The sequence below is a fragment of the Pseudomonas sp. LB3P31 genome (genome assembly GCF_054897945.1).
The window spans coordinates 230686-288356 of record NZ_CM142710.1 but is presented as its reverse complement, the minus strand read 5'-3'; the positions used below and the strand labels follow the sequence as shown (position 1 = coordinate 288356).

General features: G+C 61.0%; 44 protein-coding genes and 1 pseudogene (2 of these 45 only partly in view). 33 read left to right on the top strand and 12 right to left on the bottom strand.

Annotated features, from left to right (window positions below; genetic code table 11):
• From ACYZTK_RS01230 to tpx, 3 genes are all read right to left on the bottom strand, one after another.
• A protein-coding gene (locus ACYZTK_RS01230) for an MdtB/MuxB family multidrug efflux RND transporter permease subunit (protein WP_462012763.1) crosses the window boundary here: on the bottom strand, positions 1 to 1820 show its 5' portion. The gene continues 1285 nt to the left of window position 1, outside the view; the window shows 1820 of its 3105 coding nt (coding positions 1-1820); its start codon is at positions 1818 to 1820; its stop codon lies off the left edge, out of view.
• Entirely contained in the window at positions 1817 to 3127 is a 1311-nt protein-coding gene (locus ACYZTK_RS01225) for an MdtA/MuxA family multidrug efflux RND transporter periplasmic adaptor subunit (protein WP_462012762.1), read from the bottom strand. The genes ACYZTK_RS01230 and ACYZTK_RS01225 overlap by 4 nt, the downstream gene beginning before the upstream one ends.
• A 184-nt stretch (positions 3128 to 3311) precedes the next feature.
• On the bottom strand, positions 3312 to 3812 hold the full coding sequence (gene tpx, locus ACYZTK_RS01220; RefSeq protein WP_134097025.1) for a thiol peroxidase: 501 nt from the start codon (positions 3810 to 3812) through the stop codon (positions 3312 to 3314).
• Between the two features lie 1113 nt (positions 3813 to 4925).
• Between tpx and ACYZTK_RS01215 the strand changes: the two genes are divergently transcribed.
• From ACYZTK_RS01215 to ACYZTK_RS01145, 15 genes are all read left to right on the top strand, one after another.
• Positions 4926 to 5351 (top strand): YciI family protein, encoded by a 426-nt coding sequence (locus ACYZTK_RS01215; RefSeq protein ID WP_462012761.1) that lies wholly within the window; start codon positions 4926 to 4928, stop codon positions 5349 to 5351.
• Positions 5352 to 5630: 279 nt separating this feature from the next.
• Positions 5631 to 6422, top strand: coding sequence for a hypothetical protein (locus ACYZTK_RS01210; protein ID WP_462012760.1), 792 nt, complete (start codon positions 5631 to 5633; stop codon positions 6420 to 6422).
• A 9-nt stretch (positions 6423 to 6431) separates the two neighbouring features.
• Positions 6432 to 6680: a hypothetical protein gene (locus ACYZTK_RS01205; RefSeq protein ID WP_462015006.1), complete on the top strand. Its 249-nt coding sequence runs from the start codon at positions 6432 to 6434 to the stop codon at positions 6678 to 6680.
• A gap of 27 nt (positions 6681 to 6707) precedes the next feature.
• Positions 6708 to 8108, top strand: a complete 1401-nt coding sequence (locus ACYZTK_RS01200) for a DUF1254 domain-containing protein (protein ID WP_462012759.1) — start codon at positions 6708 to 6710, stop codon at positions 8106 to 8108.
• A gap of 32 nt (positions 8109 to 8140) precedes the next feature.
• On the top strand, positions 8141 to 9049 hold the full coding sequence (locus ACYZTK_RS01195; RefSeq protein WP_462012758.1) for a transporter: 909 nt from the start codon (positions 8141 to 8143) through the stop codon (positions 9047 to 9049).
• 29 nt (positions 9050 to 9078) lie between these two features.
• Positions 9079 to 10116 (top strand): hypothetical protein, encoded by a 1038-nt coding sequence (locus tag ACYZTK_RS01190; RefSeq protein WP_462014991.1) that lies wholly within the window; start codon positions 9079 to 9081, stop codon positions 10114 to 10116.
• Between the two features lie 13 nt (positions 10117 to 10129).
• Positions 10130 to 11110 carry an AAA family ATPase gene (locus ACYZTK_RS01185; RefSeq protein ID WP_462012757.1) on the top strand — a complete coding sequence of 327 codons (981 nt, stop codon included), beginning with the start codon at positions 10130 to 10132 and terminating at the stop codon, positions 11108 to 11110.
• Positions 11107 to 12042, top strand: a complete 936-nt coding sequence (locus tag ACYZTK_RS01180; RefSeq protein WP_462012756.1) for a DUF58 domain-containing protein — start codon at positions 11107 to 11109, stop codon at positions 12040 to 12042. The genes ACYZTK_RS01185 and ACYZTK_RS01180 overlap by 4 nt, the downstream gene beginning before the upstream one ends.
• Complete coding sequence (locus ACYZTK_RS01175; RefSeq protein WP_462012755.1) at positions 12039 to 12524, top strand: DUF4381 domain-containing protein; 486 nt, start codon at positions 12039 to 12041, stop codon at positions 12522 to 12524. Before ACYZTK_RS01180 ends, ACYZTK_RS01175 begins: the two co-directional genes overlap by 4 nt.
• On the top strand, positions 12511 to 13503 hold the full coding sequence (locus tag ACYZTK_RS01170) for a vWA domain-containing protein (protein ID WP_462012754.1): 993 nt from the start codon (positions 12511 to 12513) through the stop codon (positions 13501 to 13503). The genes ACYZTK_RS01175 and ACYZTK_RS01170 overlap by 14 nt, the downstream gene beginning before the upstream one ends.
• Positions 13503 to 15083, top strand: coding sequence for a VWA domain-containing protein (locus ACYZTK_RS01165; protein ID WP_462012753.1), 1581 nt, complete (start codon positions 13503 to 13505; stop codon positions 15081 to 15083). Before ACYZTK_RS01170 ends, ACYZTK_RS01165 begins: the two co-directional genes overlap by 1 nt.
• Positions 15080 to 16507: a hypothetical protein gene (locus ACYZTK_RS01160; RefSeq protein WP_462012752.1), complete on the top strand. Its 1428-nt coding sequence runs from the start codon at positions 15080 to 15082 to the stop codon at positions 16505 to 16507. The genes ACYZTK_RS01165 and ACYZTK_RS01160 overlap by 4 nt, the downstream gene beginning before the upstream one ends.
• Positions 16504 to 17529 carry an HAD family hydrolase gene (locus ACYZTK_RS01155; RefSeq protein ID WP_462012751.1) on the top strand — a complete coding sequence of 342 codons (1026 nt, stop codon included), beginning with the start codon at positions 16504 to 16506 and terminating at the stop codon, positions 17527 to 17529. The genes ACYZTK_RS01160 and ACYZTK_RS01155 overlap by 4 nt, the downstream gene beginning before the upstream one ends.
• 76 nt (positions 17530 to 17605) lie before the next feature.
• Complete coding sequence (locus ACYZTK_RS01150; protein WP_462012750.1) at positions 17606 to 19192, top strand: arylsulfatase; 1587 nt, start codon at positions 17606 to 17608, stop codon at positions 19190 to 19192.
• A 192-nt stretch (positions 19193 to 19384) separates the two neighbouring features.
• Positions 19385 to 21901 carry a spermidine synthase gene (locus ACYZTK_RS01145; RefSeq protein WP_462012749.1) on the top strand — a complete coding sequence of 839 codons (2517 nt, stop codon included), beginning with the start codon at positions 19385 to 19387 and terminating at the stop codon, positions 21899 to 21901.
• A 455-nt stretch (positions 21902 to 22356) separates the two neighbouring features.
• On the opposite strand, the gene ACYZTK_RS01140 is transcribed toward ACYZTK_RS01145, so the two are convergent.
• The gene (locus tag ACYZTK_RS01140; RefSeq protein ID WP_462012748.1) at positions 22357 to 23028 is read right to left on the bottom strand and encodes a DUF3313 domain-containing protein; all 672 of its coding nucleotides are present in this window, start codon (positions 23026 to 23028) and stop codon (positions 22357 to 22359) included.
• Positions 23029 to 23241: 213 nt separating this feature from the next.
• Between ACYZTK_RS01140 and ACYZTK_RS01135 the strand changes: the two genes are divergently transcribed.
• From ACYZTK_RS01135 to ACYZTK_RS01125, 3 genes are all read left to right on the top strand, one after another.
• Positions 23242 to 25596 (top strand): tetratricopeptide repeat protein, encoded by a 2355-nt coding sequence (locus ACYZTK_RS01135; protein WP_462012747.1) that lies wholly within the window; start codon positions 23242 to 23244, stop codon positions 25594 to 25596.
• Positions 25597 to 25808: 212 nt separating this feature from the next.
• Positions 25809 to 27236 (top strand): cytochrome-c oxidase, cbb3-type subunit I, encoded by a 1428-nt coding sequence (gene ccoN / locus ACYZTK_RS01130; protein ID WP_462012746.1) that lies wholly within the window; start codon positions 25809 to 25811, stop codon positions 27234 to 27236.
• A 14-nt stretch (positions 27237 to 27250) separates the two neighbouring features.
• Entirely contained in the window at positions 27251 to 27472 is a 222-nt protein-coding gene (locus ACYZTK_RS01125) for a cbb3-type cytochrome c oxidase subunit 3 (RefSeq protein ID WP_462012745.1), read from the top strand.
• A 129-nt stretch (positions 27473 to 27601) separates the two neighbouring features.
• Here ACYZTK_RS01125 and ACYZTK_RS01120 read toward each other — a convergent pair whose 3' ends face one another.
• From ACYZTK_RS01120 to ACYZTK_RS01110, 3 genes and pseudogenes are all read right to left on the bottom strand, one after another.
• The gene (locus tag ACYZTK_RS01120) at positions 27602 to 28096 is read right to left on the bottom strand and encodes a hypothetical protein (protein WP_462012744.1); all 495 of its coding nucleotides are present in this window, start codon (positions 28094 to 28096) and stop codon (positions 27602 to 27604) included.
• A 107-nt stretch (positions 28097 to 28203) separates the two neighbouring features.
• Positions 28204 to 28494 (bottom strand): annotated as a pseudogene (locus tag ACYZTK_RS01115) (GNAT family N-acetyltransferase); the annotation flags it as partial.
• Between the two features lie 4 nt (positions 28495 to 28498).
• Positions 28499 to 28939 (bottom strand): carboxymuconolactone decarboxylase family protein, encoded by a 441-nt coding sequence (locus ACYZTK_RS01110; RefSeq protein WP_462012743.1) that lies wholly within the window; start codon positions 28937 to 28939, stop codon positions 28499 to 28501.
• Between the two features lie 205 nt (positions 28940 to 29144).
• Here ACYZTK_RS01110 and pdxR point away from each other — a divergent pair, with 205 nt between their 5' ends.
• From pdxR to ACYZTK_RS01090, 4 genes are all read left to right on the top strand, one after another.
• Positions 29145 to 30578: a MocR-like pyridoxine biosynthesis transcription factor PdxR gene (gene pdxR, locus ACYZTK_RS01105; RefSeq protein ID WP_462012742.1), complete on the top strand. Its 1434-nt coding sequence runs from the start codon at positions 29145 to 29147 to the stop codon at positions 30576 to 30578.
• A gap of 123 nt (positions 30579 to 30701) precedes the next feature.
• The gene (locus tag ACYZTK_RS01100) at positions 30702 to 30995 is read left to right on the top strand and encodes a putative quinol monooxygenase (RefSeq protein ID WP_462012741.1); all 294 of its coding nucleotides are present in this window, start codon (positions 30702 to 30704) and stop codon (positions 30993 to 30995) included.
• 96 nt (positions 30996 to 31091) lie between these two features.
• The gene (locus ACYZTK_RS01095) at positions 31092 to 31508 is read left to right on the top strand and encodes a cupin domain-containing protein (RefSeq protein ID WP_462012740.1); all 417 of its coding nucleotides are present in this window, start codon (positions 31092 to 31094) and stop codon (positions 31506 to 31508) included.
• 228 nt (positions 31509 to 31736) lie between these two features.
• Entirely contained in the window at positions 31737 to 32444 is a 708-nt protein-coding gene (locus ACYZTK_RS01090) for an ATPase (protein WP_462012739.1), read from the top strand.
• Between the two features lie 184 nt (positions 32445 to 32628).
• Here the strand turns inward: ACYZTK_RS01090 and ACYZTK_RS01085 are convergent, their stop codons facing one another.
• Both ACYZTK_RS01085 and ACYZTK_RS01080 read right to left on the bottom strand, forming a co-directional pair.
• Entirely contained in the window at positions 32629 to 37530 is a 4902-nt protein-coding gene (locus tag ACYZTK_RS01085; RefSeq protein WP_462012738.1) for an NAD-glutamate dehydrogenase, read from the bottom strand.
• A 429-nt stretch (positions 37531 to 37959) separates the two neighbouring features.
• Positions 37960 to 38973 (bottom strand): RHS repeat-associated core domain-containing protein, encoded by a 1014-nt coding sequence (locus ACYZTK_RS01080; RefSeq protein WP_462012737.1) that lies wholly within the window; start codon positions 38971 to 38973, stop codon positions 37960 to 37962.
• A gap of 159 nt (positions 38974 to 39132) precedes the next feature.
• Between ACYZTK_RS01080 and ACYZTK_RS01075 the strand changes: the two genes are divergently transcribed.
• The 10 genes from ACYZTK_RS01075 to ACYZTK_RS01030 all read left to right on the top strand — a co-directional run bounded on the left by ACYZTK_RS01075 (position 39133) and on the right by ACYZTK_RS01030 (position 52382).
• A complete protein-coding gene (locus tag ACYZTK_RS01075) occupies positions 39133 to 39486 on the top strand; it encodes a hypothetical protein (protein WP_462012736.1) in 354 nt (117 codons plus the stop codon).
• Positions 39487 to 39768: 282 nt separating this feature from the next.
• Positions 39769 to 40728, top strand: a complete 960-nt coding sequence (locus tag ACYZTK_RS01070; protein WP_122839725.1) for an AAA family ATPase — start codon at positions 39769 to 39771, stop codon at positions 40726 to 40728.
• A 5-nt stretch (positions 40729 to 40733) separates the two neighbouring features.
• Complete coding sequence (locus ACYZTK_RS01065; protein ID WP_462012735.1) at positions 40734 to 41678, top strand: DUF58 domain-containing protein; 945 nt, start codon at positions 40734 to 40736, stop codon at positions 41676 to 41678.
• The gene (locus ACYZTK_RS01060; protein WP_462012734.1) at positions 41675 to 42169 is read left to right on the top strand and encodes a DUF4381 domain-containing protein; all 495 of its coding nucleotides are present in this window, start codon (positions 41675 to 41677) and stop codon (positions 42167 to 42169) included. The genes ACYZTK_RS01065 and ACYZTK_RS01060 overlap by 4 nt, the downstream gene beginning before the upstream one ends.
• Positions 42162 to 43241, top strand: a complete 1080-nt coding sequence (locus ACYZTK_RS01055; RefSeq protein ID WP_462012733.1) for a vWA domain-containing protein — start codon at positions 42162 to 42164, stop codon at positions 43239 to 43241. The genes ACYZTK_RS01060 and ACYZTK_RS01055 overlap by 8 nt, the downstream gene beginning before the upstream one ends.
• A complete protein-coding gene (locus tag ACYZTK_RS01050) occupies positions 43238 to 44980 on the top strand; it encodes a vWA domain-containing protein (RefSeq protein ID WP_462012732.1) in 1743 nt (580 codons plus the stop codon). Before ACYZTK_RS01055 ends, ACYZTK_RS01050 begins: the two co-directional genes overlap by 4 nt.
• A complete protein-coding gene (locus ACYZTK_RS01045; protein WP_462012731.1) occupies positions 44977 to 46617 on the top strand; it encodes a BatD family protein in 1641 nt (546 codons plus the stop codon). The genes ACYZTK_RS01050 and ACYZTK_RS01045 overlap by 4 nt, the downstream gene beginning before the upstream one ends.
• A gap of 184 nt (positions 46618 to 46801) precedes the next feature.
• Positions 46802 to 48046 carry an exonuclease SbcCD subunit D C-terminal domain-containing protein gene (locus ACYZTK_RS01040; protein ID WP_462012730.1) on the top strand — a complete coding sequence of 415 codons (1245 nt, stop codon included), beginning with the start codon at positions 46802 to 46804 and terminating at the stop codon, positions 48044 to 48046.
• Complete coding sequence (locus tag ACYZTK_RS01035; RefSeq protein WP_462012729.1) at positions 48043 to 51684, top strand: AAA family ATPase; 3642 nt, start codon at positions 48043 to 48045, stop codon at positions 51682 to 51684. The genes ACYZTK_RS01040 and ACYZTK_RS01035 overlap by 4 nt, the downstream gene beginning before the upstream one ends.
• Complete coding sequence (locus tag ACYZTK_RS01030; RefSeq protein ID WP_462012727.1) at positions 51681 to 52382, top strand: glutathione S-transferase; 702 nt, start codon at positions 51681 to 51683, stop codon at positions 52380 to 52382. The genes ACYZTK_RS01035 and ACYZTK_RS01030 overlap by 4 nt, the downstream gene beginning before the upstream one ends.
• A 106-nt stretch (positions 52383 to 52488) precedes the next feature.
• Here the strand turns inward: ACYZTK_RS01030 and ACYZTK_RS01025 are convergent, their stop codons facing one another.
• From ACYZTK_RS01025 to ACYZTK_RS01015, 3 genes are all read right to left on the bottom strand, one after another.
• Positions 52489 to 52668 carry a hypothetical protein gene (locus ACYZTK_RS01025; protein WP_462012726.1) on the bottom strand — a complete coding sequence of 60 codons (180 nt, stop codon included), beginning with the start codon at positions 52666 to 52668 and terminating at the stop codon, positions 52489 to 52491.
• 157 nt (positions 52669 to 52825) lie between these two features.
• Positions 52826 to 54001 carry a lactonase family protein gene (locus tag ACYZTK_RS01020; protein WP_462012725.1) on the bottom strand — a complete coding sequence of 392 codons (1176 nt, stop codon included), beginning with the start codon at positions 53999 to 54001 and terminating at the stop codon, positions 52826 to 52828.
• Positions 53988 to 54284, bottom strand: coding sequence for a DUF5629 family protein (locus tag ACYZTK_RS01015; protein WP_462012724.1), 297 nt, complete (start codon positions 54282 to 54284; stop codon positions 53988 to 53990). Before ACYZTK_RS01015 ends, ACYZTK_RS01020 begins: the two co-directional genes overlap by 14 nt.
• 150 nt (positions 54285 to 54434) lie before the next feature.
• On the opposite strand from ACYZTK_RS01015, the gene ACYZTK_RS01010 reads away from it, so the two are divergent.
• On the top strand, positions 54435 to 57671 hold the 5' portion of the coding sequence (locus tag ACYZTK_RS01010; RefSeq protein WP_462012723.1) for a dermonecrotic toxin domain-containing protein. It continues 1452 nt past the right edge of the window; only the first 3237 of its 4689 coding nucleotides appear in the window; its start codon is at positions 54435 to 54437; its stop codon lies off the right edge, out of view.

Below are 57671 nucleotides of genomic sequence, written 5' to 3'. Positions count from 1 at the left end.
TTGTCGCCATCGACGCCGATGTAGGACGACAGGCTTTCCACCGCCGGGTCAGCGAGGATGATTTTGGCCAGGTCCTGCTGACGCTCACTCATTGCCGCAAAGGAGATCGATTGCGGCGCTTCGGAAATGCCCTGGATCACCCCAGTGTCCTGCACCGGGAAAAATCCCTTGGGCACCACCATGTACAGCACCACGGTCAGCGCCAGGGTGCCGACCGCTACCAGCAACGTCAGCGGCTGATGCTTGAGTACCCACTGCAATTTGCGCCCGTAGGCGGCGATCATCCAGTCGATGGCGGCGCCACTGGCGCGGTAGAAGCGGCCCTGTTCCTCTTCCTTGGGCTCACGCTTGAGCAACCGCGCGCACATCATCGGGGTCAGAGTCAGGGACACCACCAGGGAAATCAGGATGGCCACCGCCAGGGTGATAGCGAATTCGCGGAACAGGCGCCCTACTACATCGGCCATGAACAGCAATGGAATCAGTACGGCAATCAGCGACAGCGTGAGGGAAATCAGGGTGAAACCGATCTGCTTGGCGCCCTTGAGTGCCGCATTCAGCGGGGTCTCGCCTTCTTCGATATAGCGGGAAATGTTCTCCAGCATGACGATCGCGTCGTCCACCACAAAGCCGGTGGCGATGGTCAGGGCCATCAGGGTCAGGTTGTTCACCGAGAACCCGGCGAGATACATCACGCCGAAGGTGCCGATCAGCGACAGCGGCACTGCTACCGAGGGGATGATCGTGGCGCTGGCCCGACGCAGGAACAGGAAGGTCACCATGACCACCAGGGCGATGGCGATCAGCAGTTCATGCTGCACGTCCGTTACCGAGGCACGGATGGTCTGGGTGCGATCGGTCAGGACCGTGACGTCGAGGCCGGCCGGCAGGTTATCGGTGATGCTGGGCAGCAGCGCCTTGATCCGGTCGACCACTTCGATGACGTTGGCCCCGGGCTGGCGCTGAATGTTCAGCAGCACCGCCTGGTTTTCATTGGCCCACGCGGCCAGGCGCTCGTTCTCGGCACCGTCGACGATCTCTGCCACGTCTTTCAGTCGCAGCGGCGCGCCGTTGGCGTACGCGAGGATCAGGTTGGCGTAGTCCTTGGGCGAGGTCAGCTGGTCGTTGGCATCGAGCATCGACACCCGGGTCGGGCCGTCGAAATTGCCTTTGGGCTGGTTGACGTTGGACGCGCTGATCAGGCTGCGCACATCGGCCAGGTTCAGGCCATTGGCCGCGAGGGCCTCCGGATTGACCTTGATCCGCACGGCCTGGCGCTGGCCGCCGGCGATGCTGACCATGCCGACTCCGCTGATCTGGGCGATCTTCTGCGCCATGCGTGTATCGACCAGGTCATTGAGCTTGGGCAGCAGCATGGTCTTGGAGGTGATGGCCAGGGTCAGGACCGGGGTGTCCGCGGGGTTGACCTTGTTGTACACCGGTGGTGCTGGCAGGTCGTTGGGCAGCAGGTTGGTGGCGGCGTTGATCGCGGCCTGGACCTGTTGCTCGGCGACGTCCATGTTGATATCGAGGCTGAAACGCAGGGTCAGCACCGAGGCGCCGCCGGAGCTGGTCGAGGCCATCTGGGTCAGGCCGGGCATCTGCCCGAACTGGCGTTCAAGCGGCGCGGTGACGGCACTGGTCATGACGTCCGGGCTGGCGCCGGGGTACAGCGTCATCACGCGGATGGTCGGGTAATCGACCTGCGGCAGCGCCGACACCGGCAGCAAACGGTAGGCAATGATGCCGGCCAGGATAATGGCCAGCATGCTCAGCGTGGTGGCTACCGGGCGAAGGATAAACAGCCGCGAGATGTTCATGCGCCGCCCTTTTTCGCCTTGTCGGTGGCTGTCGCTTCAGGCGTGGTGGCGGCCGACTTGCCCTGCAGGTGTTCGGTTGGCGTGGTCGGCACGTCCTTGCTGTCATTGACCACTTCCACTTCACTGCCTTCCTTGAGGCGGTCGGTGCCTTCCAGCACCACGCGATCGCCGGCGGCCAGGCCTTCGGTGATCACGGTGTTATCACCGTCACTGGCACCGACTTTCAACTGGCGGATCTTGACCTTCTTGTCGCCATCAAGGGCGTAAACAAAAGTGCCGTTGGTGCCGAACTGAATCGCGGCCGAAGGCGCGAGCACCACGTCTTTAAGGGTGTCGGCCAGCAGATGGATGTTGACGAACTGGTTGGGAAACAGCGACTGATCGCGGTTATCGTAGCGGGCCTTGAATTTCAGAGTGCCGGTGGTCACGTCAATCTGGTTGTCGAGACTCTGCAACACGCCGGTCGCCTGCAGCTTGGTGTCACCGCGATCCCAGGCCTCGGCAGGTAGTTTGGCCCCCGAACGATAACGCTCCAGTACCACGCTCAGGTTGTTCTCCGGCAAGGTGAAGGCGACGCTGATCGGTTGGGTCTGGGTGATGATGGCCAATGCCGTAGTGTCATTGGCAGCGACCAGGTTGCCGACGTCCAGCTGACGCAGGCCTACACGACCGGCGATCGGTGCACGAATTTTAGTGAATTCGAGATTGAGCTTGGCGTCGTTGACCGCCGCCTGATTGGTCTTGACCGTGCCCTGATACTGACCCACCAGCGCTTCGGCGGTGTCCAGGGTCTGTTTGGCGATGCTGTCTTCGCGATAAAGGCCGCGGTAACGTTCGACATCCACCTGGGCATTTTTCAATTGCGCCTGATTCTGCAGCAGCGTGCCTTCAGCCTGAAGCAAGGCGTTTTGGTACGGACGCGGGTCAATCTCCGCCAGCAGGTCGCCGGCCTTGACCATCTGTCCTTCCTCGAAGGCGATCTTCACCAGTTCACCGCCGACCCGGCTGCGTACATTGATGGTGTTCAGCGCGGTCACCGTGCCGAGCGCCTTGTAATACAGCGGGAAATCGCCCTTTACCGCCGGCGCCACGCGCACCGGAATCGGCCCGGTCGCACCACCAAACCCCGGACGCATTCCCCCGGACTTGCCGGTATGCCCGGCGGCAGCCTTCTGCCCTGCGGGCTCTTTTTGGTCGCCTGCGGGCCAGAATTTCCAGCACACGCCAGCGACGACCAACAGAACAAGCAGGCCGAACAGCCAGCGACGGGGACTACGGGAGGAGGATTGCATTGAATGATCAACCATTGGGCGCGTGGGCTTCTTCTACGGGAGGCTGAACGATAAGCACTGGCGGGTATTAAGCAAAGCGGCTTTACCGGCAATTTACTTTCGGCTTACGTAACAGGATGTTTGTCCAAGATACTGATACAGATACACAAATGAAAACGGCCTGGACAGGGCCAGGCCGTTAACAATTGTAAGCGCGAACTTATTTCAATACAGCAAGGGCCGCTTCGTAGTTTGGCTCTTCAGCGATTTCCTTGACCAGTTCGCTGTGCAGGACGTTGTCGTTTTCGTCCAGAACCACTACCGCACGGGCGGTCAGACCTTTGAGCGGACCATCGGCAATGGCAACGCCGTAGTTCTCGATGAACTCGGCACCGCGCAGGGTCGACAGGTTCTGGACGTTTTCCAGGCCTTCGGCACCGCAGAAACGCGCCTGGGCGAACGGCAGGTCAGCCGAGATGCACAGCACCACGGTGTTGGCCACGTCGTTGGCTTGGGCGTTGAACTTGCGCACGGAGGTGGCGCAGGTCGGGGTGTCGACGCTTGGGAAGATGTTTAGCACTTTGCGCTTGCCGGCGAAGCTTGCCAGGGTCACGTCGGACAGATTGCCGGCAACCAGGGAAAAGGCTGGCGCCTTGGAACCGGCTTGTGGCAGTTGGCCGTTGACTTGAACCGGGGAGCCTTTAAGAGTGACTTGAGCCATGAACTGAGTCCTTCTGAACGTTGGTGTGGAGAATTTTTAAGAGGCCGAAGTTAACCACGAAACGGGCTGGCGACCTATGGGCGGACACAAATTGTGATCTATCAGGCGGGGACGTAATCGTTGTCGTGGAGGCTGCGTAGGAGTTGCGTAGGAGCTGTCGAGAGAAACGAGGCTGCGATCTTTTGATCCTGCTTGTCTTGTGTACATATCCGTTCCTGCGGTCACGGCTTCCATTGGTTCCGCTTTTACAGCGGGTCACTTTGAAAAAGCGCAAAGTAACCAAACGCTTTTTGCCCCACCACTCGGCACCTCGCCTAGGCTCGGTGTGCCCGAACACAGGCATTGCTCCGCGGGTCGCTGCGATGGGCCATCCTTGGCCCAGCGCAGCTAAACCGTCGCCGTGGCGGCCTCCGGGCCGACCAAGGCATCAAGCCGGCGCGCTGCGCTTTTTTGGTCGTGCGCGCCACCTCTGAATTTGAAATGAGAGCCTGTGGAGGCTGATACCTGTGGGAGCAAAGCTTGCTCGCGATGGCGATACACCAGTCACCATCACTGTTGAATGATAATCCGTCATCGCGAGCAAGCTTTGCTCCCACAGGGTGCTCTATTCGAATATGTGCCATTCGCCGCTGCTGCACAGCCGAACTCCCGGTCAGGTCGGCTTTCAGGCCGCCTCGGCCTGGTTTTTGATCGCGGACGCCCCATAAAACCACGCTGGCCGAACGCAGGTATTGCGCAGCGGGTAAACCGGCAAGGATACCGGTTTAGCCGCGCTGGCCCATGGATGGGCCAGCGCGGCGGCCCGCGGAGCAATGCCTGCGTTCGGGCACACCGAGCCTAAGCGAGGGGCCGAGTGGTGGGGCAAAAAGCGCTTGGTTACTTGGCGCTGTTCCAAGTGACCCGCTGTAAAAGCGGAACCAATGGAAGCCGTGACCGCAGGAATGGATATGTACACAAAGCAAGATCAAAAGATCGCAGCCTCGTTTCTCTCGACAGCTCCTACACAGCTCCTACGGGACAAGTGGCAAAAATTTTCTTCTCGCACCCTGTCGATTCCCGCCGCCGCAATTCGACTACTCAACGAGCCAAATCAACTGCAGCGGAGTACCGACCATGCGATTCATGATCATTGTCAAAGCCAGCGCCGATTCCGAAGCCGGGGTCATGCCCAGTGAAGAACTGCTGACCGCGATGGGCAACTACAACGAAGAACTGTCCAAGGCCGGCATCCTCGTAGACTGCGACGGCCTGCAACCCAGTAGTAAAGGCGCCCGCGTGCGCTTTTCGGGAGAGCAGCGCACCGTCATTGACGGCCCCTTCATCGAGACCAAAGAGCTGATCGCCGGCTACTGGATCTGGGAGGTCAAATCGAAGCAGGAAGCCATCGACTGGGTCAAGCGCTGCCCCAACCCCATGCCAGGCACCGATGCCGTAATCGAGATTCGCCCGATATTCGCCGCAGACGATTTCGGCACCGAATTCACCCCCGAACTGCGCGAACAGGAAGAAAGGGTGCGGGCCCAGGCGAAGAAGGTCTGAACACCTGTATTGCGCGCAATCCCACTTACGGACAGCGGGCTGCGCGCGCACTGCACTTCAGTTGAACGCGACAACCCGCTGATTCGCATTAACTTTTTAGTACAGAAAAATAATGAGATGCCGTACACAAAACGAATGAATTAATCCTTTCGACTGGCTAACATGCAATAAGCTGCTAGCTTAATCAGACGTGTCCTACAGAATTTTAGGAAAGGGATTACGCATTAACGGCCGTCAAGTGCCGAGTTGTCCAATGCGCCACGAAGGAACCGGGGAATCATGAGCAAGAAAAAGGGTGCACACGCCTTGTTGCTGGCGGCCGCTTTGGCGCCTGCCGTTTGTACCTATGCAGATAACGCCGACACCGCGAACAAAAGCAACAACCCGCTGAACCTGGCCCCTGGCGCCAACCTTCAGGATTACTACACGCCCCGCCTGTATGACAGCAACGTGCATACCAACGATGCGCTGCTGCGCGGCACCCAGCCCGTCGCCCCGAACGACTTCATCGGCGTTCCGCAATTGTTGCGCGCCACCATGCCGATCAGTACCCGCCCCGATCCGCATGGCGGCTATAGCACCGGTATCGGCGACCTGAACCTGTTCGATATTTTCCTGCTCAAGACCCAAGGCGTGCAATTAGGCATCGGACCGCAGATCACCGCACCGACCGCTGCCAAGGACGAGCTGGGCACCGGCAAGTGGCAGGCCGGTCTCGCGGCAGTCGCCATCGACGCCTCGCCCCGCGGCCTGCTGGGGGCACTGGTGCAGTACCAAAGCTCGTTCGCTGGCGATGACGACCGAGTGCATGTCGAAACTGCCACGCTGCAGCCCTTCCTGATGCATAACCTGCCCAAAGGCTGGTATTTGCGCTCGACCGGCACCTGGACCTTTGACCTGAAGAACGACACCCATTACATCCCCATCGGCCTGGGTGGCGGCAAGGTCTGGAAATCCGGAAGCAATATTCTCAATGCCTTCATCGAGCCGCAGTGGACCGTGGAGCGCAAAGGCGATGGCCTGCCGCAATTCGTGTTGTTCGCCGGCATCAACGTCACCTTCGGTAAATGAGGCTCCTCCATGCATAGTGCCATTCGCGCAGCCGGTTTCAGTCTGATGACCATGTTTGTTAGCTGCGGCGTGGGTGCCGCCGACCTCGATACCCGCATCGGAAAAATCGCCATGGAGGATGAGTTGCCGGGCTTCGAGAGCAACTGGGTGCAAACCGTGCCGGGCAAACATTGGTTCAGTTATTTCCGCCTGTACGCCCCGACCGAAGCCTATTTCGACAAAAGCTGGAAACTCGACGACATCACCGTCGTGGAATGACGCCCATGTGTTTGATAAGGAAGTTACATGAGTAATCGCCTGCTGTTCACCGCACTCTCTCTGGCACTGAGTTCCAGCGCCTGGGCCGGTTTCACTGCGAGTCCCGAGGAGGCTCGCGGCATTGCCAAGGAAGCCTATCTGTATGGTTTCCCGGTGGTTGAGATGTACAAGACCCTCTACACCCAGGCCGTCGACAAGCAGAGCCCGAACTTCAAGGCGCCATTCAACCAGATCGGCAACACCGCCAAAGCGTTCACCGCGACAGACACCGCCTTCGTCACCCCGAATGCCGACACGCCCTACTCCTTCGTGTGGATGGACCTGCGGGCCGAGCCGGTAGTGCTGACCCTGCCGAAAATCGAAGAAAATCGCTATTACTCGGTGCAACTGATCGACGCCTACACGCAGAATTTCGCGTATCTGGGCACTCGCAGCACCGGTAACAACGGCGGACATTTCATGATTGCCGGTCCCGACTGGCAAGGGCAGCAACCGGTAGACATCGATCGTCTGCTGCGCAGCGAAACGCGAATTGCCTATGCGCTGTACCGCACGCAGTTGTTTGATGAAAAGGACCTGGCCGAGGTCAAGCAGATCCAGCATGGCTACAAGGTCGAAACCCTGAGCCATTACGTCAAGCACAAAGCCCCGGCAGCCGCTGCGAAGATCGACTGGCCCAAACCGACGCCGACCATGAGCGACACTCCGGACCTGTTCCGCTACCTCAACTTCATGCTGTCGTTTGCTCCGGCCCAGGATGCGGAGAAAGACCTGCTGGCACGGTTCGCGAAAATCGGCGTTGAAGCCGGCAAGCCGTTCAAGTTGACCGATTTGTCTACTGAGCAACGCCAGGCGCTCGAAGACGGCATCAAGGACGCCAAGGCCGAGTTTGCCCAGTTCAAGAAGGACAAGGTCGATACTCACCAGCTCAGCAGCGGCGACCTGTTCGGTACCCGCGATCATCTCCAGGGCAATTACCTGTACCGCTATGCCGGCGCGAACATGGGGATCTTCGGCAACTCCGCCGAGGAGGCGAATTATATCGGTTACTTCGTCGACAAGGACGGCCAGCCGGTCGATGCCTCGAAACACGACTACACCCTGCACTTCGACAAGGGCGCCCTGCCTCCGGCCGACGCGTTCTGGTCCCTGACGATGTACAACGCGAAAAACAAGCTACTGGTGGCCAATCCTCTCAACCGCTACCTGATCAACTCGCGGATGCTGCCGGATCTCAAGCTTGATGCCGACGGAGGCCTGACGCTCTACGTGCAGAACAAGGCGCCGGCCAAGGCATTGGAAAGTAACTGGCTGCCGGCTCCGAACGGGCCGTTCTACGGGATCCTACGCCTGTACCTGCCAAAGCCGGAAGTGACCAATGGCCAATGGCAGATGCCGCTGCTGACGCCCGTGGCCGCTAAACCTTGAACCGCGATCTCACTACTTGCTGGAGCACCGCCATGGGCAGGAACACCTCGAAAACAGCCGCTTTCACTGCACTCGCCCTGAGCCTTGCGCCTTTGATGAGCCAGGCCGACAACGCCCGGGACTGGCAGAACCTGCCAACGGACCTGAACATGGTGTTCGGTTATTACAACAAAATCGACACCAACACGCCGATCGACACCTCGTTACCGATTGATGGACTGTCGCTGAACGCTGACCTGTACATCGCCCGCTTCGCCCGCTCGTTCGCCATCGACGGCCGCAACAGTGCGATTCAGATCCTGCAGCCATACGCCGACATCTCCGCTTCGTTCGACAACGCGCAGTTCTTCAACGGCACCAAACACAACGGCGGCATGGCCGACACCCAGTTCGTACTGGTGCACAACCTGTTTGGCGGCCCGGCCCTGACCAAGGAAGAGTTCGCCAACTGGACACCCGAGACCTTCGTCACCGGCGCACTCTGGATCACCGCGCCCACCGGGGACTACGACAAGGACCGGATCATCAATATCGGTTCCAACCGCTGGGCGTTCAAACCGGAGATCGCCTTCGGCACACCGATCGGTCCGACCTGGCTCGAACTCAATACCTACGTATCGTTGTATGGCGACAATGAGGATTACCAAGGCGACAGCACCCTCGAACAGAAGGCCCTGTACGCCATTGAAGGTCACTACAGCTACACCATCAATCGCGCCCTGTGGGCTTCGCTCGATGCGACCTACAACCGGGGCGGCGAGACCCGCATCGACGGCGAGTGGCAGGACAACAAGCAGGAGAACGCCCTGCTCGGTGCGAGCGTCGGCTTCATGCTGTCGCCGCAGTTCGGCGGCCTGATCGCTTATTCCGATACCGTCTCGGAGCGCACCGGCTCTCCCGACGTCAACACCTGGACACTGCGCCTGCAGTACGCCTGGTAAGGGAGCGTCGAACAATGACCAACGCATGGATGCGAACAAACCTGACACTTTGCAGCGTGATGTTCAGCGGCATCGCTTGTGCAGCTGGCAATCTGCCGGAACTGGGGGGCAGCCAGGCGGCGCCTGCCGGCAAAGGTGACCCTGAAACCTGCCAGCGCCTGCAGCAGGACTTCGACATCGACCTGAAGAAGGTCGTGGCCGCCGGCTGCCAACCCTCCACGGAACAGATCGCCAAGCTGATGGACAACCCGGTGGGCAACCTGGTGCTGCTGTTCAACCAGTATGACTACACCGCGCTCAAGGGCCCGAACAGCAACGGCACGCGCATGCTCGGCAAGTACAGCTTCATGCCGACTTTCCCGATCTCCCTCGGCGAAGACTGGAACCTGATCAACCGCCTGCCGATCAGCTACGTCAGTGCCCCGGTCAACCACCGGGCCGGCAACCTGATCGGCATGGGCCCCAGCGACATCCTCAGCGACCGTGGCGATTTCGCCTCGGTGATCCAGGACCCGTTCGATCGCACCAGCGGTTTCGGCGACCTGGCCTACGTCGGCGTGTTCTCACCCAAGGAGCCAATACGCTTTGCCGGCGGCGGCAAGATGGTCTGGGGTTTCGGCCCGACCGCAATGTTCCCCACTGCCGAAGAGGACGTGCTGGGCACCGGCAAATACTCCCTGGGACCGGCATTCGTCGCCGCCTACCTGGGCCCGGACTGGACCCTGGGCGTGTTCCCGCAGCACTGGTGGTCAGTGGGCGGCGACAGTAACCGCAAAGACGTCAGCCTGACCAACGTGCAGTACTTCATCCAGCGCAGCATTCCTGGGCCAGAGCAATGGCGGGTCGGCATGACCCCCAACTTCACGGTCAACTGGAAAGCTGACGGCGGCAACAAGGTGACCTTTCCGATCGGCCTGGGCGCCGGGCGAATCTTCAACTTCGGCAAGCTGCCGGTGCGCATCTCCGGCGAGATCCAGTACTCGGCCATCCACCCGGACGACCTGATCAGCAGCCGCTGGAATTTTCGCTTGTCGTTTATCCCGGTTATTCCAACTTTCATGCTTTGACGAGGGCGCTGCAATGTCTGCCATAAATGACCTCAAGGCTCTGCAAGCGAGCATCGCCGAAGCCGTACTGGGCCAGGATGAAGTGATTCGGCAAATCATCCTCGGCCTGCTGGCCAACGGTCACCTGCTCCTGGAAAGCCTTCCGGGCCTGGCCAAGACGCGCACGGTCAAGGCCCTGGCCAAGCACCTGGACGCGAAGATGAGTCGCATCCAGTTCACCCCGGACCTGCTGCCCTCGGACATTACCGGCGCCGAAGTGCTGCACCAGGTCGATGGCAAGAACGAAATCGTGTTCCAGCCGGGGCCGCTGTTCGGCAACCTGATCCTGGCTGACGAAATCAACCGGGCCCCGGCCAAGGTCCAGGCAGCGCTGCTCGAAGCCATGGAGGAGCGGCAGATTACCGTGGCCGGCAACAGTCACATACTGCCGGAACTGTTCATCGTGGTGGCGACCCAGAACCCGATCGAGCAGGAAGGCACCTACCCACTGCCGGAAGCGCAAATGGACCGGTTCCTGATGAAGGTGCTGCTGGACTACCCGAGCGCGGAAAACGAAAGCCAGGTGCTGCGCCTGCTCCGCGAAGAGGAACAGGCACTGGGCGCCAGGACGGCCGCGACCCAGGGCTTTGCGCTGTCCCAGGAGGTGATCTTCAGCGCCCGGCGCGAAGTCAGCGCGATTCATGTCTCGCCGGCTATCGACCGTTATCTGATCGACCTGATCAACGCCACCCGGCACCCCGCAGACTACGACGCCGATCTGGCGCGCTGGATCGCCATCGGCGCCAGTCCTCGTGGGGGCATCGGCCTGGACCGTTGCGCCCGGGCTGATGCCTGGTTGCAGGGGCAGGATTTCGTTTCGCCGGACAATGTGCGCGCGGTGGTGCACCCGGTACTGCGGCATCGCCTGCACCTGAGTTACGACGCGGTGGCCGATGGCGTCACTGCGGACCAGGTGCTCGATCGGTTGCTCGACAAGGTGGCAATTCCTGCATGACAGCCGATGGCCTGGTCTATGTCTCTCTGGCGCAATTGATGGCGCTGGAGTTCAAGGCACACGACCTGAGTTTTCTCGCACGCCACCCGCAAGGCAGCATTCTCGCCGGCAACCACGCTTCACGCCTGCGCGGCCGCGGGCTGAACTTCGACGAGCTGCGCCGCTACCAGCCCGGCGATGACCTGCGTCACCTGGACTGGCGCGCGTCAATGCGCACTGGCAAACCGGTGGTGCGTACCTTTACCGAAGAGCGTGACCGTCCGGCGTTGATCCTGGTGGACCAGCGCATGTCGATGTTTTTCGGTTCGCAACGCAGCTTCAAGTCCGCCACCGCCGCCGAACTCGGTGCACTGGCGGCGTGGATGGTGTTCAACGCCGGCGACCGGGTCGGTGGCCTGGTGTTCAACGACCAGCGCATCGACAGCATCGCCCCCCTGCGCAGCCGCAAGCGCATCGAAGCGCTGTGCAGCCGTATCGCCGAACAGAATCAACAACTGAACGCTGCCAATCCGGACGCCGAAGGTGAAGACCAGCTGGACAAGGTGCTGCAGCATTGCCTGGCCTTGGCTGGCCATGATCACCTGATCTGCATCGTCAGCGATTTTGCCGGCGCCGGTGAACGCACCTTGCAGCTGATGCGGCAGTTGTCGGCGCACAACGATGTGATCGCCATGCAGGTCTACGATCCGCTGGCGCTGAACCTGCCGAAAAACGGCCGGATATTGATCACCCAGGGGCAGCTGCAGGTCGAGTTGGCCGTAGAGCAGCGCAGGATTCACCAGCCCCTGGGTGACTTTCTCAGCGGTCGACTCAAGGATGTCGCCACGTTGCTGCGGCGCAGTCAGGTGCCGCTGATGATGTTCAGCACTGCCACTGACGCGCAGGAACAACTGCGCGCCGAGCTGGGCAAGCGTGCCGGGGGCCGGCGATGAATCCGCAGATCCCGAGCATCGAACAACTCCAGGAAATCGCCCTGCCCGCGCCGGTGAGTTATGTGCCGCAGACCTGGGGTTGGTGGGTGTTGCTGGTACTGGTAATCGCGGCAGTGCTGTTGCTGAGCGCGCGGCGCTACTGGCAGTGGCGGCGCGATCGTTATCGCCGCGAAGCGCTGCTGCGACTGGCCCAGTTGCGCAGCCGGAGCAACGACTTGAGTGCACTGCGGGAATTGCCGGAGTTGCTCAAGCGCGTGGCCCTGTCTATGCCCCCACAAGGGGTGACCGCGCTGGGCGGGAAGGAATGGCAGGCGTTTCTTGAGCGGCACATCTCACAACCGTTGCCTGCAGATTTCAGCCAGCAACTGGCAACACTGGCCTATGCCCCGGACGCCACCCTGCAAGCCATACCCACCGAACAACGCCAACACCTGTTCGACACCTGCCAACTCTGGGTGGAGCGTCATCATGTGGCAGCTTGATTATCCCTGGCTGTTGCTCCTGCTGCCGCTGCCGTGGCTGGGCTACCGTTTCCTGCCGGACTACCGGGAGGCCCGCAGCGCCGTGCGCGTACCGTTTTTCGGCGCGATGAGTCGTGCCGTCGGACAGGCTCCGAGCCAGAGCGGCACTCGCCACAACCGCTGGCAGTTGCTGCTGAACCTGCTGGTCTGGGCACTTGTGCTGATTGCCGCCGCTCGCCCGGTGCTGGTGGAAAAACCCATCGAGCGTCAACAACCGGTGCGCGACCTGATGCTGGCCATCGACATCTCCCAGTCCATGGAAACCACCGATTTCACGAATGCCAACGGCCAGAAAATCAACCGGCTGGCAGCGGTGAAGGAAGTGGTGCATGGTTTTATCGACAAGCGAAAAGACGACCGGCTGGGCCTGATCGTCTTCGGCAGCGGTGCCTACCCGCAAGCCCCGCTGACCCTGGACCACGCCAGCCTGTCGCTGCTGCTGGACGACACCGGCATCGGCATGGCGGGCCCCAATACCGCGATTGGTGACGCCATCGGCCTGAGCCTGAAGCTGCTTGATCAGGCCCACGAACAGGAAAAAGTGCTGATCCTGCTCACCGACGGCAACGACACCAGCAGCGCGATCACCCCCGACCACGCGGCTGCCATGGCTGCCGCCAAGGGCGTAGTGATCCATACCATCGGCATCGGCGACCCGAGTGCCGAAGGTGAAGCCAAGGTCAATCTGCAAGGCCTGCAACAGATCGCTGACACTACCGGCGGCAAGTTTTTCCGCGCCGAAGACCGTACGGCACTCGATCAGGTCTACAGCACCCTCGACAAACTGACGCCGCATCAGGTGAAAACCCTCAGTCACCAGCCGAAAAAGGACCTGTTCTGGTGGCCGCTCGGGGCGGCCATTCTGCTGCTCGCTCTGTATCACGCCGCAGCCCTGCTGATTCCACGCCTGACCCTCGCGCGTCAACGGCAGGAGGCGTGATGGACATCAACCTCGGCGATTTCCATTTCCTGCGCCCGCTGTGGCTGTTGCTGCTGCCATTTGCCGCCCTGCTGCCGCTCATATGGCGCCGCGGCCGGGACTTGCAGCGGCGACTGCGCAGCAATATTGCCGCGCACTTGCTGCCCCATTTGCTCATCACTCCGCAGGATCAGCAACGCCTGCGGCCGGTGCACCTGACCTGCGCGCTGCTGATGCTTGGCGCCATCGCTGCCGCCGGACCGACCTGGGAGCAGGATCGCCCGGACTTCCTGGAGAATCGAGCGCCGCTGATCATCGCCATTGATCTGTCACCGTCGATGGATGCCAACGACATCCAGCCGACGCGCCTGGAAGCGGCGAAACACAAGCTCCACGACCTGATCCAGCGCCGCGCCGGCGCCCGCAACGCGCTGATCGCCTATGCCGGCAGCGCTCATCTGGTGCTGCCGGCCACCGACGATCCGGCGTTGCTGGACACCTTTATCCAGGCCTTGGGCACTGACCTGATCAGTAAACCCGGGAAAAACGTCGGTGCGGTCATCGAGCAGGCCAAACGGCTACTGGCCGCAGAAAAAACCCCAGGCACCTTGTTGCTGATCACCGACGGTGCCGACACCTCGCAACTCGCCGGGCTGGCTAAACAACTCGACAACAGCGGGCTGCAAGTCCTGGTTCTGGCGGTCGGCAGCGAAGACGGCGGCGTTATCCGCGACGCCAATGGCCAGCCGCGCACCGACAGCAACGGTCGTCCCGCAGTCGGCAGTTTTGACCAGGCGGCACTGAAGCAACTGGCATCAGCGGTGGATGCACCGCTGGGCAGCCTGACCCTCAACCAGGACGATCTGGACTGGGTTGAACTGCATGCCCAGCAGCACTTCCAGAGCACCAGCGAAGAACAGCGCGAATTGCACTGGAAGGACGCGGGTTACTGGCTGTGCTGGCCGCTGTTGCTGCTGGCGTTCTTCAGCGTGCGCAAGGGCTGGAGCGTTAACTGGATGGCGGGTGTGGCGCTGGCGCTGGGTCTGGGCCTGCAGCCGGCGCCAGCCGAAGCCAATGCCTTGACCGACGCGTTTTTCACCCCCGACCAGCAAGGGCGCTGGGCGTTTGAACATGGGCATTTTCCGCAAGCAGCGGCGCATTTTGTCGACCCTTACTGGAAAGGCATCGCCGCCTATAACGCAGCGGACTTCGACCTTGCGCTGGCAAGCTTTGCCCGCCTGGAAACGCCCCAGGCGTATTTCTATCTGGGCAATATCTACGTTCGTCGGTTCAAGTTCGACCAGGCTATTGCCGCCTACACCCAGGCCCTGAAGTTGCAGGCGCAATTCCCCGAGGCCACAGCCAATCTGGCCTTGGCGCAGGCCCTGCTGAAAGACACCGAAAGCGCCGAGCAGAATACCCCCGAGGTCAAACCCGACGAGATCAAGATGGACAAGGCACCGGGCAAAGGTCAGAGCAAAGCGGTCGAGACCGAACAGGCGGCATCGGATGCGCAGTGGCTGGAAAACCTGACGACCTCTCCTGCAAAGTTTTTGAAGCAGAAGTTCAGCTTGCAGGATCAGGCGGGGGGTAAGCCTTGAACAGCCTGCTGAACCGAGTCGCGGCCATCGCGAGCAGGCTCACTCCTACAGGGGAGCTGCGGCGCTCACCGCTCTACTGTAGGAGTGAGCCCGCTCGCGATAGCGGTCGTCCATTCACCCAAGCTCTCCTCGCCATGCTCCTGTGCCTGCCCCCCGCACTCGCCCAGGCCAGCGAACCAGACCTGCGCATCCAGACCCGCCTGCAACCCGCCGACTCCCCCATGGTCGGCGGCCTGGTCGAATTGCAACTCGACGTCCTCACCGACAGCTGGTTCACCAACGCCCCCACCCTGCCCGACCTCAAGCTGCCCGGCGCGCTGGTGATGCCGCCGGACGGCCACGCCGAGCACATCAACCAGACCCTCGACGGCAAGTCATACAACGGCATGCGCTACAGCTACCGGATCACCCCGAACCTGGCCCGGGATTTCACCGTACCGGCGCTGACCGTGCACGCCACACCGGGACAGGCCAGCACCGAGTTGAGCGCCCAGAGCCAACCGCTGCAATTCACAGCCATCCAGCCGCCTGGTTTCCAGCCAGGAGAAACGGTACTGGTCGCCCAAGGCCTGCGCTTCTCGCAAACGATCCAACAACCGGCGACTGCGCTGAAGGTCGGCGACAGCATTACCCGCGCGCTTAAACTGCAGGCGGATGGCGCGCTGGCCATGTCGCTGCCAACCCCGCCACTGGCCGACATCAATGGCCTCAGCCGCTACTCGAAGGCCCCACAGATCAGCGATCTGGACGACGGCCGTGGCAACTTCAACGGCGGCCAGCGCATCGACTCCGTGACCTACCGTATCGACACCGAAGGCCAGCACAGCCTGCCGGCCATCAGCGTCAAATGGTGGGACGCCAGCACCCGGCAGAGCCGCACCGCCGTCGTGCCTGCCGTGACGTTCGAGGCGCTGGCCAACAGTGGTTATCGCCCGGTGTTTTCTATCACCGAAGACCTGAAGCGACTCGGTCAGCAGGGTCGCCTGCACCTGTCAGGACACTGGCTGCTTATCGCCACACTACTGCTGGGCGCGGCACTGCTGGCCTGGTTTACCCGACCGATATTCGTGCGCGCGTACCAGCGCTGGCAGGCCCGACGCCAGGCTCGCCACGCCGCCTGGCTGGCATCTGCCGACTATGCCTGGGCGCAGATTCCAGGGCAGATTGAGGGCCGGCCAGCCCAGTTGAGTGCCCTGTACCTGTGGCTTCGACGCAGTCGCCTTGGCCTGAAACTGACAGCCCTGGGCCCGCGCCTGCAAACGCTGCTGCGCGCCTGTTACGGCCCGCAACCGACCGAAGATCAGGCGCTGCATCAACTCAGGCAATCCTTGGCTACGCTGCATAGTCAGGCTGAACGTCACAAGGCTGCACCCGCCCAGGCTTTACGACCACTCAACCCCGTCCACGAGAAGGATTTCCCATGACGATCCCCGTCCCTGTCCACCGCAACAGCCTGAAGTTTTTCTTCGCCCTGGCCCTGAGCCTACCCCTGATGGCGCTTGCCGCGGAGCCCTTGCCTTCATGGAACGATGGCCCATCGAAGAAGAGCATCATCGAGTTCGTCCAGGCTGTCACCGACCAGGGCGGCAAGGATTTCGTCAAACCCGAGGACCGCATCGCCGCATTCGACAACGACGGCACCCTGTGGAGTGAACAGCCGATGTACTTCGAGCTGTTGTTCGCCCTGGAAGAGGTCAAGCGCACCGCGCCACAGCACCCGGAATGGAAAACCACCCAGCCGTTCAAGGCCGTGATCGAGAACGATCACCAGGCCCTCGCGGCCGCTGGCATGGACGGCATTCTGAAAATCTTCGGGGCTACCCACACCGGCATGACCACCGAAGCCTTCGATGACTACGCCAAGACCTGGTTGAGCCAGGCTAAACACCCCAAGACCGGCAAGCCCTACACCGAAATGATCTTCCAGCCGATGCTGGAAATGCTCGACTACCTGCGCAGCCAGGACTTCAAGACCTACATCGTTTCCGGGGGCGACACCGCCTTCATGCGGGCCTTCGCACAACAGGTCTACGGCATTCCCCCGGAGCAGGTGATCGGTACCACTTTTGTCACAGCCTTCCAGTACAAGGACGGCAAGGCATCGATCCTGCGTACCCCGAAACTGGCGCACAACGATGACGGCCCGGGCAAACCCGAGAGCATCGACGCCGTGATCGGGCGCCGGCCAATTCTTGCATTCGGCAACTCCGACGGTGACCTGCAGATGCTGCAGTGGACGGCCGACGGTGGCGGCAAGCGCTTTATGGGCCTGGTGCATCACACCGACGCCAAGCGCGAATGGGCCTATGACCGCCAGTCGCAAATCGGCCGTCTGGACAAGGCCCTGGACGAAGCAAACAAACGCGGATGGACCGTCGTGGACATGGCGGCCGAATGGCGCCGGGTCTATCCCTTCGACGCCCCCGCAGCAGAGCAAGTGAAGTAAAAAAAAAGCGTAACGCAGGACCGCAACAAACGTTTGTCGCCTTCAGGCGACGTTAGTGAGCAAAGGAGCTAGTCAGATGACTCGCATACACAAGTGGCTACCGAAACTCGCCCTGGTGGCAGCCTCGGTGATGGCGATTTCGGCGACTGCCGGGGCCGCTGAAAAACCCAACATTCTGGTGATCTTTGGCGATGACATCGGCCAGACCAACATCAGCGCCTACTCCATGGGTGTGGTCGGGTACAAGACGCCGAACATCGACCGTATTGCCAAGGAAGGCATGATGTTCACCGACTATTACGCGGAGAACAGCTGCACTGCCGGACGCTCATCGTTCATCACCGGTCAGACGCCGCTGCGTACCGGTCTGTCGAAAGTCGGTATTCCCGGGGCCCCGGTCGGCCTGCAGAAACGTGACATCACCATCGCCCAGGCGCTCAAGTCACAGGGTTACGCCACTGGCCAGTTCGGCAAGAACCACCTGGGCGACAAGGATGAATACCTGCCGACCAACCACGGTTTCGATGAATTTTTCGGCAACCTGTACCACCTCAACGCCGAGGAAGAACCGGAACGGCCTTACTGGCCCAAGGACGACGCCGAATTCGTCAAGGCCAACACCCCCCGCGGTGTGATCCATAGTTTTGCCGACGGCAAGATCGAAGACACCGGCGCCTTGACCACCAAGCGCATGGAAACCATCGACGACGAAACCACGGCCGCCGCACAGGCGTTCATCGAGAAACAGGCCAAGGCCGACAAGCCATTTTTTGTCTGGATGAACACTACGCGCATGCACGTATTCACCCACGTGCGTGACTCGATGAAGGGCCAGAGCGGCATGCCCGGCAACGAGTACGCGGACGGCATGATCGAGCACGACGGTGACGTCGGCAAATTGCTGAAAACCCTCGATGACCTGAAAATCGCCGACAACACCATCGTTGTCTACACCACCGACAACGGCCCCAACCAGTTTTCGTGGCCGGATGCGGCAACCACGCCGTTCCGCAACGAGAAAAACTCCAACTGGGAAGGCGCTTATCGGGTTCCGGCGATCATTCGCTGGCCGGGCAAGGTCAAGGCGGGTGAAGTTTCCAACGAAATGTTCTCAGGCATGGACTGGTTCCCTACCTTGCTGGCTGCAGCGGGCGAAACCGATGTAAAAGGCAAGCTGCTCAAAGGCTGGGCGCCGACTTCCGGCAGCAACAACTTCAAGGTGCATCTGGACGGTTTCAACCAGCTACCTTACCTGACCGGTCAGCAGCCTAAGGGCGAGCGCAAGGAGTTCTACTACTTCAACGATGACGGCGTGCTGGTGTCGATGCGCTTCGACAACTGGAAAGTAGTGTTCTGCGAACAACGTGAACCTGGAGGTTTCAAAGTCTGGAGCGAACCGTTCGTGTGCCTGCGTGTACCGAAAATCCTCAACCTGAGGATGGACCCGTACGAACGTGCCGACATCGTCTCCGACCAGTATTACGATTGGCAGACCAAAAACGTTTACCTGGCGGCCCAGGCGGTGCAGAAATCTGCAGTATTCCTGCAGACCTTTATCGAGTATCCACCTAGCCAGAAACCGGCCAGCTTCAGCATTGACCAGATCCGCGCTGCGGTAGATGCGAAGATCGCTGAAAAAATGAAGAATCAACCGGCACAATAAACGCAAGACCGCCGCTCGCCTGTAATGGCGAGCGGCCCAAATTCCAAATTACGAACACGCTCACCGTAGGAGCTGCCGAAGGCTGCGATCTTTTGATCTTTAGGTTTTCAGCCCTGATAAAGATCAAAAGATCGCAGCCTTCGGCAGCTCCTACAAGGGTGTCTTTCGAATTTTGTACAAGGCAACAAGCCCATGTCCTCACGTGTCGCCAGCAAGTCGTCGGCCATACCTGCCCCGCATCCCGTGGCATCCCCTGCGTTGCTGATCCCCGCCCTGCTGCTGTTCGTCTCCGGTGCTGCGGCACTGGTGTATCAGGTGCTGTGGATCAAGCAGCTGTCCCTGGTGGTGGGCGTCGAGGTGTACGCCATCACCACCGGCATCAGCGCGTTTTTTGCCGGGCTGGCGTTGGGTGGTTTGCTGTTCGGGCGTTGGGCGGACCGCATGCAGCAGCCGGTGTTGCTGTACGCGGGGCTGGAAGTGCTGGTGGCCGTGCTCGGGGTCGGCGCGACTTTTGCCATGAGCCTGGCCGCGAGTCCGTTCGCTTGGCTGGAACAACACATCGGTGTCGCGGCCTGGGTGTTGCCCTTCGCATTGGTGGGGGTCCCGGCGCTGCTTATGGGCGGCACGCTGCCGGTGCTGGTGCGGTCTCTGGCGACCGATCCGCAGCATCTGGGCCAGGCTGGCGGCCAGCTGTATGCCGCGAACACGGCCGGGGCGATTGCCGGCACCCTGCTCGCCGGTTTTGTCTTGATCGCCACCCTTGGAGTGCGCGGTAGTGCCCTCGCGGCGGCGATGCTCAACCTGCTGGCGGCCGCCGGCGCCTTGTGGTTTCAACGCCAACGCGCCATGCCGATAGAGGCCGCGGCACGTCACGGCACGGCAAAGACCCCGGACCGACTGGCTCTGTGGCTGTACTCGATTGCCGGCGGTGTGGCGCTGGGTTACGAGGTGGTGTGGTCGCAGTCCATCGTGCAGTTCATGAGTACCCGCACTTATGCGTTCGCCGTGGTGCTGGCGACCTACTTGACCGGATTGTTCCTGGGCAGCCTGCTGCTGGCGCGCCGGGTTGATCGCATCCGTGATCCCTGGGGCGTGTTCGGTTTGCTGATCGCCGGGGCCGGACTGATCGCGCTGTTGGAAATCGCCCTGCTCGGGCGCTGGCTGGTGCTCGCCCAGAGCGTGGCCGAGAATTGGGTGCTGGCCCTCGGCGCCGGTGAACTGCTGGGCATGAGCGCACGGTTTGCTGTGGCGGCCCTGACCATCGTGTTTGTCCCGACCTTACTGCTTGGCGCAGCCTTTCCTTTGGCCCTGCGCTTGAGCGTGGGTGGCGAGCGGGTGGGTCGCGACGTCGGCGCGGTTGTCGCGTTCAACACCCTTGGCGGCATCATCGGGGTGATGCTGTGTGGTTTTGTCCTGATCCCGCTGCTCGGCCTGGTGCGCACCCTGGGACTGCTGGCCATCATCGCCGCCGGCATTGGTTACCTCGCGGTACGCAAAGGTCATGGCGTGAAGAAAGGCCGACGCCAGGCGGTAGTTGCCCTCGGCCTGCTATCGCTGGCCGTGGCGCTGCTGACACCGGTCGACAAGCTGGCCAGCCTGCTCCCCGGCGCCCGCAACGGCACCCTGGCTTTTTACCAGGAAGGTCGCGGCGGAACGGTGGCGGTGGTCACCCAGGGCAAGGGCGCGAAAGCCTTCCAGCGCCTGTACATCCAGGGCGTCTCCAACACTGGCGATGCAATGCCGTCGCTGCGTTACATGCGCGTTCAGGCGCTGCTGCCGCTGCTGATTCATGCCGGCGAGCCGCGCTCGGCACTGGTGATCGGGTTTGGCACCGGGATCACCGCAGGCGCCCTCACCCGCTACCCGGGGCTGGAACACAGGGTGGTAGCCGAACTGCTGCCGGCCGTGGTGCAGGCCGCGCCGCTGTTCAAGGGCAACTTCAATGCAGCAGCAGACCCCAGTGTCGACGTGCGCCTGCGCGATGGACGCCAGGAGCTGCTGCGTAATCCGCAACGCTACGACCTGATCACTCTGGAGCCGCCACCGCCGTCCGCTGCCGGAGTGGTCAACCTGTATTCCCGGGACTTCTACCAATTGGCGGCCAGCCGTCTGCAACACCAGGGCCTGGTTGCCCAATGGCTGCCGCTGCCGACCCAGAACATTGACGATTCGCGCTCATTGGTGCGCAGCTTTCTCGAGGTATTCCCCTACGCCACGCTGTGGACCAGCGAATTCCACGAGATGCTGCTGGTGGGTTCGATGCAGCCGATTGAATTGGATGCAACAAAAATCTCTGAGCGTTTTCAGCAGGAACCGGTGCGCAGCACGCTGCAGGATGTAGGTATCGGCTCAGCCGCGGCGCTGCTCGCCACCTGGGTCACCGACCGGGCCGGCCTGGAGCGCTTCGCCGCTGATGCCCCACCCGTCACCGACGATCAGCCCCGCATCGAATACGCGCCGTGGGTGCGGGCCAAGGAGATAACACGGGTATTGCCGGCCTTGCTGGACCTGCGCGTGGCGCCGCCGCTGGTGAATGCCGATGCCGGATTTATCGAACGCATGAACAACCATCAGCAACGCCTGATGCAGTTCTATCGGGCCAGCCTGCATGCCTATGACGGCGACCGGGACGCCTGGGCGAGGGATGCTCGGGACGTGATGCGCGGGGATGGCGGGAATCCGTATTACCGGTGGTTTATGGGGCAGTGATGGAGCCGCAATCGCGAGCAAGCTGTTGCTACTACAGCCATGTCGCAAACCCTGTGGAAGCGGGCTTGATGCCTTGGTCGGCCCTAAGGCCGCCACGGCCCGGTTGTTGATCGTGGACGCCCCGTTAACCACGATGGCCGAACGCAGGCATTGTGTAGCGGGTAAACCGGCAAGGATGCCGGTTTAGCCGCGCTGGGCCAGGGAGGGCCCATCGCGGCGGCCCGCGGAGCAATGCCGGAGTGCGGGCACACCGAGCCTAGGCGAGGTGCCGAGTGGTGGGGCAAGAAGCGCTTGGTTACTTGGCGCTGTTCCAAGTGACCCGCTGTAAAAGCGGAACCAATAGAAGCCATGACTGCAAAAAACGGATATGTACACGAAGCCAAGATCAAAAGATCGCAGCCTCGTTTCACTCGACAGCTCCTACAGTTCCTGCAGTTCCCGCGGCGCCCACCGCATTATTTGGACTTGAGCTTCAAATACGACTGATGCAAATCCGCAGCCCAGCCATCGATCACGCCCTTGACGTCATCAGCCTTCATCACCTGGCTATCGTTTTCCAGCGGTTTGCCAGTGCCCTTGCGCACCACCTGCGCCAGCACATGGTTGTCGCCGCCGTCGAGGAACACCGCCTCGGTGGCCAGATCAGTCTCCTGATCACGAATCCCACTCGCCGTGCTCACCGCTGCAGCCACCAGGGCAATCGGAATCACTTCATACGGCTTGAGTCCTTCGGTCTTGCTGCTCACCGCAGTGATCGCCGCACGCACCACAATCACACCCGGGCCAGGACCGGCTGCCAACGGCAAGGATTTGCCGATCTCGCGCTTGAGCGCCTGGTCGTAGTAACCGGTAATGCCGTTAAGCGTTGCCTGGGGGATTTTCACCGTCGGTTGTGGTTTTGGGTAGAGCTGGGTCGGCTCGACATAGACACTGTTGTACTTGCTGACATCCAACTTGGGATCGACCCAGCGCATCACCGTGGCACCCGACGGGGACGTCGCTTCCTTGAGCTTGCTGTAGTCCTTGAGGAAGCCCGAATACTGGGCAGGATCAACCACTTTACTGGCACAACCCACCATGCCAATCGAGGCAATGCACAGCGTGCTCATCATTAACGCTAGCTTCATGGAAAAACTCCTGTAAGTCGGCCAACAACATTATGCGAAAGGGTGTTACAGGTATAGCCAATACTTGAGATAATGCGTTGAAATATCACAATGTTCATCCAGGCTGTGGGCCTGATCACATTGGGCATTTGACACCAGCCGGGCATCCGGCAAAGCTGCACCGAGCTTGCACGCGCGCCTGAAGGCAAACGCACCTGGACTACGGAAGTCGGAATGCCGAAGCATAAAAATATAGTTGCTGATTCAAACCCTGATTCGCCATCGAACCTGACCCATCGCTACCTGTTCCCCGTCACCATCGGCGCCCTGCTGTTGGCCGTTGCGGGCATAGGCTGGTTTCTGCTGAGCAGCCAGCCGACCCCCGCTCCCTACGCTCAGGTCAGTGCACCGGTTGCCCAACCGGCCAAGGTGCAACCGGTGGCGATGGCGCCGGCGACCATGGTTGACGAAGCACAATGCCAGGCTTGCCACAGCCCGCAGGTCAAGGATTGGCAAGGCTCACATCATCAGCTGGCGATGCAGGAAACCAACGTCGACACAGTGCTGGGCGACTTTAACAACGTCACCTTCAAGGCAGAAAACGAGACCACGCGGTTCTCGCGCAAAGACGGCAGTTTCTGGGTCAACACCCCAGGCATCGACGGCAAGAACGCCGATTTCAAAGTGGCCTACACCTTCGGCATCGCGCCCCTGCAGCAATACCTGATCGAGGTCGGCGAAGGCCGGCTGCAGGCGCTCGGCGTGGCCTGGGATAGTGAGAAACACCGTTGGTTTCATTTGTATCCGGGCCAGGGCGTCAACTTCAAGAACCCGCTGCACTGGAGCAAGCCCAGCCAGAACGCCAACTTCATGTGCGTGGAGTGCCACACCACCGGCTTCAAGCGCAATTTCGATGCTGCCAAAAATACCTTCGACAGCCAGTGGAACAGCCTTGGCGTCGGCTGCCAGGCATGCCATGGCCCGGCCTCCAACCATCTGGAATGGGCGGCGAAAAAAGGCGACCTGGTGCACAAGGGTTTTGCCGTCGATCTCAAGGACAAGGACGCCACCGTCGAGCTCGAAACCTGTGCTCGCTGCCATTCGCGCCGAGCGCCACTGGGGGATGGTTTCACCGTGGGCAAGCGTCTGATGGATGATTACCTGCCCAGCCCGCTCACTCGCGAGTTGTACGCGCTGGACGGCAAGATCAAGGATGAAGTGTTCGAGCACGGTTCCTTCGCCCAGAGCAAAATGGCTGAAAAGGGCGTGCGCTGCAGCAACTGCCACAACCCCCACAGCAACGAACTGAAGGCACCCGGCAATGGCGTGTGCCTGCAATGTCACAACACGGCGGGCAAAAGTGCGGTCGAGGGCGTCGACGGCAAGGGGCTGCAAGCGAAGAACTACGACTCCATCGAACACACCCGGCACACGATGGGGCAGCCCGGTTCGCAATGTGTCGATTGCCACATGCCGGGCAAGTTCTACATGGGTAACGACTTCCGGCATGACCACAGCTTCAGCATTCCCAACCCGCAACGGGCAAAAAAGCTCGGTACGCCAGACGCCTGCCTGACCTGCCATCAGGGCAAGGCCGGTGACAAGGTCACCGAGCAGTTCAAGCTGTGGAGCACGGCTACTGCCGCGCAAGCGCCGCGCTACGACGAAAGCCTGCGGCTGATTCGCAACGGCCAGCCCGGTGCCGCGCAAGCCCTGTATGAACAACTGCAACGCAGCAACCTGCCGGCCATCCAGCGTGCGACGCTGCTCGCCGAACTGGCGCTGTACCCCAGTGAACAAGCGTTGAAGCTGGCCAGCACCGACTTGCACAACCCGGCACCGCAGGTGCGTGAAAGCGCCGTTCGGGCGATCAGTGCCTTTCTCCCGCCCGCCGAGCGCGCGCCCCTGCTGACGCCGTTGCTGAGTGATCCGGTGAAGGCGGTACGAATCGCCGCTGCCCGGGATTTGCTTGGCGCGGCCCGCACGGGTTTGGGCAGCTCCCAGGCCAATTGGGACGCGGCGATCGGCGAGTACGAAGCCGTGCAGAAAAGCCTCGCCGAACGCGCCGAAGCCAACCTCAACCTGGCCATGCTGTACCAGGCCAGTGGGCGTAGCGGTGAAGTCGAAGGTTTGTTGCGCAGCGCCCTCAAACGCGACCCGGACTTCTTTCCGGCGCTGGTCACCCTGGTGCAATGGCTGGAAGCCGCGGGTCGCGGTCAGGAGGCGCGGGCGCTGCTGGATCAAGGGCTGAAGGATCATCCGGATGCGGCGCTGCTGCAGCATACCCAGGGCCTGTCCCTGATTCGCGGCGGCAAAACCGCCCAGGCCATGCCCGCCCTGCGCAAGGCCGCCCAACTGGAGCCGCAAAATGCGCAGTATGGCTACGTGCTGGCCGTTGCGCTGCACGACAGTGGCAAGGTCGACGAGGCCTGCCTGGAGCTGGAAAGACTGCTCAAGGAGCAGCCGGCCAATCGCAATGCGCGCCTGTCGTTGATCCAGTACTACCTGGAAAACGGCCAGGAGCCCAAGGCGCAGGTACTGCTACAGGGCTGGAAGAAAATGAACATGGGAGATCCGGCGTTGAAGTGACCCGGATTGATCAACTGTGACAGGTCCCGAGGCGCCACTCTCACGGATCTGCGCAACAGATTCCTCAGGATAACAAAAAACCGGATCAGCGCGCGGCCAATCGCCGCACGCGGGCAATCCATCTGATCCGCATAAACTCGCTTTTCCTGAGTCTGTTTTGTTTTGCCCTGGATTCCTACAGTAGCTGCTTTGCAACCGTGGAAGCATTGACCATGAGCACAGCAGCAATCGGAGCGGCCTATAACTATAAGGTCGTCCGCCAATTCATCGTGGCGACCATCGTCTGGGGTGTCGTCGGCATGGCGATGGGGGTGTGGATCGCCTCGCAACTGGTATGGCCCGATATGAATCTGGACCTGCCATGGACCACCTTCGGGCGCTTGCGTCCGCTGCACACCAGCCTGGTGATTTTCGGATTTGCCGGTAGCGCACAGTTCGCCGCCAGCTACTACGCGGTGCAGCGCACCTGCCAGGTGCGGCTGTACTCGGACAAGCTAGCGGCGTTCACCTTCTGGGGTTGGCAATCGGTGATCGTGGTGATGCTGGTCACCCTGCCCCTGGGCTACACCACCACCAAGGAATACGCCGAGATCGAGTTCACCGGCGCCGTGTGGATGACGGTGGTCTGGGTCGCGTACGCCATCGTGTTCTTCACCACTGTGGTGCAGCGCAAAACCAAACATATCTACGTCGGCAACTGGTTTTTCGGCGCGTTTATCGTGGTGATCGCCATGCTGCACGTGGTCAATCACCTGTCGATCCCGGTGGACTGGTTCAAATCCTATCCAGTTTATTCCGGCGCCACCGATGCCATGGTGCAGTGGTGGTACGGCCACAACGCGGTGGGGTTTTTCCTGACCACCGGCTTCCTCGGCATGATGTATTACTTCGTACCCAAACAGGTGAACCGGCCGGTGTATTCCTATCGCCTGTCGATTGTGCATTTCTGGGCGTTGATCACCCTGTACATCTGGGCCGGCCCGCATCACCTGCACTACACCGCGCTGCCAGACTGGGCGCAATCGCTGGGCATGGCGATGTCGCTGATCCTGCTGGCGCCGAGCTGGGGCGGGATGATCAACGGCATGATGACGCTGTCGGGCGCCTGGCATAAGTTGCGCACCGACCCGATCCTGCGCTTTCTGGTGCTGTCCCTGGCCTTCTACGGCATGTCGACGTTCGAGGGGCCGATGATGGCGATCAAGACCGTCAACGCCCTCTCTCACTACACCGACTGGACCATCGGCCACGTGCACGCAGGTGCTTTGGGTTGGGTCGCCATGATCACGTTCGGCGCGGTCTATCACATGGTTCCGAAAGTCTTCGGTCGCGAACAGATGCACAGTACGCCACTGATCAACCTGCACTTCTGGCTGGCCACCATCGGCACGGTGCTGTACATCGCGTCGATGTGGGTCAACGGTATCACCCAGGGCCTGATGTGGCGGGCGATCAATGATGACGGCACCCTCACCTACTCCTTCGTGGAGGCCTTGCAGGCCAGTCATCCGGGATTCATCGTGCGCTTTGCCGGCGGGGTGTTTTTCCTCAGCGGCATGTTGCTTATGGCCTACAACGTGTGGCGCACGGTGCGGGTTGCCGATGCGACGCTGGCCGCGCGTGAAGCGCAGATTGCCTGAGGCGGGAGTTGGAAATGATCGAGATGCTGATCAATGCACTGGGTGTGGCGAGTCTGTGGCTGGCGGTGGAATATTGCCTTAAATGGCATACCGCCGAGAGTCTCGAGGATGCGAGCCTGATACCCTTTGCCGATGACCCGGAGGTGGCACGGCGGGTGGAGCTGGCGACGGGGAAAACTGTGAAGGCAGTTGCGCCGGAAGTGGCGAAACCGGGTTGGGGTAACCTCCCTATGTGATTGACCCCAAACTGTAGGAGTGAGCCTGCTCGCGATGGCGCTCTGTCTGCTAGATGGAGGTTGAATGCGCCACCGCCATCGCGGGCAAGCCTTGCTCCCACAGAGGTTTAATTGTGCAATCCTGGAAACTCAGCCGCGCTCCCGGGGGATCAGGCTCTGCAGCTGCTGCGCCAGGAAATTCGCGTCGAAGGCGAAGGTATCCGGGTCCTTCAGGCCGTTGGTCTTGCGCCACTGCCAGTTACTGGACGGCGGCAGGCACACCAGCGAAACGCTGCCATAACGCGCAGCCGTCAGCCCCATGACTGCCAGGGAAATCTGCCCGCCAGTGCCCATCACATCGGGAACAAATTCCACCGGTTTACCGGCGATCACTATCCCCAGTTTCTCGGTCTTGAAGATCGAGGTTTCCACCGGAACACTCGGCCCGAAGGCGACGTAGGCCTCACGGCTGACTTCCAGCAGATTGGGCGCCTTGACCGGCTCCAGCCACAGCTGAATCTGGTCGAACAGCTCACCAATGCGCGTTGCCCAGACAGCCGATTGCGCCTCAAACAGTTGCTTCTTGTGCGCTTCGCTTTCTGCGTAGTTGCGAAGCATCTCACCCAATTGCTGTACGTCGTCCATTGCGGTGTTCCTATGGTTGAAGCAGTGCTGCGGACTTTGAGCATGGCAGATGCGCGCCGCTGGCGTACGACTAAACGCGCCAGCGGTATTCTCGAGGCTTGGTTGAATCAGCGGGCGTTGAGCGTACGACGCAGCCGCGCCATGCTCAGGGTGTCGACCAGGACCCCGTCACTCACAGCATAATCACGAAACAGGCCTTCGGTCTCGAAGCCGAATTTGCGGTACAGGGCGATCGCCGCGTCGTTATCCGCATACACCGAAAGCTCGACCCGCTGCAGGTTCATCCAGTTGTCGGCGATGTCCAAAGCGGCGCTGATCAACTTTGAGCCGACGCCCTTGCCCTGCCACGCCACCGCGACGCCCATGCCGAAACTGCCAGCGTGGCTGCGGCGCACCCGCCCTTCAACAACTGGGGGTTTGGCGAAAACTCACGGCCAGGCGATTCCAGCTGTTGATGGTGGTGACGGCAATGGTCAGGTCGACCATCTCGCCTTCATCGAACTGCTCGCGGGCCTGAGCGTAGACGTCGTCCGGCACATGGCTTTCGGACAGCAACGTCACTGCCTCGGTCCAGGCCAGCGCGGCGCGCTCACGGGGATTGAAAAAGCCGCTGTCACGCCACACCACGATCGAATACAGGCGCCGATCAGTCTCGCCGAGGCGCCGCGCGTCCACCGAGTGCATGTCAGTGCAGAACGCACAGCCATTGAGTTGCGAAGCGCGGATCTTGATCAGGTGCAACAGCTCCTGCTCGATGCTGAGGTTGCTGGTCAGCGCCTCCATGGCAATCATGGCTTTCATCGCCTTGGGCGATGCGCTGTAGTAATCCAGGCGGGAATTCATGGCGTGCCTCATGGAGCTGTAGATACACCCTACGGTAGGCGTGAACGGGCGAGCGTAACAGGTCCAATTCGGCGAATTTACCGTGGACCACCCGGGCACCAGGCCAATCTGCGCTTTTTCGCCCGCGCAACTACTGCACGCCCGCTCATGCGGGTAATCTTGCGCGATCGCCCCCGCACTTGAATCGCCTCGGAGCCTCGCCGGTATGGAACTTCATGTCGTCATCAACGGCCGCAAGGACCTGGCTGGCCAGTTATACAACCAACTGCGCAGCGCCATCGAATCCGGCCGCCTGGCAGCCGGCACGCAGCTGCCGCCCAGTCGGTTGCTGGCAGAGCAGCTGGGGATCTCGCGCAAGACCATTTCCGACACTTATGCCCAGCTCACCTACGAAAACCTCCTGACCGGGATCATCGGCAAGGGCACCTACGTCAACGCCAGGCCGGCGAAAATCAGCCGTAAACAGAGCCACTCGGAACTGGCCAGTGCCGAGGTCATCGAATCCTGGCGCAACCTGCCGGTGTTTTTACGCCACCCTACCCTTGAAGGATCGCTGCGCTTTGACTTTATCGGCGGCGCCACCAGCAAGGGCCAGTTTCCGCAGGACGATTGGCGACGCTGCACGTCCCACGCGCTGCGCCAGATGTCCGGTTCCAAGGGTTTCTACAGCCAGCCCGAAGGCCTGCCAGCACTGCGCAATGCGATAGCACGGCACATCGCGTTTTCCCGCGGAGTCAATTGCCAGGACGAGGACGTGGTGGTGTGCAATGGCGCGCAACAGGCACTCGACCTGATCTCCCGGGTGATGACTCGCCCCGGCAGCATTGTGGCGATGGAGGACCCTGGCTATCCCCCGGCACGCTTGCTGTTTGGCAGCCATGGCGCGACGGTGATCGGCGTCCCCGTGGATGCTCAAGGCATTCAGGTGGACAAGATCCCCATGGGCACGCGGCTGATCTACGTCACGCCCTCCCACCAGTTTCCCCTCGGCATCCCCATGAGCACGGAACGCCGGATTGCCCTGCTGGAGCGTGCGTATGAGCTTGGGGCGATCATCATCGAGGACGATTACGACAGCGAATTCCGCTACGAAGGCCGCCCGACGGACTCACTGCAGAGCATGGACGAGCGTGGCATCGTCGCCTACGTTGGCACCTTCTCGAAAACCCTGCTGCCGGAGCTGCGCCTGGGCTATGCGATCCTGCCGCCGGCAATCCTCGAAGCAGTGATTCGCGCCAAGCAGCTCACCGACCTGCACACTTCCACACTGCCGCAATGGGCACTGGCCAAGTTCATCGCCGAAGGCTGCCTGCTCAAGCACATCAGGCGCTGCCATACGATCTACGCCGGGCGCCGTGAGCGCATTCTCGAGCGCGCGGCCGCAGACCTCGCGGCGTGGCTTGAGGCGGTGCCGTCTACCGCAGGCTTTCACATGGTGCTGATGTTCAAAGTGCCGATCGATATGCCATTGCTGGTCGAACTGGCGAAAAAGGTTGAAGTCGGGCTCTATCCGATTGAAGGGTTCTACTATCAGCAAGCGCCAAAAGATGGACTGTTGATGGGCTTTGGCGCCATTGAAACCCTGGATATCGACCTCGCCCTGGACCGTCTGCGCGACATTTTGCAGCAGGTAGCATGACGATTGGCGTGGGGGTTTATCCGGCGATTGGTTATTGGCGGTCCCGGCGAGCAGGCCTATCCTGCTAAGGCGTTTTTCCCTCAGTGAGCAGGATTCGTCCGGCCTGATTCAGGAGTGTGAGCAATGTCCAAAGAAGTGATTAATACCGTACAGGTGCAGGCCGCCGCCGGCCGCTCGGAAGAGCTGGGCAAGCAACTGCAAAAGATTGTCGAAACCCTGCGCCAACAACCGGGCTGTGAATCCTATATGGTCGACCGCTGCCCCGAAGACAGCAACCGCTGGAACGTCAGCGCGCGCTGGCAATCGGAAGACGCCATGCACTCGCATTTCAACTGCCCCGAAGTCCAGGGGTTTATCGGCCTGATCGACAACCAATTGGCCAATGCCGTCGATTTCAACAGTTTTCCAATTCGTTAGGATTGGTCCCCTGACCTTCCCGAGAATTGGCTGTTTGCTCGACCTCACCTGCGGACTAATGTGGGTTCTGCCAACCCACTACTCAGGTGACTTACCATGAAAGCTTTGCATTTCCTTGCTGCTCCCCTTGCGGCCCTGGCACTCACCGTTTCTTTTGGTGCACTGGCCCACGAAGGCGAACCCTCAGAAAAGGTCACGGTGCTGCAGGACCAGATGCTGAAAAATGTGCCCGGCAAAAAAGCCCTGATGATCGAAGTCGACTACGAGCCGGGCCAGGCGTCCATTGCCCATAAACACCAGGGCACTGCCATGGCTTATGTGCTTTCCGGTGAAATCACCTCGCAAGTCAAAGGTGAAAAAGCGATCACCTACAAGGCCGGCGAGTACTGGTATGAGGCAGCCGGATCGGAGCATCTGGTATCGAAAAACGCCAGCGCCAGCCAGCCCGCCAAGCTGTTAGTGTTCATGGTGTTGTCGCCGGACGAGAAAGTGTTGATCCCATTGAAAAACTGATAGCTGCGGGGGGATGCATAAATAAACGGCCCGACAAATACAGTCAGGGCCGTTTTATTTCTTCCCGCGATTAGTTAAGCCTGCTTACACCAAACAAAACTAACGGTTGCACAGTCGTCATCGCCGAGCCTATTTAATTAAACGCCCACAGGTTTAGTCTTGAACTTACTGCTGGTTTTAGACCAGCAACAAACTTCATGAATCAGGCTGTTTCACTGGAGTAACACCATGAAACTTGTATTGATCAGTACGTTGACGATGACAGTTTGTTTAACGGGCTGCTCCGTTCCCACGGCACCCGAAGCGGTTTCTTCGCTTGACGGGATTTTCTCCCAACCGGTAGGCCGCAGTTCCGCCACCCAGGTGGTCAGCGGCCCCGATAAGTCCCTTGGGGTTGTCTACAGTCGAAATACCCAAACCAATCGCGCCTACCTCAATGACTACCGCAGCAACGCCGGAACGGGATTCGGCCAGAGCCTGCTGGTGCAGTCGATCCATGATGCCTACGTGGCCACCTCCGCGCCGGACATGGCGGTGGACTGGGTCAAGGCTTCGTTGCAGCGTCAGTTTGGTTCAGTGACGGTCTATCCGGATATGCAAAGCCTGCGGGCGGCCAACCCGGATGTGGTGGCCATCGTGGATGCGCGCAGTCAATTGATTACTTCGCGTAGTTCGGACGTGGAAGCGAATGTGAGTGCGGACTTCTATGACCGCAACCTCAATTACATCGGCACCGCCCGGGGGCATGATGCCAAATCGTTGAGTCCGTTGTGGGCGGATTACAAACGCAGTGAAGAGATAGTTGCTGATATTAATGAACAGCAGAATGTGCAGGTTCGGGCGTTGCAGAAGTTTGACCAGTCGCTCAGTAATTTATTGACTGGGCCGACAAGTAATGTGTCGATGAATGATAATACAGGCAATAAGTTGTATTGAGGCTGACGGCCTCTTCGCGAGCAAGCCCGCTCCCACAGGGTTTTGTGTTGGACACATGATTTCCACACCCCACCGAACCCTGTGGGAGCGGGCTTGCTCGCGAAGGGGCCCTCCCGGATGACACAAAGCTTTCAGACAAAAAACCCCGCATCTCTCAATGCGGGGTTTTTCATTCAGCGCCTGATCAGGCCGCCGGCTCCAGCTCCTCGCTGACCGCCGCAGTCGCAGGCACCACCGCTTGCCCACTCAACGCCAGGTCCAGCAACTCGCGGTTGGCCACCGCATACATGGCGTAGTCCGTGCCGCTTGCAGCACGGATTTCCACCAGCATCGCGCGCCAGCGATCGATCATGCTCACGTGCTCGGCCATCCACAGTGCCAGGCGCGTTTCCACGTCCTGGGAACCGTCGCCCTGTTGCAGGACCGAGATGGTGATCGCACGTTGTTGCCAGTCGACGTCGTCACGGAACGCTTCACGGGCCAGGGCCTGCCAGTTGTTTTCAACCGGTAAGGCACTGATCTGCGACAGGTACCAGGTGATGTCCAGCGCGCTGCCCACGGCGAAGTACGCCTTGGCCACGTCCGCAGGGTTCTGCCCGGTCACGTCGGAAGCCTCGATGATCGGCAGCAGCGTGTACAGGTGCGAAGTCCCAGCCACCATGCGCGCCAGCAACTCCGGCACGCCAGCTTCGACGTACGCTTCGTAGCGTGCTTGCCAGTTTTCATGGATCTCGCCGCTCAACAGTTCGTCGAGTTTCAGACCCAGCTCCTTAAGGTGCGGACCGAAATGCGCGACGTCACGGGCAGCATTCTGCTCGTTGCGACGGGCACGCAGGAACCAGCGAGTAGCACGGCGCCCCAGGCGCATCAGCTCGTCCATCAGCTCCAGCTGCACGTCTGCCGAAACCTGGTAGTCCAGGGCTTCGATCTGACGGAACCAGTGCGGGAGGTGGAAGATGTCACGCACGATCACATAAGCGCCAGCCACGTTCGCCGGGCTCATGCCGGTCGACTCTTTGAGTCGCTGAACGAAAGTGATACCCATGTGGTTGACCAGGTCGTTGGCGATCTGGGTGCTGACGATTTCACGCTTCAGACGGTGACGGCGCATGGCGGCCGAGAACTTGCTCACCAGGCTTGGCGGGAAGGCGGTTTCCATGTCACGTGTCAGGTAGTCGTCATCCGGCACCAGGGAGCCCAGCAGCTGCTCCTTGAGGTCGATCTTACTGTAGGAGATCAGCACCGACAGCTCTGCACGCGTCAGGCCGTGGCCTTCGGCAATGCGTTCGTTGATCGATTCTTCAGCCGGCAGGAACTCGATGGCACGATCCAGTTTGCCGCGGCTTTCCAGGTCGTTCATCAGGCGCTTGTATTCGGCAATCCGCGGCAAGGCGCGACGGGCTGCCAGGGACAGGGCCTGGGTCTGCTTGTAGTTGTTGCCGAGTACCAGGTTGCCCACTTCGTCGGTCATGCTCGCCAGCAACAGGTTGCGTTGCTTGTCGGTCATGTCGCCGGCCTGAACCACTTCGTTCAGCAGGATCTTGATGTTCACTTCGTGGTCGGAGCAGTCCACACCACCGGCGTTGTCGATGAAGTCGGTGTTGGAACCGCCGCCATTGAGGCCGAATTCCACACGACCGAGCTGGGTCATGCCGAGGTTACCGCCCTCGCCCACGACCTTGCAGCGCAGTTCGTTGCCGTTCACCCGCAGTGCATCGTTGGCCTTGTCGCCGACATCGGCGTGGCTTTCGCTGCTGGCCTTGACGTAGGTGCCGATACCGCCGTTCCACAACAGGTCTACCGGCGCCTTGAGCAAGGCGTTCAGCAGTTCGGTCGGGGTCAGCTTGTCGGCCTGGATGTCGAAGCGCTCTTTCATCTGCGGGGAAATCGCGATGCTTTTCGCACTACGGGAGAAGATCCCACCGCCTTCGGACATGATGCTGGTGTCGTAATCCGACCAGGCCGAACGCGGCAGGTCGAACAGGCGCTGACGCTCGGCGAAGCTGTTCGCCGGCTGTGGATTAGGATCGATGAAGATGTGCAAGTGGTTGAACGCTGCGACCAGTTGCAGCTTGTCGGACATCAGCAAGCCGTTACCGAACACGTCACCGGCCATGTCGCCGACGCCCACCACAGTGATGCTGTCTTCCTGGACGTTGATGCCGCGTTCGCGGAAGTGACGTTGTACGCCCACCCACGCGCCCTTGGCGGTGATGCCCATTTTCTTGTGGTCGTAACCGGCAGAACCACCGGAGGCGAACGCGTCACCCAGCCAGAAGCCGTAGTCGATGGCGATGCCGTTAGCGATGTCGGAGAAGGTCGCAGTGCCTTTGTCCGCAGCCACCACCAGGTACGGGTCATCGTCGTCATGGCGCACGACGTTGACCGGCGGCACCAGCGCGCCATCTTTCAGGTTGTCGGTGATGTCCAGCAGGCCGGAGATGAAGATGCGGTAGCAGGCGATGCCCTCGGCCGCGATCTCGTCACGGCTGCCGCCCAGTGGCAGGCGGCGCGGCAGGAAGCCGCCCTTCGCGCCCACTGGCACGATGACCGAGTTCTTCACTTGCTGGGCTTTTACCAGACCCAGCACTTCGGTACGGAAGTCTTCTTCACGATCGGACCAGCGCAGACCACCGCGAGCAACGTTGCCGAAGCGCAAGTGCACGCCTTCAACCCGTGGCGAGTAGACGAAGATTTCGAACTTCGGCACCGGCTTTGGCAGCTCGGGAATCTGGTGCGGGTTGAACTTGAAGCTGAAGTACGACTTGTTCTGGCCGTTGGCGTCGGTCTGGTAGAAGTTGGTCCGCAGGGTGGCTTTGATCAGGTCCAGGTAGCGCCGCAGGATGCGGTCTTCGTTCAACACCTGAACGTCGTCCAGTGCGGTAACGATCGCTTGTTCCAGACGTTGCTGCTTGTCTTCCAGATCGTCGCCGGTGAGCTTGCGCGCCAGGTAGAAACGGGTCTTGAACAACCGGGTCAGCTCGCGAGCGATGTCGGTGTGGTTATTCAGGGTGCTGGCGATGTAGCCCAGGTCGAAGCCCAGACGGATCTGCTTCATGTAGCGGGCGTAGGCACGCAGCAGCGCCACGTCGCGCCATGGTAGGCCGGCGGTCAGCACCAGGCGGTTGAACGCATCGTTCTCGGCATCACCACGCACGATGTGGACGAAGGCGTCCTGCAAGGTGTCGTTGAGTTGCTGGATGTCGAGGTCCAGGCCTTCGGCAGCGGTAAACGCGAAGTCGTGAATCCAGAACTCGCGGCCGTTGTTGTGACGCAGGCGGTACGGGAATTCACCCAGCACGCGCAGGCCGAGGTTTTCCAGGATCGGCAATACGTCGGACAGCGCCAGCGGGGTATCGGCGTGATACAGCTTGCAGTGCAGCTCGCGCTTGCCGGAGACCTGGCCCAATGGCTGGTAGAAGCTCATCACCAGCGGGTTTTTCTCGGTCAGGCTCAGCAGGTGCTGCATGTCGACCACCGCCGAATGCGCGGCGAAACGCTCGCGATAACCGGCCGGGAAGCCTTTCGGGAAATCGGCCAGCACGTTGGTGCCGCTGGCTTCGCCGAAGCTTTCGACAGTCAGGCTGGCGTAGTCGTCCTGCCAGCTGCGGCAGGCCTGTACCACTTCTTTTTCCAGCAGCACCGGATCGATGTCCAGGCGGTTCTTGGGATCTACCCGCAGAATCAGCTGCACACGTGCCAGCACGGACTCGGAGAAGAAAGTCCAGAACTCGCAGTCCGATGCCTTGAGGCGATCCATCAGCACTTGCTGGATCTTCTGCCGTACTTCGGTGGAGTAGATGTCGCGCGGCACGTAGGCCAGGCAGTAGCAGAAACGGCCGTACGGGTCCTTGCGCAGGAACACGCGAATCTTGTTGCGTTCCTGGATCTGCACAATCGACATCACAGTGGCGAACAGTTCGTCGACCGGGGTCTGGAACAGGTCGTCGCGCGGCAGCACTTCAACCACCTGGGCCAGTTCCTTGCCCAAGTGAGCCTTGGCCTGGAAGCCGGAACGGCGTTCGATTTCCTCGACCTTGCGGCGGATGTACGGGATGACCCGCACGCTCTCGCCATACACCGAGGAGGTGTACAGGCCCATGAAACGGCATTCCTTGATGACTTTGCCGTCGGCATCGATTTCGCGGATCGACACGTAGTCAGGGTAAGCCGGACGGTGTACACGGCTCGGGTGCGCGGCTTTGGCGAACGACAGCAGGGTCGGTTCGCGCAGGTAATTCACGGCGTAGTCTTCGATGCGCAGGTCATCGTAGGTCAGGCCGGTGCGCAGCAGTTTGGTCAGGCCGAGGAACGAGTTCTGGTCGTACTGGATGTGGCCGCCATCGGCCTCATCGGTGACCGTGAACTCTTCGTAGCCAAGGAAGGTGAAGTGGTTGCCCACCAGCCATTCCAGGAAGCTCTTGATTTCGCTTTTTTCTTCAGCGTTGACCGTGAACTGGCTGTTGTCGAGGCCGGCCAGGATTTCCTGGACCTTGGCCTTCATCGGCTCAAAATCGGCGACCGCGACGCGGACCTCACCAAGCACCTGTTCCAGCTCTTTGCTCAACACATTCAGCTCGGCCGCGTTGGCGCAGCGGTCGATTTCCAGGTACATCAGGGATTCTTGCAGGATCCCTTCGCCCTGGGTGCCCTTGGGCAGGATTTCCAGCAGCTCGCCCTTGCTGCCGCGACGCACGCTCAGCACAGTGGTTTGCAGGGTGTGAATGCTGTAGCCGCGACGGTTCAGCTCGGTACGCACCGAGTCCACCAGGAACGGCAGGTCGTGGTGCAGCACTTCGACCGCAGTGTGCGTCGACTGCCAGCCGTGGCGTTCGTAATCAGGGTTGTAGACGCGCACTTGCGGCTGCGCGTGATCGAAGCGCTCAAGCAGGCGCCACGCCGAAAGGGTACAGCCAGCGAGGTCGGACAGCCGACGCTGGGTCAACTCGTCCAGGGAAATGATGCCGAAGAATTGTTCAGCGAACAGCGCCACTTGTGGCAGTGCCTGTTCACTGAGGTGCTGCGCCAGTGCCGCTTGCAGTTGGTGCTGGAAGTCGGCTTTGCTGGCTGCGGTGAAGAACGCCATCTGTGGTACTCCGCTTGGGCTTGTTATTGATGGAAGCGTCGCGTGCAAAACCCCTCTCGGGGCGCTGCGTCACCCTGTTCCTGATTCTCGGGCAGAGGAAACAGGGTGACAGGTGGGTGAAGCTGGACGAGACACTCGGGTCACATTCACCTTCCATGAATGGGCATCTGCAAAAACCACTGCGCGATGGATTGCGCACTGTCTTTACGGGTATCCATTCGATGCGCAGCTTAACGAGTGCGACAATGTGCCTGCTTGCGGTGCTGCGACATATTCGGTCATCCGCACGCAGGTTGTAGGCTGTACATCGAACAACACTAGCAGGCATGGGGAGAAATTGAGGAATTGAGTAGCAGATCCGCTCCCAAACGTCTCGTTAATGACTGCGACTACCCTTGCAGTCACAGGCGATTTCCTCGTCTACAGGTTTCACTGCCTGCGGATAGCCTGACTCGACTCGGGTAGAAAGGTGACCGGACTGTAAACTCGATACCAGGGAAGTAGAGGCGACCTGTCTTTTTTTTCAATTTTGGAATAACGGGTAAAATTCGAGGTTTCGCCGATTTGTAGTTTTTTAATATCGGCAAATAGCGATCTGGCTTTGATCGCGTGCTCATAGGCCTTTACATCAAGGCCGACCAAGTTGGAGAACGACTGGCCGAATGGGATTCCAGCAGGATTTTTAACGGTTTTGAATCTGGCACCAGAGTTACAATAAAGCAGGCGAACGCTGTCGTAGGACTTAAATTGTACTCCCGCAGCCTTCAGATTCTCATAGAGCACTTCAGGACCAATTAGCTCCCCTTTCCGCCAACGAAACTGTCCTGCTCTGTCCCCATGGCCAAAAATCGTAAGCCTGCGGCCATCGACGTGATCTTCAAAAATGGCCGCTTTATCTGCAATCTTCGTAAAGTTTTTGATCGGCTTATAGTGGGCGCCGGATGTGATCGACTTGTACTTGGCTTTTACAGCATAAAAAATATCAGTCACCCCACGCGTGACATGCCCGGTAGGATCACTTTTATTAACCGGATCTCCCTGGCAATACGCGTATGGATTAATCCCCCCCACATCAAACGGGCTCAAGTTATCCGGGCTGTTGAACCGCATCAGAATCGGATTATAGGCCCGGTATCCGTTGCCTAGGAGATAATGCCCCGTAATGGGCTCCGGGCGCACGCCGTTAAAGCCTGCAAAACTGCTGAATCCGGATCCGCTGGTGCGATAACCGTAAGGTGTGTAGGCGGTAGAGCATCGCTCATCAGCTTGCAGGATCCACAGGACAGAATTTTGCTTGTCGGTGGCTAACAAATTTATTCTGGATACACCCACCATTTCCTGGTGTGGTGCCATCGCCTGGCAATTGAACTGCCGGTGGCTAATTAATCTATCGATGGCGTCATACTGATATCTGAGAAACAGCATTCTACGCGGGGTGATCATGTTGAGGTCCTCAGTGAGGATTGGACTATCGAACACTATGACAACTATAACCACTAGCAAAACTGATAGGCTCTCTCACAAAGTGACTCGGCAAAGCCCGCCCAACACTGGCAAAATATGCCTTTGCCCCAGCGCGGCCCTCAACATCAGGATGTACCCATGCAAATGACCACCTCTCTCTTGATCGTCAACCCCTGCGACGACGAAGAAGACAACATGGCCATGCTCGCCTGCCATAGCGACCAGGGCGAGATGTTCCTGATGACCCGCTACCCGGACGAAGACGAGCTGGAAATCACCCTTGACGGTGAGCCTTCGACGCTGGATGGGGTGAAAGTTACCTTGAGCCCTACCCGTTTGCTGATCGAGATTGCGGCGGCGGATGCGGATGCGTTGAATGGGGATGATTCGCTGGAGATTATTCACAGCACGGATGCGGGCGATCTGGCTGAAGTAGAAGAAACGTTGCAGAACATCCTTAAGGGGACCGGCACCTATATCAGCGAGCTTTGAGGGTGCCTTGACCGGCCTCATCGCGAGCAGGCTCGCTCCCACAGTTGACCGCGCTCTTTCAGATACATGCCGTCCACTGTGGGAGCGAGCCTGCTCGCGATGAGGGCCGAAAGAACACCTCCAGCCCTGGAACCTCACAAAACTCCAACAATTTCACCCAGCATTTCCCCCACCCAAGCAAAAAGCCGTTAGTCGCCACCCCCCACCATGCATTAAAGTAACGCCCCCAGCCCTCGGCGTTATCGGAACGCCTGCGGTCGCCCTTTCCAGGAACAGTCATCGATGGAACATCGTGAAGCGCTGCTGGCGCTGCGAACCTTTCTCTCCACGCAGATTCTCGGCCAGGAAAAACTCATCGAGCGCTTGCTCATCGCCCTGCTCGCCGACGGCCATATGCTGGTCGAGGGCGCCCCTGGCCTGGCCAAGACCAAGGCCATCAAGGAACTCGCCGAAGGCATCGAAGCACAGTTCCATCGCATCCAGTTCACCCCCGACCTGTTGCCTGCCGATATCACCGGCACCGAAATCTATCGCCCGGAAACCGGCAGCTTTGTGTTCCAGCAGGGGCCGATCTTCCATAACCTGGTGCTGGCGGACGAAATCAACCGCGCCCCGGCCAAGGTGCAGTCGGCGTTGCTGGAAGCCATGGCCGAGCGCCAGGTCAGCGTTGGGCGCAGTACTTACGACTTATCGCCGCTGTTTTTGGTGATGGCTACGCAAAACCCGATCGAGCAGGAAGGCACTTACCCCCTGCCCGAAGCCCAGCTCGACCGTTTCCTCATGCACGTGAAGATCGGTTTCCCTGATGCCGCCGTCGAGCGCCGGATCCTCCAGCAGGCCCGTGGAGAAGCGCTGAACGGCGAGACCAAGCCTGAGCGCCGGGTCAGTCAGCAGGCGATTTTCGCTGCGCGCAAGGAGATCCTCGGTTTGTACATGGCCGATGCCGTGGAGGAATACCTGGTGCAACTGGTCATGGCCACCCGCACCCCGGGCAAATTCGACCCGGAAATGGCCGAATGGATTGCCTACGGCGCCAGCCCGCGGGGCTCGATCGCCCTTGACCGCTGTGCCCGGGCCCACGCCTGGCTGGCAGGTCGCGACTTCGTCAGCCCGGAAGACATCCAGGCGGTGCTGTTCGACGTGTTGCGCCACCGCATCATCCTGTCCTTCGAGGCCGAAGCCGCAGGCATTGATCAGGACCGGGTGGTCCAGCGGATTCTCGACGTCGTAGCCGTCGCTTGACCTCGATGAACGCCATCCTGCCGCCCGAGCCGGGCATCCGTGTCAGCCTCGCCGAGTTGATCGAGATGCGTCACCGCGTGCGCGAGGTGCAGCTGTTTTCCACGCCTAGCCAGCGCAGCCCATTGATTGGCCTGCACCACTCCAAGCTGCGCGGGCGTGGCGTGGATTTCGATCAGGTGCGGGTCTACCAGGCGGGCGACGATGTTCGCACCATCGACTGGCGCGTGACCGCGCGCACTCAGGAGCCGCACACCAAGCTGTTCCATGAAGAACGCGAGCGGCCGATTTTCATCGTGGTCGAACAGAGCCGCCGGCTGTTTTTCGGCTCCGGGCTGATGTTCAAGTCGGTACTCGCGGCCCAGGCTGCCAGCCTGATTGGCTGGGCCGCGCTGGGTCACAATGACCGGGTCGGCGGGCTGGTGTTCGGCGACAACGAGCACTACGAGATCAAGCCGCGCCGCAGTAAGCAGAGCCTGCTGCAATTGCTCAACCGCCTGGTACGGGTCAACCAGTCACTGCACACTGAGGGTGAGACCAACCGCGACGCCCTGAACCTGGCCCTGCGCCGCGCCCGCGAAGTGCTGCGCCCGGGCAGCCTGGTAATCGTCATCTGCGACGAGCGCGCGCTGACCGAAGGCTCCGAACAACAGCTGAGCCTGTTGTCCCGACACTGCGACCTGTTGCTGCTGCCGCTGTCCGACCCTCTTGATCATGCGTTGCCCGCCGCAGGCTTGCTGCGCTTCGCCGAGCGCGGTGCGCAACTGGAGCTCGATACGCTGAATTTTGACCTGCGCCAGGCTTACCGTGCCCAGGCCGAAGCGCGCATCGCCCGCTGGGAACTGCTGGCGCAGAAGCTGCGAGTGTTGCTGATGCCGCTGAGCACCCAGAGCGAAATGGTCGAGCAACTGCGCGAGTACCTCAACCCGCAGAAGCCGGGGAAAGGTCGATGAGCAGCCTCGATCAATTGCAGCCACTCATTACCCCGCCGCCGATTGGCTTCTGGCCTCCCGCGCCTGGCTGGTGGCTGTTGCTATTGTTGCTGCCGCTGCTTGGCTTCGGCCTGTGGCAACTGCGCCGCCTGATTCCGCACAAGCGCCCGATCGTGCGCGCCGACCAACCGCTGGACCCGGTGCGCATCGCCGCCCTGGCCGAGCTCGCGCTGATGCCCAAGCCCTACGACGGCGCCCCCGCCGGTGCGTGGCTGCAGCAACTCAACGGGCTGCTCAAGCGCCTGTGCCGCAACCATTATCCTTACAGTCAGAGCCACACCCTCAACGGGCGCAAATGGCTGGCGTTTCTCGACAACCGTTGCCCAGCTGCAGGGCTGACGCGGTGGATGGTACTGGTCGAAGGCGCGTACAAGCCCGAATGCAAACTCGACGACAAGGCTATCGCCGGCCTGACCCAGGCGATAGACACCTGGATTCGCAAACATGTTTGAGTTCGCCTGGCCGTGGATGTTTGTCCTGCTGCCGCTGCCCCGGCTGATGCGAGTGGTGCTGCCGGTTGCCGACAGCGGCGAGCCCGCGTTGAAGGTCAGCTTTCTCAGTGACCTCGAAGGCCTGGCGCGACGTCGTGCCCGGGCCAATCTGCCGGCTTGGCGCCAACAGGCACCGTTCATTCTGCTGTGGCTGTTGTTGCTGATCGCTGCGGCGCGCCCGCAGTGGCTCGGCGAACCGCTGCCGATTGCCGCCAGCGGTCGCGATCTGCTGGTAGCGGTGGACGTCTCCGGCTCCATGGACTTCCCGGACATGCGCTGGCAGGACGAAGACGTCAGCCGCCTGGCCCTGGTCCAGCATCTGCTCGGGGATTTCCTCGAAGGGCGCGAGGGCGACCGGGTCGGGCTGATCCTGTTCGGCAGCCAGGCCTATCTGCAAGCCCCGCTGACCTTCGATCGGCGCACGGTGCGCGTGTGGCTGGATGAAGCGCGCATCGGCATCGCCGGCAAGAACACCGCCATCGGCGATGCCATCGGCCTGGCCCTGAAACGCCTGCGCCTGCGCCCGGCCCACAGCCGCGTGCTGATCCTGGTGACGGACGGCGCCAACAACGGCGGCGAAATCGATCCGCTGACCGCAGCGCGTTTGGCCGCCAACGAGGGCGTGAAGATTTATCCGATCGGCATTGGCGCCGATCCCGAGGAAAGCGGCACCTCGAGCTTTCTTGGCATCAACCCGAGCCTGGACCTGGACGAGCCATCCCTCAAGGCAATCGCCCAGGCCACCGGTGGCCGCTATTTCCGCGCACGGGACGGCAAGGAGCTGGAGGCGATCAAGGCCACCCTCGACCAACTCGAGCCGGTAACTCAACAGCCAACCCAGGCGCGCCCGGCGCAGTCGCTGTATCACTGGCCCCTGGCATTGGCCTTGCTCCTGAGCATTTTGCTGGTAGCCCGCGAGCGCTGGCCGAATAACCTGCTGCAACGCCTGTTGACCAAGGATCTGTTCTTGCAAACGCAATTGCCCGACTGGCGCCAGCGCCTCAAGCGTCTGCGCCTGCGGAGACGTCGATGAGCATGCTCTGGCCCTTCTGGTTCCGTCCTGCCTGGCTGATAGTCGTTCCGCTGCTGGGCTGGTTGCTGTGGCAGCTGTGGCATCGGCAGAAACGTGCCGGGCGCTGGCAGATGATCCTGCCTCCGGCCTTTCACGCGGCGCTACTGAGTGGCGGCAGTGGGCGCGACAGCAAGCTACCCTGGATTGCGCTGGGGTTGGCGTGGACGCTAACGGTCCTGGCGCTGCTGGGTCCGAGCTGGGAGCGTGTCGAGCAAACCAGCCAGAAACCTGCCGACCCACTGGTGGTGCTGCTGGAGCTGACCCCGGAAATGCTCGCCACCGATGTGCCGCCAAACCGCCTGGAGCAGGCGCGGCGCAAGCTGTTCGATCTGCTGCAGCACCGCAGCGATGCACAGACGGCTATCGTCGTCTATGCCGGCAGTGCCCACACCCTAGTGCCGCTGTCTGACGACCTGGCGACCAGTCGCAACCTGCTGGACGCCCTCAAGCCCTCGCTGATGCCCCAAGCCGGCCATCGCGCGGACCTTGCGGTGGTCAAGGCACTCGCGCTGCTGGATCAGGCGGCGCTCGGCGATGGGCGGATCCTGCTGATCGGCTCGACCCTGACCGAGCAGGAACGCCAAGGTATTCGCCAGGCGTTGAGCGGCAAGTCCGCCCAGTTCCTGATGCTCGGCATCGGCACCGCCGAAGGAGCGCCGATCACCCAGGAAGATGGCAGTTTTCTCAAGGATGATCAGGGTGCAATCCTGGTGCCACGCCTGGACGAACCCAGCCTGAAAGCGTTCACCAATGGGCTGGACGGGCATTATCGCCACGCGCGCCTGGAGGATACCGACCTGCGGGCGTTGGGGCTGTTTGACGGCCCACGCGCGCTGCGCAATGACGGCCAGACCCAGCGCCTCGACACTTGGGCCGATCAGGGCTACTGGCTGTTGTTGCCGCTGCTGTTGCTGGCAGCCTGCGCCGGCCGTCGCGGCTGGCTGTTCTGCCTGCCGCTGCTGTTTCTAATGCCCCAGTCCAGCTACGCCTTCGACTTCCAGGACCTGTGGTTGCGCCCCGACCAGCAAGGTTTGCATCTGCTCAAGCAGAAGCGCCCCGCTGATGCCGCGCAGCATTTCGAGGACCCACAGTGGCAAGGTGTGGCGCTATACGAAGCGGGCGACTTCGCCGGCGCCGCCCAGCGGTTTGCCCAGGGCAACGACGCCCACGCCCACTACAATCGTGGCAATGCCCTGGCTAAGAGCGGTGAGCTCGAAGCCGCACTGGACGCCTACGACCAGGCGCTGGAGCGCCAGCCGGATTTGCGCCCGGCCCTGACCAACAAGGCGCTGGTGGAAAGTCTGCTGAAGCAGAAAAACACTCCGCCGCCGGTTGAGCCTGAGCAGACTCCGGACGAGCAGCCACCGGCTCCCGAACCGGAACCTGCGCCCGGTGCAGCCACTCAGCCGGCCAGCGAAGGTGAGTCGCAAAACGATGCAGCCCAGGGCAGCCCGGACTCCTCAGAGCAAGAGCCGACGACGCCGCCAAAGCCCGGAGCCAATGAAGTTCCAGGCAGCGAGTTGGGCGATGAACAGCACACAACGCCGCCGTTGCGCCCGACCTCCGAGGCGATTGACGGTGAACAGCGCCAGGCGCTGGAGCAATGGCTGCGCAAGATCCCGGATGACCCGGGAGAGTTGCTTAGACGTAAATTCTGGTACGAACAGCAACAACATCAGGATCAGGGAACCATTCGATGACCCGCTTCACCGCCTTCTTGCTCGCTCTGTGTTGCTGGACCATTCAGGCCCAGGCTGCAGGACTGGTCGCCAGTGTCGACCGCAGCCGCCTGAACTCCGGCGAAACCGTGGAGCTGACCCTGGAATCCGCCGACGTGACCCAGTTCGGCAAGCCCGACCTGGCGCCGCTGGAACCGTTCTTCGAAGTGCGCGGCACCCGCCAGGTCAACCAGTTGACCACTCTCAACGGCGACAACCAGGCGACCACTCGCTGGATCATCACCCTGCTGCCGCGCGAGAACGGCAGCGTGGTGATCCCGCCGTTGCAGCTCGGCGATACCCAGAGCGAACCCCTCACCGTGCAGGTGCTGGAGAGCGAAACCCAGGACAGCCCGAAGAAGCTGCAACCGGTGTTCCTCGAAGCCAGCCTGGATCAAACCAGTGTGTACGTACAGGCCCAGGCGATCCTGACCTTGCGGATCTACCACTCGGTGTCGCTGTACGACGACAGCAGCCTGACGCCCCTGCAAATTCCGGACGCGCGCATCGAGCAATTGGGCGAATCGCGCACCTACGAGAAAGACATCAATGGCCTGCGCCACGGCGTGATCGAAATGCGCTACGCCATCTACCCGCAGCACAGCGGTGAGTTGACGATTCCAGCCCAAGTGTTCAGTGCCACTCTGGTGGATGCGCAACCGATCCAGGAAGGTGAGCCCAAGGATGCGAAAACCGGCAAGCTGATGCGCGTCGGCTCTACTGAAATCCGCCTTGACGTCAAGGCCAGGCCCGCGACCTGGCCGGCCGACGCGCCCTGGTTGCCAGCCCGCAGCGTCAGCCTGAGCGAAAGCTGGAACCCTCCGGCGGACCAGGCACAAGTAGGCGATTCATTGACCCGCAGCCTGACCCTGAAAGTTGAAGGCCTGGCCAGTTCGCAACTGCCGCCGCTGCCAGCCACCGAGGTCAGCGGCCTGCGGCGTTATCCGGATCAGCCGGTGCTGGCCAACCTGAATAGTGACCGCGGCTTGGTCGGCAGTCGGGAAGACCGCGAAGCGCTGGTGCCGACCCGCAGTGGTGCGGTCGAATTACCGGCGATCGAAGTGGTCTGGTGGAACACGTTCGAAGACCATCTGGAGCACACCAGCCTGCCCGCGCAAAACCTGCAGGTGGTGAACAACCCAAGCCTGGTGGTGGACACGCCCGCGAGCACTCCTTCAGGCATGAGCGCCGCTGACAGTGAATCTTTGTGGTGGTGGAAACTCAGCACGCTGATGCTTGCCTGCACCACACTCCTCGGCTTCGGCCTGTGGTGGCGCGCCCGCTGGCAACCAGCAATCCTGCGCGCCGCGCAAACCGGTCCGAGCCCGCGCACCGTACTCGACGACCTCAAGCGCGCCTGCCAGGCCAACGACTCCCACGCCACCCGCCAGGCTCTGGACGCCTGGGCCCGCCAGCAACCGGAAACCCTCGCCGATATGGCTGCGCGTTTCGTCCCGCTGTCCGATGCCCTGGACGGGTTGAACGGCGCGCTGTACAGCGAGTCTGGTCAGTATTGGCAGGGTGAGGATCTGTGGCGTGCGATCAAGGCGATCCCGATGGCCGAACGGGTACAGGACCCGGTGGGTGACAGCGGCTTGCCGCCGCTTTATCCGAAATAAGATCAAAAGATCGCAGCCTTCGGCAGCTCCTACGGGTCCGTCCAGGTTGAACTCGTGGGAGCTGCCGAAGGCTGCGATCTTTTGCGGCCATTCAGCAACCACTATCGTTTGCCAGTAAACTCTCTCCCCTTTCGCCGCTTCCATTGTTCACGCGGCCATTACCTTATTTCCTACGGAGCTCGCCTTGCGTCTGTTTCACACCTCCGACTGGCACCTTGGGCAAAACCTGCACGGTCAGGAACGCGATTTCGAACACGGCTGCTTTCTTGAATGGCTATTGCGCCAGCTCAAACTGGATCAGCCGGATGTGCTGCTGATCGCCGGCGACGTGTTTGACACCGTCAACCCGCCGGTCAAGGCCCAGGAGCGTCTTTACGACTTCATCGTCAGCGCCCATGAGCAACAGCCGAAGCTGACCATCGTGATGATCGCCGGCAACCATGATTCCGGCTCGCGCATCGAACTGCCTGCACCCCTGATGCGCCGCTTGCGCACTCATGCACTGGGTCGGGTGCTGTGGCTGGATGACGGCCAGCTCGATGCCGAGCGCCTGTTGCTGCCGCTGCCAAATGCCAAAGGCAAAGTGGTTGGCTGGTGCCTGGCCCTGCCATTCCTGCGCCCCGCCGAAGTCACCGGCGCACAACTGGGTGACAATTACCTGCGCGGGATAGGCCAGGTGCACGAGTGGCTGATCGCCGCAGCCAACGCCAAGCGCAAGCCCGGCCAGGCACTGATCGCGATCAGTCACGCGCACATGGCCGGCGGCTCGGTGTCTGAAGACTCCGAACGCAGCCTGATCATCGGCAATGCCGAAGCGCTGCCCGCCAGCCTGTTCGGGCCGACCATCAGCTACGTTGCACTCGGGCATTTGCACAAGCCACAGAAGGTCAACGGTGAGGAACGCATCCGCTACAGCGGCTCGCCGATCCCGCTGTCGTTTTCGGAAATCGGCTATCAGCACCAGATTCTCGACATCTCCCTCGATGGCGAAACCCTGGTCAGCGTCGAACCGAAGCTGATCCCCCGCGCGGTCAACCTGCAGCGCATTGGCCCGGCGCCGCTGGCGGAAATCCTCCTGCAACTGGCCGACTTGCCGAACATCGACCTGCTGGCCGATATCCAGCGCCAGCCGTGGCTGGAAGTGCGCGTGCGTCTGGACGAACCGCAACCCGATCTACGCCATCAGGTGGAAGCCGCGCTGCAGGGCAAGGCCGTACGCCTGGTGCGCATCGCTGCAGAATATGCCGGCAGTGGCGGTCGCGACGGTGCCGATGACGGCTCGGCGTTAATCGAGCTTGATCAGCTCACGCCACAGGAGCTGTTCAGCCGAGCCTGGCAGGACAACTACGGCAGCGAAGTCGACGAGCAAACCCTGAAGGATTTTGCCGAGTTACTGCAGGACTTGCAGATGGAGTGCGAACAGCCATGAAGATCCTCGCGATCCGCCTGAAAAACCTTGCCTCGCTGGCTGGGCCGTTTGAAATCGACTTCACTGCCGAACCCCTGGCCAGTGCCGGCCTGTTCGCCATTACCGGGCCGACCGGCGCCGGCAAAAGTACCCTGCTCGATGCCCTGTGCCTGGCGCTGTTCGGCGCTGTGCCGCGGCTGAGCAATGCCCAGGTGTCCGCCAAGGCGCCGGATGCCGACGGTGAAATCAGCACTGGTGACCCGCGTACCCTGCTGCGTCGTGGCACCGGCGAAGGTTACGCCGAGGTGGACTTCGTCGGCATCGACGGCCGTCGCTACCGCGCTCGCTGGGAGGCCAATCGCGCCCGCGAGAAAGCCGGCGGCAAGCTGCAGGCCAGCCGCCAGAGCCTGCGCGACCTCGATCAGGATCAACTGCTGGCCAGCCAGAAAGTTGAATTCAAGGTCCAGCTCGAAGCAGTACTGGGCCTTAACTTCGAGCAGTTCACCCGCGCCGTGTTGCTCGCCCAAAGTGAGTTCAGCGCCTTTCTCAAGGCCAACGACAACGAGCGCAGCGAACTGCTGGAGAAACTCACCGACACCGCGCTGTACACCCGCCTCGGCCGTCGCGCGTTCGACAAGACCAAGGACGCCCGTGAGGCGCACAAGCTGCTGCAGGACCAGGCGACCGGCGTCACCCCGCTTGCACCCGAAGCCCGGGCTGATCTTGACGAGCGCTTCAACCAGGCCCAACTGCAACTGAAGAACCAGCAGGCGCAACTCAAGCAGCTTGAGTTGCAGCACACCTGGCTTAAAGATCTGCGTCAGTTGCAGGAAGAGCAGCAAAGTGCGACTGAACAACTGACCAGCGCCCAGCAGGATTGGCAGCAGCTGAGCGGCGAGCGCCTGAAGCTGACTCGCCTCGAGCAACTGGCGCCACAACGGCACCAGTTCGCCCGCCAGAGTGAACTCACGGCCCGGCTCACGCCGTTGGCCGCGCAGATTTCGCAGCACACTGTTCAACAACAGAACCTGCAGGCGCGTCAGGCGCAACTCGATCAGAGCCTGGGCAGCGCGCAAACCGCGCTGGTCGAAGCACTCGCCCAGCACACAGCAAGCGCGCCGCTACTGCGCCAGGCCTTCGAAGCGCAAAGCAGCCTCACCCGCCTGATCAAGGACACCGGGCTCAGCGCCGAGCGCAAACAGCACGCCGAACAGGCTTGCAGCGCAGGTCAGAACACCCTTCAAGGCCTGCTGGATCAGCAGCAACGAGTAGCCGAACGCCTGCAGCGGATCAGCACCGAGCTTGAGCAGAGCACGCACCTGGCACCGCTGAGCGATGCCTGGAATGCCTACCGCGACCGCTTGCAGCAATTGATGCTGGTCGGCAATCGCCTGAACAAGGGTCAAGCCGAACTGGCAACCCTGGAGCAGAGCGCCAGTAGGACCAGCGAAGAATGGGCCGCGCAGAAACAGCATCTTGAAGTGCTTTACAAAGAGGCCGGCGCCGAGCCAGAGGCGGTGGCGGAACAGATCCAGTTGCTCGGTAATCTGTTGCAGGACAACCGCAAGCAACTGCGCTCGTTCGAAGAACTGGCGCGACTCTGGGCCAGCCAGCAGGAGCTGAGCAAGCGCATTGACGAACTGCAACTACGCCAATCCACTGCCCAACAGGAACGCGACCGGCTGACCCAGGACGGGGTCAAAACCAGGAACGAATTGACCGTTGCCGAGCAGACCCTGACCGTCACCCGTGAACTGCTCGAACGTCAGCGCCTGGCCCGCAGCGCCAGCGTAGAAGAACTGCGCGAGCAATTGCAGGACGATCAGCCCTGCCCGGTGTGCGGCAGCCCTGACCATCCCTATCATCAGCCCGAAGCGCTGTTGCAAAGCCTCGGCCGTCATGATGAAAGCGAACTGGCAACCGCGCAGCAGGCGGCGGATGCGCTCAAGGAAAAACTCACCGACCTGCGCACCGAAGTCGGCGCAGTGATTGCCCAGCAAAAGGAACTGCTCCAGCAGCAGGAGCAACTGCTTGCCCAGCAACACAGCCTGGCACCGAGCCTGGAAGCGCACCCGCTGTCGGCGCAGCTGTTCACTCAGGACGCCATCAAGCGCGATGCCTGGCTGGCTCAGCAAAACAGCCAGTTGAACCAGAGCATCAGCCAGGATGAACAACGGCAGACCGCCCTGCTCACCCTGCAACAGGACGCTGCGCGTCTGCACCAGCTACTGCGCAATGCGGAAACCGCCAGTCAGCAGGCGGCGCAGCATCTGGCCAACCAGCAACGCGAACTGAGCACTGATCGCCAGCGCCTGGAGGAAGAGCTGAGCGCGTTCAGCACTTTGCTGCCGGCCGAGACGCTGGAAGCGTTGCGTAATGAACCGGCTGCGACCTTCATGCAGCTGGACCGGCAGATCGCCCAGCGCCTGGAGCAACTCGACCAGCAACGCGACGAACTCAGCGAGCAGCAACAGCGCCAGCAGACACTGGAGAAGGAACAGGACCGGCAACTGACTCGCGCCCAGCAACTCGAAGCTGCTGCGCAACAGTTCAACGCCCTGGCCGAGCAGCAGCAAGTTTGCCAACAACAACTTGCGCAATTGCTCGGTACCCACAGCAGCGCCGAGCACTGGCAGCAGCAACTGGATCAGGCGGTTGAGCACGCGCGCAATGCCGAAGCGGCGGCAAATCAGGAGCTGCAGTCGGTCCGAACGGGGCTGGTGCAACTGGCCGCCGAGCTCAATGCGCAGCAGGACAGTCTGCTTGCCCTGGAAACCGAACAGCGCGCACTGAGTGCGAAGATCGTCGACTGGCGTGCCTTGCACCCGGAGCTGGACGACGGTGGTCTCGAACAGCTGCTCGGCGTCGACGACCAGCAGCTCGGCCAATTGCGCCAACGCTTGCAGCTCAACGAGAAAGCCATCGAGCAAGCCAAAGTGCTGCTGCAGGAACGCGAAAAGCGTCTGGCCAGCCATCAGGCGCAGCACAACGGCCATCTCGAAGCCGAACAACTGACTACGGCATTGGCGCAGCTGCAAAACCAGTTCACTGCCAGCGAACACCTGTGTGCCGAATTGCGCGCCGAACAGGCCGAAGACCAGCGCCGGCAGAACGCCAACCAGGCACTGGCGCAACGTATTGCCGACGCCTATGCCGAGTACCAGCGCTGGGCGCGACTCAGCGCACTGATCGGCTCGGCCACCGGCGACACGTTCCGCAAGATTGCCCAGGCCTACAACCTCGATCTGCTGGTGCACCACGCCAACGTGCAATTGCGCCAGTTGGTGCGACGCTACCGCCTGAAACGCGGCGGCAGCATGCTCGGCTTGCTGGTGATGGACACCGAGATGGGCGACGAACTGCGCTCGGTGCATTCGCTGTCCGGTGGCGAGACGTTCCTGGTGTCTCTGGCCCTGGCGTTGGGCCTGGCCTCCATGGCGTCGAGCACGCTGAAGATCGAGTCGCTGTTCATCGACGAAGGCTTCGGCAGCCTCGATCCGGAATCCCTGCAACTGGCCATGGACGCCCTCGACGGCCTGCAGGCCCAAGGCCGTAAAGTGGCAGTGATTTCCCACGTGCAGGAAATGCATGAGCGGATTCCGGTGCAGATCCAGGTTCACCGTCAGGGCAACGGCCTGAGTACCCTGGAGGTGAAATGAACACACTCTATTCATTCCGCCGCTGCCCCTACGCCATGCGGGCGCGCATGGCCCTGCGTTACTCCGGGGTGTCGGTGAGCATCGTTGAAGTCAGCCTCAAGGCCAAGCCTGCCGAGATGCTCGCGCTATCCCCCAAGGGCACGGTGCCGGTGCTCAGCGTCGACGGCGCGGTGATCGATGAAAGCCTGTCGATCATGCGCTGGGCGCTGGCACAGAACGATCCGCAAGACTGGTTGCTCAAGAATGACCCTGCCGGACAGGCGCAGATCTGCGCGCTGATCGAGGAGAACGACCAGGTGTTCAAGGTGCACCTGAATCGCTACAAGTATGCCGAGCGGTATCCCGAGCAACCGATGGCGTTTTATCGCGCCGAGGGTGAGTCCTTCTTACGCAAGTTGGAAGGGTTGCTTGCAGGGCAGTATCTGTCAGTAGACTGTAGGAGCCAGCCTGCTGGCGATGGAGTGTCAGGCAATGCTGCATCAACTGACAGTCCATCGCCAGCAGGCTCACTCCTACAGGAGAGGGATTTTCTGTTGGCGGAGCATTTGTGCCTGGCGGATGTCGCGCTGATGCCGTTCGTGCGGCAGTTCGCGCATGTTGATCGCGAGTGGTTCGGGCAAACGCCTTATGTGCGGTTGCAGGCGTGGCTGCAAAGGTTTTTGCAATCCGAACTGTTCACCGCAGTGATGGCCCGGTAGGAGCTGCCGAAGGCTGCGATCTTTTGATCTTTCAATCTGGCGTCAAGATCAAAGATCGCAGCCTTCGGCAGCTCCTACGGTGGTAGCCAGCGTCAGGCGAATGCTTTCAGGCTTGGGTTTTGTGATCCAGGGCGGCGTAGAAGTTGGCGCTCTGTTGCAGATATTTTTGGGTGTAGCTCTGGGTGTGGGATTTTTTGCTGCTGATCTCGACACTGGCACTGGTTGGCAAGGCGACGGTGGCGGAAATGGCGGACGCGGCGATTACGGAGAAGAGATTGAAGTTCATGGCGGTATTCCTCGGAGTCAGTTGGCTTGCTTGCCCGGTGGGGCCGTGAAGCAAACTTAACCTCGGAGGGTCGTCGCCTTGAAATGCTTTTGTAGCACTTCCAGATATCAGTCTCATTGATAGAGGGATGTAGGCCCCATCAACCGGGGCCTGCGGCCTATTGACGCAGCAGAAACTTGAGATCGCTGGGGGCATCCATTGCCAGCTTTTGCACGGTTTTACCGAGCAAGCCGGTTTTAACGTCGCGTTCGACCACGACAATTTCGTTGCTCTTCTGATTGGCGATCAGCAGGAACTTGCCTGTGGGGTCGAGGCTGAATTCGCGCGGGTGGTCGCCTTCCACCGAGCGGCGCTGCAGTTCCTTGAGCTGGCCGGTTGCTGGATCGATCGCAAACACCAGCAGCTGGTTGGCCGTGCCGCGGTTGCTTACATAAAGAAACTTGCCATCAGCCGAGGCATGCAGGGCGGCGCCCGCCTTGTCCGACGCCGGTTGGCCGGCAGCCAGATCGACCATCTGCGTCTGCTCAAGCTTGCCGTCCTGATAGTCGAACACGGCCACTTGCGCGCTCATTTCCATGGTCAGCCAAGCGTGCTTGCCATCGGCGCTGAACAGCAGGTGCCGAGGACCGCTGCCCGGCGGAAGTTGCACCGACGCAGGGTTAGCGGGCACCAGCGGCAGGTCCGGGTTGGCCTTGGGATCGAAGCGATAGACAAAAACCTTGTCGGCGCCCAGGTCATTGGAAAACACGTAATTGCCGTCTGGCGAGGACACCGTCGAATGCACGTGCGCCGACATCTGCCTTTCCGGGTTGACCCGACTGGAAGGATGACTGCTCATCTGCACCACGCTCTTGAGCTTGCCGTCGGCTCCCACCGGCAACACCGCAAGGGTGCCGCCCGGATCCTCCACCACGGAATAATTGCTGACGAACAAGTGACTGGCATCGCCGCTGAGGCTTGAATGCGTCGGCTCGTTGCCCAGGCTCTGCACCTGATTGATCAGGCTCAGCGCATGGGTCTTGGGATCGATCGCATAGCTGCTCACGCGCCCTACCGGGTCCTTTTGTCCCGGGCCGTTTTCGTTGACCACAAACAGCTGACGCTGGTCCCCGGACAAGGTCAGCCAGGACGGGTTTTCGCTCTTGACCACCTGTAGCGGCTTGGCGTCGATCTGGCCGGTGGCGCTGTCGAAATTCAGGCGATAGATGCCCTGGCTCTGCCCTGCGGTGTAGCTGCCCACCACCAGCTGGTGGTCATCGCTCGCAGCGGCCTGGACGCCCATGGCGCCGACGCTGCCAGCCATCAGCAGCGGCCAGAGATTACGCATCCTCATTCGCTTGTTCCTCGTCGTTGTCACCGCCGATTGCCTCCATCGGCACCAGGCGGTGTTCACCGGAATTGCCGGTGATGATCCAGCTCTTCAGGGCCTGATCAAACGTCGCCGCTTCGATTTGCGCCATGCTGAATTCCCAACGCTTGAGCGCACGACCGTCCATGCATTCGATGTGCAGGTTGTCCTCTTCATCAAGGGAAAAATCAAAGGCATGCAGCCCGTCGATTTCCAGCATGTCGCAGTTTTCGAGGGCGTTGAGCAAGGTGTCGGTTGCGGCAGTCATGGCAGTCAATCTTTTGCAAGGAAAGACGCAATGATAGCGCACGCCACAAAAACCTGTGGCAGCGGCTTGCTCGCGATGTGCGGTAGCCGGGTACCGCACCTTTTCAGTCATTTGAAATTACGTTGAGGCCCTCTATACAAGGACTACATCATGCCCACATCAGCCTCACCACCCCTTTACACCGACCTCATTGCGCGCGCGGTCAACAGTCGATTCAGTAACCGTCCAACCCTACGCGCGCTAACCGCCAGCCTGCTCAAGGCGGGCATTCTCGAAAAGTACCCGCAACTGGCATTCGACCCCGGCCTGACCAGGCTTGCCCAACCGATCCCCGATGGAGCCTGGCGTCTCACCCCGCTTATTGACCTCGCCCTCGAGTATCTTGCCAGCGGTACACTTCCCGATTTCAGCGAGCAATTGGGCCGCCCCTGCTTTCTGACAAACCGCGCCCCTGCACGCCTCGCAATCAACAACCCGCCGTCGCAGCTGCCTGACCTGCAGGTCATCGCGGCAGTCATCCGCGAATTGCCCCAGATTCTCCATATCGGCGCTCAGGAAGCATTGACCGCCTGCTGGAACGAGAAAGACCCGTCAGGTCTCAGCCGCTGGCAATGGCTGGGAGATCTGCTCACCGGTGTATTGAAAACCTCTGCAACACGACTCGCGGCGGACAATGCGTCCCAGGCCGAGATTCTCATGGAGTTGACCCGCCAGCCCGACAGACGCCAGCGCCTGCAACGACCTTGGGCGAAAAGTCCGATCGAGGCCTGCGTGCTGCAAATCACCCTGAGCACGGGCGAAGAGTCTTTGACGCTGCAGACCCCGGATATCCTGGTGATTTGCGCTGATACTTACCTCTTGTGCAGCGTGACCGGCAGCATCGAGTCTTTCCCATCCCTGCAAGCCTTCGGGGCAGCCTGGGGTGCCCGGTACGAGCAGCAATACAGCGCCGATTCCATTACCTGGAAACGTTTTGCACCGGACGACAATATTTTTGATACCCAGGCAGCCCTGCTGCTGAGCCAGCAACTGCAAGACCTCAAGTCGCTCAAACTGCCTGCACGACAAAGCCTCAGTGAGCTTGAAAAACGTTTTGACGCTTGCACCGATGTCTCCGCGCGGTTTATCGGCCACGACAGTCACCCGACGCATCTTCAGCCCCTGCTGGCAACCATTCCCGAATGGTTGCAGAATGCGGGCGCCACTCAACGCATGGCGTGGCGCAAACACACATTGGCCATGGCCGGCGCCCAGCAACAGTCTCAGGGGCGTTCGATGCGCGACAACGTCGTTGACCTTCGTACGTTTGCCAGCAATGCGCTGCATGAGCAAATGCTCAAAGACCAGCCACTGGCACCCGGCTACAACTCCTACGAGCTTGAGTTGACCTTCCATGTGCCCGTCGGCGACCTGGGAAGCAGTTACCTCGAACCCGTCAAAATGTCCCTGACCGACCTGGCCATCAAGAATCTGGCAGGCAAACCCGGGGGGCGGATGACCATTCGCCACACCGGGAACCAGTTGATTGAAGACTGGACCACCGAGGCCTACTTGCTAGATCTGGTGAGTCGGGTCGATGTCGGAAAACATTACCCCGAATACCTCGAAACGCAGCTGCTGGGAGAGAGTCCTCAGGCCACGGAACGTCGACGAGTCTTCGCCCTTGAGTCGAGCATTCAGTTACCGCTGCGTGCGCTCGAACACTCGATCAAGGGTGAGCATGGGTTCTCCTTCCTGGGCTACAGATATGTCGATGCAGTGCTCCACCCCATGGCGGCCGAGCGAATCGTTGACGAGCAGGCGATCGTTGTCAGGCCTTTGGCGTTTCAACGCAAGGCAGGGGCCGCGTGCGATGTGACCAGCAACATGTTCATCATCGAGCCCAAGGACCTGACTGCGCAAGGCCCGCATATCCTCTACCGGCCGCTGTACCCAGCGCCCCTGGAGCAGTATTCCAGCCGGCAGGATTTGCTCAATGCCATTGTGCAAGCCGGCCCGTTGCAAAGCAGTGTGCTGACCTGGTTGCCGGATCGCGCACGACCGATCTACGACCACAACGGATTCAGCGAGCCGCACATCGTGCACTTCCATGCCGGCGACGAATTCACTCCACCGCAAAAACCCAAACCGGCGATCCTCGCAGGCGATGAAGGGGCTGGTGAATGGCTTGTCGCACTGGAGGAAGGTCGATTGCTGGACTGCCTGTTCGTCAGCAACGCACGCGCACTGATTGATCTGGCTGACCGGCAAGCGGTGTCGAACGCCGAGAGCCGCTGGGCGATCATCCTTGAGGGTGGCTGGCTGGTGTTCAACAACCTGATTCTGCCGCTGTTGCGCGGCCCTGCCATGGTGGTGGGCTGGATGCTGCAAATTGCCCACAGCCTGATCAATGATCTGCCAGCGCTGGACAGTGATGACCCGACTGCGCGCAACCAGGCATGGATCGACGTGCTGTTGAACATTGGTCTGTTGGTACTGCATACCGCTCGAGAAGAAGGCGCTCCGGCACTGTCCGACAACGCCGCCGCGCTAGTTCCCGATGCCCTTGCCCCCTTGCGCCGTCCTTCGCTGACGTACGCATGGGCCAAAGAGTCAAGCATCTCCCAGGACGCTCCCGGCCTGCCGTCCGAGCCGCCGGGCAGTGGCACTACCCTGCTGGACTTCAACCTGTCGAACGCTCGCGATTCGGCAGCAGCCCGGCTGTTTAACACGCTTCAGGAGATTCGGGTGCCATGGCCAACTCCGCTGCCAGCCCCCATCGCAGCCGGCCCCTTGAAAGGTTTGTACCTGATCGGCAGGATTTGGCACGCCAGCGTTGCCGGCCTGCTGTTTCGCGCCAGCGTCGTGCCCGGGTTCGGCGAGGTCTATCTGGTTCACCCGGAACATCCGGATCATCCCGGAGTAAAGCTCAAGAGCAATGGAAACGGCCACTGGAGTCTGGATCAAGGGCTGAAATTGCAGGGTGGCGGGCGCAGCTCACGAATCAACGCCCAGCGCGAAGCGACCCGACAGCGCATCAGCCTGCTGGAGCTGAATCAACAGGAGTTCGTGGAACAACAGGCTCGCCTGCAGAAGCGCGTCGACATCGCCGAGAACCTGATGCAGCTCAAAACCAACGATCCCGCCAGCAGCGAAGTCGATCGCGCGACTTCCAGGCAACGCTTCGCTGATGAACTGGAAAAGCAGACGCAAAGCTACGTCACACTGCTGGCCGAGATCAGGGAGTTGAGCGAACTGACCAAATCCGATGCGGATCCTGTGCGGCTGTGTAGCGTGCTGCAAAACCTGATCAACAATAATCGCAAACAGGTCGTCATCGCTGACTGGGAACGCGAAGCGGTCGAGCAAAAATATGAAGAATTGAGAAGTGGTATCAGGCATTTGCAT

Bases quoted from the DNA above. Each gene is read 5' to 3' on its own strand.
- ACYZTK_RS01210 (WP_462012760.1), top strand. From the start codon at position 5,631: ATGAGCAAGAAAAAGGGTGCACACGCCTTGTTGCTGGCGGCCGCTTTG.
- ACYZTK_RS01135 (WP_462012747.1), top strand. From the start codon at position 23,242: ATGCCGAAGCATAAAAATATAGTTGCTGATTCAAACCCTGATTCGCCA.
- ACYZTK_RS01015 (WP_462012724.1), bottom strand. From the start codon at position 54,284: ATGACTGCCGCAACCGACACCTTGCTCAACGCCCTCGAAAACTGCGAC.
- tpx (WP_134097025.1), bottom strand. From the start codon at position 3,812: ATGGCTCAAGTCACTCTTAAAGGCTCCCCGGTTCAAGTCAACGGCCAA.
- ACYZTK_RS01100 (WP_462012741.1), top strand. From the start codon at position 30,702: ATGTCCAAAGAAGTGATTAATACCGTACAGGTGCAGGCCGCCGCCGGC.
- ccoN (WP_462012746.1), top strand. From the start codon at position 25,809: ATGAGCACAGCAGCAATCGGAGCGGCCTATAACTATAAGGTCGTCCGC.
- pdxR (WP_462012742.1), top strand. From the start codon at position 29,145: ATGGAACTTCATGTCGTCATCAACGGCCGCAAGGACCTGGCTGGCCAG.
- ACYZTK_RS01180 (WP_462012756.1), top strand. From the start codon at position 11,107: ATGACAGCCGATGGCCTGGTCTATGTCTCTCTGGCGCAATTGATGGCG.
- ACYZTK_RS01175 (WP_462012755.1), top strand. From the start codon at position 12,039: ATGAATCCGCAGATCCCGAGCATCGAACAACTCCAGGAAATCGCCCTG.
- ACYZTK_RS01120 (WP_462012744.1), bottom strand. From the start codon at position 28,096: ATGGACGACGTACAGCAATTGGGTGAGATGCTTCGCAACTACGCAGAA.
- ACYZTK_RS01195 (WP_462012758.1), top strand. From the start codon at position 8,141: ATGGGCAGGAACACCTCGAAAACAGCCGCTTTCACTGCACTCGCCCTG.
- ACYZTK_RS01050 (WP_462012732.1), top strand. From the start codon at position 43,238: ATGAGCATGCTCTGGCCCTTCTGGTTCCGTCCTGCCTGGCTGATAGTC.
- ACYZTK_RS01020 (WP_462012725.1), bottom strand. From the start codon at position 54,001: ATGAGGATGCGTAATCTCTGGCCGCTGCTGATGGCTGGCAGCGTCGGC.
- ACYZTK_RS01190 (WP_462014991.1), top strand. From the start codon at position 9,079: ATGCGAACAAACCTGACACTTTGCAGCGTGATGTTCAGCGGCATCGCT.
- ACYZTK_RS01030 (WP_462012727.1), top strand. From the start codon at position 51,681: ATGAACACACTCTATTCATTCCGCCGCTGCCCCTACGCCATGCGGGCG.
- ACYZTK_RS01110 (WP_462012743.1), bottom strand. From the start codon at position 28,939: ATGAATTCCCGCCTGGATTACTACAGCGCATCGCCCAAGGCGATGAAA.
- ACYZTK_RS01045 (WP_462012731.1), top strand. From the start codon at position 44,977: ATGACCCGCTTCACCGCCTTCTTGCTCGCTCTGTGTTGCTGGACCATT.
- ACYZTK_RS01125 (WP_462012745.1), top strand. From the start codon at position 27,251: ATGATCGAGATGCTGATCAATGCACTGGGTGTGGCGAGTCTGTGGCTG.
- ACYZTK_RS01140 (WP_462012748.1), bottom strand. From the start codon at position 23,028: ATGAAGCTAGCGTTAATGATGAGCACGCTGTGCATTGCCTCGATTGGC.
- ACYZTK_RS01150 (WP_462012750.1), top strand. From the start codon at position 17,606: ATGACTCGCATACACAAGTGGCTACCGAAACTCGCCCTGGTGGCAGCC.
- ACYZTK_RS01170 (WP_462012754.1), top strand. From the start codon at position 12,511: ATGTGGCAGCTTGATTATCCCTGGCTGTTGCTCCTGCTGCCGCTGCCG.
- ACYZTK_RS01090 (WP_462012739.1), top strand. From the start codon at position 31,737: ATGAAACTTGTATTGATCAGTACGTTGACGATGACAGTTTGTTTAACG.
- ACYZTK_RS01165 (WP_462012753.1), top strand. From the start codon at position 13,503: ATGGACATCAACCTCGGCGATTTCCATTTCCTGCGCCCGCTGTGGCTG.
- ACYZTK_RS01225 (WP_462012762.1), bottom strand. From the start codon at position 3,127: ATGGTTGATCATTCAATGCAATCCTCCTCCCGTAGTCCCCGTCGCTGG.
- ACYZTK_RS01075 (WP_462012736.1), top strand. From the start codon at position 39,133: ATGCAAATGACCACCTCTCTCTTGATCGTCAACCCCTGCGACGACGAA.
- ACYZTK_RS01035 (WP_462012729.1), top strand. From the start codon at position 48,043: ATGAAGATCCTCGCGATCCGCCTGAAAAACCTTGCCTCGCTGGCTGGG.
- ACYZTK_RS01185 (WP_462012757.1), top strand. From the start codon at position 10,130: ATGTCTGCCATAAATGACCTCAAGGCTCTGCAAGCGAGCATCGCCGAA.
- ACYZTK_RS01205 (WP_462015006.1), top strand. From the start codon at position 6,432: ATGCATAGTGCCATTCGCGCAGCCGGTTTCAGTCTGATGACCATGTTT.
- ACYZTK_RS01055 (WP_462012733.1), top strand. From the start codon at position 42,162: ATGTTTGAGTTCGCCTGGCCGTGGATGTTTGTCCTGCTGCCGCTGCCC.
- ACYZTK_RS01215 (WP_462012761.1), top strand. From the start codon at position 4,926: ATGCGATTCATGATCATTGTCAAAGCCAGCGCCGATTCCGAAGCCGGG.
- ACYZTK_RS01085 (WP_462012738.1), bottom strand. From the start codon at position 37,530: ATGGCGTTCTTCACCGCAGCCAGCAAAGCCGACTTCCAGCACCAACTG.
- ACYZTK_RS01025 (WP_462012726.1), bottom strand. From the start codon at position 52,668: ATGAACTTCAATCTCTTCTCCGTAATCGCCGCGTCCGCCATTTCCGCC.
- ACYZTK_RS01080 (WP_462012737.1), bottom strand. From the start codon at position 38,973: ATGATCACCCCGCGTAGAATGCTGTTTCTCAGATATCAGTATGACGCC.
- ACYZTK_RS01095 (WP_462012740.1), top strand. From the start codon at position 31,092: ATGAAAGCTTTGCATTTCCTTGCTGCTCCCCTTGCGGCCCTGGCACTC.
- ACYZTK_RS01155 (WP_462012751.1), top strand. From the start codon at position 16,504: ATGACGATCCCCGTCCCTGTCCACCGCAACAGCCTGAAGTTTTTCTTC.
- ACYZTK_RS01145 (WP_462012749.1), top strand. From the start codon at position 19,385: ATGTCCTCACGTGTCGCCAGCAAGTCGTCGGCCATACCTGCCCCGCAT.
- ACYZTK_RS01070 (WP_122839725.1), top strand. From the start codon at position 39,769: ATGGAACATCGTGAAGCGCTGCTGGCGCTGCGAACCTTTCTCTCCACG.
- ACYZTK_RS01200 (WP_462012759.1), top strand. From the start codon at position 6,708: ATGAGTAATCGCCTGCTGTTCACCGCACTCTCTCTGGCACTGAGTTCC.
- ACYZTK_RS01060 (WP_462012734.1), top strand. From the start codon at position 41,675: ATGAGCAGCCTCGATCAATTGCAGCCACTCATTACCCCGCCGCCGATT.
- ACYZTK_RS01065 (WP_462012735.1), top strand. From the start codon at position 40,734: ATGAACGCCATCCTGCCGCCCGAGCCGGGCATCCGTGTCAGCCTCGCC.